The organism is Flavobacterium sp. TMP13 (genome assembly GCF_050847115.1).
In the GTDB taxonomy this organism is placed as follows: domain Bacteria; phylum Bacteroidota; class Bacteroidia; order Flavobacteriales; family Flavobacteriaceae; genus Flavobacterium.
Map to the genome: position 1 here is coordinate 3,247,672 of NZ_CP193656.1, position 57,671 is coordinate 3,305,342.

48 protein-coding genes (2 of these 48 only partly in view) are annotated in these 57,671 nt (G+C 34.2%); 8 read left to right on the plus strand and 40 right to left on the minus strand.

All coding sequences use genetic code 11. The features are described from left to right. On the plus strand, positions 1 to 427 hold the final stretch of the coding sequence (locus ACRASX_RS14030) for a PAS domain-containing sensor histidine kinase (RefSeq protein WP_432221677.1). It extends 674 nt beyond the left edge of the window; the window shows 427 of its 1,101 coding nt (coding positions 675-1,101); its start codon lies off the left edge, out of view; the stop codon is at positions 425 to 427. An 87-nt stretch (positions 428 to 514) separates the two neighbouring features. Here the strand turns inward: ACRASX_RS14030 and ACRASX_RS14035 are convergent, their stop codons facing one another. The 18 genes from ACRASX_RS14035 to ACRASX_RS14120 form a co-directional block, all read right to left on the minus strand. Next, positions 515 to 1,885, minus strand: a complete 1,371-nt coding sequence (locus tag ACRASX_RS14035) for a M20/M25/M40 family metallo-hydrolase (RefSeq protein ID WP_432221678.1) — start codon at positions 1,883 to 1,885, stop codon at positions 515 to 517. A gap of 253 nt (positions 1,886 to 2,138) precedes the next feature. Beyond that, the gene (bglX, locus tag ACRASX_RS14040) at positions 2,139 to 4,439 is read right to left on the minus strand and encodes a beta-glucosidase BglX (protein ID WP_432221679.1); all 2,301 of its coding nucleotides are present in this window, start codon (positions 4,437 to 4,439) and stop codon (positions 2,139 to 2,141) included. A 33-nt stretch (positions 4,440 to 4,472) separates the two neighbouring features. Next, a complete protein-coding gene (locus ACRASX_RS14045) occupies positions 4,473 to 5,861 on the minus strand; it encodes a glucoamylase family protein (RefSeq protein WP_432221680.1) in 1,389 nt (462 codons plus the stop codon). A gap of 69 nt (positions 5,862 to 5,930) precedes the next feature. After that, complete coding sequence (locus ACRASX_RS14050; protein ID WP_432221681.1) at positions 5,931 to 6,908, minus strand: LamG-like jellyroll fold domain-containing protein; 978 nt, start codon at positions 6,906 to 6,908, stop codon at positions 5,931 to 5,933. A 17-nt stretch (positions 6,909 to 6,925) separates the two neighbouring features. Beyond that, positions 6,926 to 8,386, minus strand: a complete 1,461-nt coding sequence (locus tag ACRASX_RS14055) for a RagB/SusD family nutrient uptake outer membrane protein (RefSeq protein WP_432221682.1) — start codon at positions 8,384 to 8,386, stop codon at positions 6,926 to 6,928. A gap of 5 nt (positions 8,387 to 8,391) precedes the next feature. Continuing rightward, positions 8,392 to 11,391, minus strand: coding sequence for a SusC/RagA family TonB-linked outer membrane protein (locus ACRASX_RS14060; protein WP_432221683.1), 3,000 nt, complete (start codon positions 11,389 to 11,391; stop codon positions 8,392 to 8,394). 242 nt (positions 11,392 to 11,633) lie between these two features. Continuing rightward, complete coding sequence (locus tag ACRASX_RS14065; RefSeq protein WP_432221684.1) at positions 11,634 to 14,378, minus strand: histidine kinase; 2,745 nt, start codon at positions 14,376 to 14,378, stop codon at positions 11,634 to 11,636. A 99-nt stretch (positions 14,379 to 14,477) separates the two neighbouring features. Then, positions 14,478 to 15,677: an acetate/propionate family kinase gene (locus ACRASX_RS14070; protein ID WP_432221685.1), complete on the minus strand. Its 1,200-nt coding sequence runs from the start codon at positions 15,675 to 15,677 to the stop codon at positions 14,478 to 14,480. Positions 15,678 to 15,762: 85 nt separating this feature from the next. Beyond that, positions 15,763 to 17,856 (minus strand): phosphate acetyltransferase, encoded by a 2,094-nt coding sequence (gene pta / locus ACRASX_RS14075; RefSeq protein WP_432221686.1) that lies wholly within the window; start codon positions 17,854 to 17,856, stop codon positions 15,763 to 15,765. A 56-nt stretch (positions 17,857 to 17,912) separates the two neighbouring features. Then, positions 17,913 to 18,983, minus strand: a complete 1,071-nt coding sequence (gene corA / locus ACRASX_RS14080; protein WP_432221687.1) for a magnesium/cobalt transporter CorA — start codon at positions 18,981 to 18,983, stop codon at positions 17,913 to 17,915. A 214-nt stretch (positions 18,984 to 19,197) separates the two neighbouring features. Continuing rightward, complete coding sequence (locus ACRASX_RS14085; protein ID WP_432221688.1) at positions 19,198 to 21,162, minus strand: amylo-alpha-1,6-glucosidase; 1,965 nt, start codon at positions 21,160 to 21,162, stop codon at positions 19,198 to 19,200. Continuing rightward, the gene (locus ACRASX_RS14090; RefSeq protein WP_432221689.1) at positions 21,149 to 23,773 is read right to left on the minus strand and encodes an MGH1-like glycoside hydrolase domain-containing protein; all 2,625 of its coding nucleotides are present in this window, start codon (positions 23,771 to 23,773) and stop codon (positions 21,149 to 21,151) included. The genes ACRASX_RS14085 and ACRASX_RS14090 overlap by 14 nt, the downstream gene beginning before the upstream one ends. 19 nt (positions 23,774 to 23,792) lie before the next feature. Beyond that, entirely contained in the window at positions 23,793 to 24,611 is an 819-nt protein-coding gene (locus ACRASX_RS14095) for an SDR family oxidoreductase (RefSeq protein WP_432221690.1), read from the minus strand. A 291-nt stretch (positions 24,612 to 24,902) separates the two neighbouring features. After that, a complete protein-coding gene (locus ACRASX_RS14100; RefSeq protein WP_066306869.1) occupies positions 24,903 to 25,751 on the minus strand; it encodes a DUF2911 domain-containing protein in 849 nt (282 codons plus the stop codon). A 69-nt stretch (positions 25,752 to 25,820) separates the two neighbouring features. Next, positions 25,821 to 26,477: an HAD family hydrolase gene (locus tag ACRASX_RS14105; protein WP_432221691.1), complete on the minus strand. Its 657-nt coding sequence runs from the start codon at positions 26,475 to 26,477 to the stop codon at positions 25,821 to 25,823. Between the two features lie 152 nt (positions 26,478 to 26,629). Then, positions 26,630 to 27,349 (minus strand): tRNA threonylcarbamoyladenosine dehydratase, encoded by a 720-nt coding sequence (locus ACRASX_RS14110; protein ID WP_066306873.1) that lies wholly within the window; start codon positions 27,347 to 27,349, stop codon positions 26,630 to 26,632. A 44-nt stretch (positions 27,350 to 27,393) separates the two neighbouring features. Continuing rightward, positions 27,394 to 28,041: a TatD family hydrolase gene (locus tag ACRASX_RS14115; protein ID WP_432221692.1), complete on the minus strand. Its 648-nt coding sequence runs from the start codon at positions 28,039 to 28,041 to the stop codon at positions 27,394 to 27,396. After that, a complete protein-coding gene (locus tag ACRASX_RS14120; RefSeq protein WP_432221693.1) occupies positions 28,041 to 28,643 on the minus strand; it encodes a DUF1684 domain-containing protein in 603 nt (200 codons plus the stop codon). Before ACRASX_RS14120 ends, ACRASX_RS14115 begins: the two co-directional genes overlap by 1 nt. A gap of 96 nt (positions 28,644 to 28,739) precedes the next feature. Between ACRASX_RS14120 and ACRASX_RS14125 the strand changes: the two genes are divergently transcribed. After that, a complete protein-coding gene (locus ACRASX_RS14125) occupies positions 28,740 to 29,963 on the plus strand; it encodes an MDR family MFS transporter (RefSeq protein ID WP_066306877.1) in 1,224 nt (407 codons plus the stop codon). A 55-nt stretch (positions 29,964 to 30,018) separates the two neighbouring features. On the opposite strand, the gene ACRASX_RS14130 is transcribed toward ACRASX_RS14125, so the two are convergent. The 14 genes from ACRASX_RS14130 to ACRASX_RS14195 form a co-directional block, all read right to left on the minus strand. Beyond that, the gene (locus tag ACRASX_RS14130; RefSeq protein ID WP_432221694.1) at positions 30,019 to 31,347 is read right to left on the minus strand and encodes a DEAD/DEAH box helicase; all 1,329 of its coding nucleotides are present in this window, start codon (positions 31,345 to 31,347) and stop codon (positions 30,019 to 30,021) included. Between the two features lie 105 nt (positions 31,348 to 31,452). Next, entirely contained in the window at positions 31,453 to 32,169 is a 717-nt protein-coding gene (locus ACRASX_RS14135) for a response regulator transcription factor (RefSeq protein ID WP_066306881.1), read from the minus strand. A gap of 4 nt (positions 32,170 to 32,173) precedes the next feature. Further along, positions 32,174 to 33,757: a sensor histidine kinase gene (locus tag ACRASX_RS14140; RefSeq protein WP_432221695.1), complete on the minus strand. Its 1,584-nt coding sequence runs from the start codon at positions 33,755 to 33,757 to the stop codon at positions 32,174 to 32,176. A 59-nt stretch (positions 33,758 to 33,816) separates the two neighbouring features. Further along, positions 33,817 to 34,413 carry a dephospho-CoA kinase gene (coaE, locus tag ACRASX_RS14145; RefSeq protein WP_432221696.1) on the minus strand — a complete coding sequence of 199 codons (597 nt, stop codon included), beginning with the start codon at positions 34,411 to 34,413 and terminating at the stop codon, positions 33,817 to 33,819. 1 nt (position 34,414) lies between these two features. After that, positions 34,415 to 35,413: a glycosyltransferase gene (locus ACRASX_RS14150; protein ID WP_432221697.1), complete on the minus strand. Its 999-nt coding sequence runs from the start codon at positions 35,411 to 35,413 to the stop codon at positions 34,415 to 34,417. Positions 35,414 to 35,536: 123 nt separating this feature from the next. After that, complete coding sequence (locus tag ACRASX_RS14155) at positions 35,537 to 36,346, minus strand: enoyl-ACP reductase FabI (RefSeq protein ID WP_432221698.1); 810 nt, start codon at positions 36,344 to 36,346, stop codon at positions 35,537 to 35,539. Between the two features lie 16 nt (positions 36,347 to 36,362). Beyond that, the gene (gene fabV, locus ACRASX_RS14160) at positions 36,363 to 37,553 is read right to left on the minus strand and encodes an enoyl-ACP reductase FabV (protein WP_432221699.1); all 1,191 of its coding nucleotides are present in this window, start codon (positions 37,551 to 37,553) and stop codon (positions 36,363 to 36,365) included. A 104-nt stretch (positions 37,554 to 37,657) separates the two neighbouring features. Further along, a complete protein-coding gene (recN, locus tag ACRASX_RS14165; RefSeq protein WP_432221700.1) occupies positions 37,658 to 39,310 on the minus strand; it encodes a DNA repair protein RecN in 1,653 nt (550 codons plus the stop codon). 49 nt (positions 39,311 to 39,359) lie between these two features. Then, on the minus strand, positions 39,360 to 40,244 hold the full coding sequence (locus ACRASX_RS14170) for a DUF4835 family protein (RefSeq protein ID WP_066306890.1): 885 nt from the start codon (positions 40,242 to 40,244) through the stop codon (positions 39,360 to 39,362). After that, a complete protein-coding gene (coaBC, locus tag ACRASX_RS14175; RefSeq protein ID WP_432221701.1) occupies positions 40,237 to 41,448 on the minus strand; it encodes a bifunctional phosphopantothenoylcysteine decarboxylase/phosphopantothenate--cysteine ligase CoaBC in 1,212 nt (403 codons plus the stop codon). Before coaBC ends, ACRASX_RS14170 begins: the two co-directional genes overlap by 8 nt. A gap of 7 nt (positions 41,449 to 41,455) precedes the next feature. Then, positions 41,456 to 41,773 carry a DNA-directed RNA polymerase subunit omega gene (locus ACRASX_RS14180; protein WP_066306893.1) on the minus strand — a complete coding sequence of 106 codons (318 nt, stop codon included), beginning with the start codon at positions 41,771 to 41,773 and terminating at the stop codon, positions 41,456 to 41,458. A 9-nt stretch (positions 41,774 to 41,782) separates the two neighbouring features. Continuing rightward, positions 41,783 to 42,577 carry an outer membrane protein assembly factor BamD gene (locus ACRASX_RS14185; protein WP_066306894.1) on the minus strand — a complete coding sequence of 265 codons (795 nt, stop codon included), beginning with the start codon at positions 42,575 to 42,577 and terminating at the stop codon, positions 41,783 to 41,785. Between the two features lie 140 nt (positions 42,578 to 42,717). Further along, the gene (gene dapA / locus ACRASX_RS14190; protein ID WP_432221702.1) at positions 42,718 to 43,596 is read right to left on the minus strand and encodes a 4-hydroxy-tetrahydrodipicolinate synthase; all 879 of its coding nucleotides are present in this window, start codon (positions 43,594 to 43,596) and stop codon (positions 42,718 to 42,720) included. Between the two features lie 10 nt (positions 43,597 to 43,606). Beyond that, entirely contained in the window at positions 43,607 to 44,125 is a 519-nt protein-coding gene (locus tag ACRASX_RS14195; protein WP_432221703.1) for a DUF6913 domain-containing protein, read from the minus strand. A 47-nt stretch (positions 44,126 to 44,172) separates the two neighbouring features. Here ACRASX_RS14195 and ACRASX_RS14200 point away from each other — a divergent pair, with 47 nt between their 5' ends. Together ACRASX_RS14200 and ACRASX_RS14205 are read left to right on the plus strand one after the other, a co-directional pair. Then, positions 44,173 to 44,955: a 5'-nucleotidase C-terminal domain-containing protein gene (locus ACRASX_RS14200; RefSeq protein ID WP_432221704.1), complete on the plus strand. Its 783-nt coding sequence runs from the start codon at positions 44,173 to 44,175 to the stop codon at positions 44,953 to 44,955. A 114-nt stretch (positions 44,956 to 45,069) separates the two neighbouring features. Further along, complete coding sequence (locus ACRASX_RS14205; protein WP_432221705.1) at positions 45,070 to 45,981, plus strand: bifunctional metallophosphatase/5'-nucleotidase; 912 nt, start codon at positions 45,070 to 45,072, stop codon at positions 45,979 to 45,981. On the opposite strand, the gene ACRASX_RS14210 is transcribed toward ACRASX_RS14205, so the two are convergent. From ACRASX_RS14210 to ACRASX_RS14220, 3 genes are all read right to left on the minus strand, one after another. After that, positions 45,967 to 46,671 carry a lysoplasmalogenase family protein gene (locus ACRASX_RS14210; RefSeq protein WP_432221706.1) on the minus strand — a complete coding sequence of 235 codons (705 nt, stop codon included), beginning with the start codon at positions 46,669 to 46,671 and terminating at the stop codon, positions 45,967 to 45,969. The two genes, ACRASX_RS14205 and ACRASX_RS14210, sit on opposite strands and share 15 nt — an antisense overlap. Then, complete coding sequence (ligA, locus tag ACRASX_RS14215) at positions 46,672 to 48,672, minus strand: NAD-dependent DNA ligase LigA (protein ID WP_432221707.1); 2,001 nt, start codon at positions 48,670 to 48,672, stop codon at positions 46,672 to 46,674. Positions 48,673 to 48,863: 191 nt separating this feature from the next. Continuing rightward, positions 48,864 to 49,757, minus strand: coding sequence for a LysR family transcriptional regulator (locus ACRASX_RS14220; protein ID WP_066306904.1), 894 nt, complete (start codon positions 49,755 to 49,757; stop codon positions 48,864 to 48,866). Positions 49,758 to 49,856: 99 nt separating this feature from the next. On the opposite strand from ACRASX_RS14220, the gene ACRASX_RS14225 reads away from it, so the two are divergent. The 3 genes from ACRASX_RS14225 to ACRASX_RS14235 are packed head-to-tail and all read left to right on the plus strand — an operon-like array spanning position 49,857 to position 54,262. Then, positions 49,857 to 50,162 carry a hypothetical protein gene (locus tag ACRASX_RS14225; protein ID WP_432221708.1) on the plus strand — a complete coding sequence of 102 codons (306 nt, stop codon included), beginning with the start codon at positions 49,857 to 49,859 and terminating at the stop codon, positions 50,160 to 50,162. A gap of 11 nt (positions 50,163 to 50,173) precedes the next feature. Beyond that, positions 50,174 to 51,748 (plus strand): proton-conducting transporter membrane subunit, encoded by a 1,575-nt coding sequence (locus ACRASX_RS14230; RefSeq protein WP_432221709.1) that lies wholly within the window; start codon positions 50,174 to 50,176, stop codon positions 51,746 to 51,748. Positions 51,749 to 51,799: 51 nt separating this feature from the next. Then, positions 51,800 to 54,262: a YbcC family protein gene (locus ACRASX_RS14235; protein WP_432221710.1), complete on the plus strand. Its 2,463-nt coding sequence runs from the start codon at positions 51,800 to 51,802 to the stop codon at positions 54,260 to 54,262. 59 nt (positions 54,263 to 54,321) lie between these two features. On the opposite strand, the gene ACRASX_RS14240 is transcribed toward ACRASX_RS14235, so the two are convergent. From ACRASX_RS14240 to rpsF, 4 genes are all read right to left on the minus strand, one after another. Beyond that, entirely contained in the window at positions 54,322 to 54,795 is a 474-nt protein-coding gene (locus ACRASX_RS14240) for a DUF6495 family protein (RefSeq protein WP_066306908.1), read from the minus strand. A gap of 98 nt (positions 54,796 to 54,893) precedes the next feature. After that, positions 54,894 to 55,331 (minus strand): 50S ribosomal protein L9, encoded by a 438-nt coding sequence (gene rplI / locus ACRASX_RS14245; RefSeq protein ID WP_066306909.1) that lies wholly within the window; start codon positions 55,329 to 55,331, stop codon positions 54,894 to 54,896. Between the two features lie 66 nt (positions 55,332 to 55,397). Then, a complete protein-coding gene (gene rpsR / locus ACRASX_RS14250) occupies positions 55,398 to 55,694 on the minus strand; it encodes a 30S ribosomal protein S18 (protein ID WP_066306910.1) in 297 nt (98 codons plus the stop codon). A gap of 5 nt (positions 55,695 to 55,699) precedes the next feature. Beyond that, complete coding sequence (gene rpsF / locus ACRASX_RS14255) at positions 55,700 to 56,041, minus strand: 30S ribosomal protein S6 (RefSeq protein WP_066306911.1); 342 nt, start codon at positions 56,039 to 56,041, stop codon at positions 55,700 to 55,702. 181 nt (positions 56,042 to 56,222) lie between these two features. On the opposite strand from rpsF, the gene ACRASX_RS14260 reads away from it, so the two are divergent. Further along, positions 56,223 to 56,921 carry a LytR/AlgR family response regulator transcription factor gene (locus ACRASX_RS14260; RefSeq protein ID WP_066306913.1) on the plus strand — a complete coding sequence of 233 codons (699 nt, stop codon included), beginning with the start codon at positions 56,223 to 56,225 and terminating at the stop codon, positions 56,919 to 56,921. A gap of 1 nt (position 56,922) precedes the next feature. Here the strand turns inward: ACRASX_RS14260 and priA are convergent, their stop codons facing one another. Next, a protein-coding gene (priA, locus tag ACRASX_RS14265) for a replication restart helicase PriA (RefSeq protein WP_432221711.1) crosses the window boundary here: on the minus strand, positions 56,923 to 57,671 show its final stretch. It continues 1,702 nt past the right edge of the window; 749 of the gene's 2,451 nt are visible here — the last part of the coding sequence; its start codon lies beyond the right edge, outside the window; it ends in the stop codon at positions 56,923 to 56,925.

The window sequence follows — 57,671 nt, forward strand, 5'->3', positions numbered from 1 at the left end:
TAGTGCAGAAGATGTCATTACTTCCATACACTCGCTGGTGCATCATTCTCAAGCAAAAATCTCCACTGATTTTACTGATCTTCCAACAATAAAATTTAACAAAGCTGCTTTACATAGCATTTTCCTTAATTTGATAACCAACGCGATCAAATATGCTAAAAGAAATGTTGCGCCAGAAATACACATCAAAACCCAAGAAATTGATGGTGTTAAACAATTAATTATTCAGGATAACGGAATTGGCTTCGATATGTCTGTTGTAAAAGATAAAATTTTTGGACTCCATCAAACCTTTAATTCATACGAGGACAGCACAGGTATTGGTTTGTATTTGGTGTACAACCATGTGATGCACTTGGGCGGAAAAATAGGTTTAGAGAGCGAAGTCGATCAAGGAGCTAAATTTATGATATCCTTCAAGTCTTAAAATTAAATTGTTTTCTAAAAGTAAAAAATCAGGCGAAACGTAAATTTTAGCCTGATTTTTTAATGTTTTAAATCCTATAAAAGTTGCTTACAGCCCTTTTTGATCAACCAAATAAATTAGTGTAGCCATTGCCGCAGCACCTAATTCTAATTCTCTTTTGTTTACTCCGTCGAATGTATCATTTGCTGCATGATGATAATCAAAATAACGCTGAGAATCTGGTTTTAAGCCTGCTTTTACAATTTTATTTGAAGTTAGATGTCCAATATCTGAACCGCCGTGTCCTTTTGTAAAACTATGAACAAAATACGGCTCAAAAAATGGTTTCCAAGTTAGAATTTTCTCAAAACTAGCTTCGTCCGATTCAAAATTAAAACCTCTTGGTGAGAATCCGCCTGAATCACTTTCTAAAGCAAAAATATGGTTTTCCCTATTTTGTTTCGCCAACTCTTCGTATTTCGCTCCACCTCTACCTCCATTTTCTTCATTCATAAATAAAACCACGCGAAGAGTGTTTTTAGGCTTGTAATTAAGGTTTTTAAGAATTCGCATCACTTCCATGCTCTGCACTACTCCTGCTCCATCATCTTGAGAACCATCTGCTAAGTCCCATGAGTCAAGATGTCCGCCAACAATCATATAGTTTTCTGGACTTTCAGAACCTTTGATTTCTCCAATAACATTATGTGATAAAACATCGGGCAAGGTTTCGCAAGATTGTTTGAAAAAGAATTTTAGATTTGGATTAGCAGCTAACGATTTACTGAGCAAATTTGCTCCATTTGTACTTATTGCTGCAGTCGGAATATACTCTTCTTGCTTCAAATCACCGTAACTTTGAATTCCCGTATGTGGATAATCATCTAAACGTAAATTCATAGAACGCACAATTGTGCCTACTGCTCCAAGCTTGGCTGCTTCTTCGGCGCCAGAATAGCGTTGATCGACACAACCACCGTAGGATTTGAATGTTTCTATGTGTAAAGGATCCATTGCGCGGTTAAAAAAGACTATTTTTCCTTTTACTTGAGCACCCAATTTCTTTAACTCTTCGATTCCTTGAACCTCAACAATTTCGGCAGTCAAACCTGATTTTGCGGTGGCAATAGACCCTCCTAATGCACAAATCGGAACGACTGTTTTGACATTATTATCCAAGATATAAGCCGTCTCTTTTTCGCCGCGTACCCAATGTGGCACCATAACTTCTTGCAGGTACACTTTATCTAAACCTAAACTTTGCAGCTGATTTTTGGTGTACTCGACCGCTTGCGCCGCTTGTTTAGAACCTGACAAACGACCTCCGATATCATTAGACAGATATTCTAACCAAGTATAACATTTGCCTTCGGTTAGCGCTTTTTTATAAATTAGCTCAATGTTCTTTTCATCAGTTGATTGAGCAATTGCTACTATTCCGTTTAATAAGAATACAGCAAAAAGAATACTTTTTTTCATTATGCACATGTTGTTTTGAGGTTGGTTATTTAAATTACTAAGGAATAGTGTAAAGAAACAAAAATAGTATTTAAAGCGACAATTTTCAGTTTTGCATTTCAACTAAATCAGAATAAAAAATATCAAAACTACTACCAAGTAGATTCGAAACTATTGTACAGACTTTTAATGCGTCTTAATCGTACTATTTATCCATAAAAAACCCTCCGAAAAACTGATTAACGGAGGGAATAATAACTAACTAACAAATCATTTAGTTTATTAACTCAAAACTAACTTTATCTTGCGCAGTGGAACTTCCTCCAACAAAAACGTCGAATTGCCCTGGCTCTGCTGCATATTTTAAATCGGAATTATAGAATTTCAGATCTTCGACTGATAATATAAAAGAGACTGTTTTTTGTTCTCCCTTTTTAAGTTCTATTTTTTGAAAGGCTTTTAGTTCACGCACTGGACGAGTTACCGACCCTACAAGATCTCTGATGTACAACTGAACCACCTCTTTACCATTAAAATTACCTGTATTTTTTACATTAACTGAAACTGTAATTTTTTGATCTGGATTTAATTTTGTCTCCGAAATTTCTAAGTTTGAATAGTCGAATGAAGTATAACTTAACCCATATCCGAAAGGGAATAAAGGCTCGTTTCTTTCGTCTATATAATTCGAACGGAATTTTTCAAATTTTCCTTCGGTATTATTTAAAGGTCTGCCTGTATTTTTGTGTGCGTAATAAATGGGTATCTGTCCCACACTTCTAGGGAAAGTGGCTGTTAATTTTCCTGAAGGATTTACATCTCCAAACAAAACATCAGCAATGGCGTGGCCTGCTTCTGTTCCTGCAAACCAAACATTCAATATAGAACTAACTGTTTCATTTTCCTCTGTTAAAACTAAAGGACGACCATCAAACAAAACTAAAACTACTGGTTTTCCTGTTTTTAACAATGCCTGCAATAAATATTTCTGTGCTTGCGGAATTTGTAAATTAGTGCGGCTACTACTTTCTCCGCTAAACTCTGCCGACTCGCCTAAAGCGGCAACAATTACATCGGCTTGATTGGCAACTTTTAACGCTTCTTCCAATAATTCTTCTGCAGAACGATTGTCACGGTTTAAGGTTTTACCAAACAATGTTGCATTTTCTTCTAACGTTTCATCATACGTCAAATTGCTTCCTTTGGCATATAATACTTTTGTATTTTTTCCGGCCACATCTTTTATTCCTTGCAACAATGGTATTGATGATCCTGCTTTTGTGGCTACGCTCCAAGTTCCTGACATATTGTTTTCGGTATCACCTAATGGACCGATAACTGCAATAGTTCCGGATTTTTGTAGCGGTAATAATTGATTTTCGTTTTTTAGCAGTACTAAAGATTGCGCTGCAATATCACGTGCTTCTTTGCGAGACGCTTTGGTAAATATTTCAGATTTTGCTCTTTTAGCATTGCCATATCTGTACGGATCTTCAAATAACCCTAGGTCGTATTTTGCCTCTAATATCAATCGAACGGCATTGTCAATTTGAGCAAGAGTTACTTTATTTTCTTCTACTGATTTTTTCAATGTCAATAAAAATCCTTCACCAACCATATCCATTTCAATACCCGCGTGTAATGCTAAAGCAGAAACCGTTTGCAAATCGCCTAGTCCATGGTCGATCATTTCATTGATTCCGGTATAATCGGTGACAACAAATCCTTTAAATCCCCATTCGTTCCGTAGAACATCTGTCATCAACCATTTGTTTCCAGTAGCCGGAATTCCATCTACTTCGTTAAATGCTGCCATTGCAGTACCTACTCCTGCCTCAACAGCCGCTTTGAAAGGTGGAAAATAATCATTGTACATGCGCACACGACTCATATCAACCGTATTATAATCGCGTCCTCCTTCTGGAGCTCCATATAAAGCAAAATGTTTCATACAAGCCAAAATCGAATTATTTTTAGACAGATCATTTTGTTGGTATCCTTTTACCATAGCAACTGCAATTTTACTTCCTAAAAAAGGATCTTCTCCTGAGCCTTCAGAAACTCTTCCCCAACGTGGATCACGAGAAATATCAACCATAGGCGAAAACGTCCAGTTAATTCCGTCGGCACTCGCTTCTTGCGCCGCAATTTGAGCGCTTCTTTCAATTAATTCCATGTCCCAAGTACAAGATAATCCTAGTGGGATTGGAAATGTAGTTTCGTAACCGTGAATAACATCCATACCAAAAAGCAACGGAATTTTTAGTCGGCTTCTTTCGACCGCAATTTTTTGGACTTCTCTAATTTTTGCCACCGATTTAATATTAAATAAGCCTCCCACTTTACCTTCCTCAATGTTTTTAGCCACATTAGAACTGTTAGCTTGCCCTGTGGTTATATCACCTGAAGTCGGTAAATTTAGTTGTCCTATTTTTTCATCCAACGTCATTTTTGCTAATAAATCAGCAATAAATTCTGTTTTTGGCTTTATTTTTTGGGCTTTTTTAAATTCCTTTTTTTGTCCGTAGCTTAAAAAAGTACCGCTTAAAAAAAGCAGTAAGAATATTTTTTTCATCTTAGTATGGTATTTATTTGAGCTGTTTATTGTTTAGATGCCGTATTTAGTAGAGCTAAAACCTAAATCGGTCAAACCTTTCTTTACTTCAGGACTATTCATAAATAACTTCCATAATAATCCTGTTCGGTAATTTTCAATCATGGGAGCAATTGTTCCTTGATCGATGGCTAAATAACGTTTGGCAACCCAATTATAATGTGGAGAAACCGCATCATAAGGTCCTGCAAAGCCGACGTATTCGGATTTCTTTTCATCATACAAATAATGAAGTACTTTCATCGATTCTTCGGGAGTGAAAGGAAAAAAAGACAAAGCTGCCGTTGGTGAAATCACACCAGTATCATTATTGGGTTGGTGAGCGGTATACCCTGTTGTGCCATCGGAATTGCGCGTGTAGCTCGCAGTTAATCCCCATAGTTTATTGGAGTACCCTTTCCAGTTTTTAGGATTGGCGATACAATATTGATTCATAATTTTTGCATGATTCTGAATCAAAGTAAAATAATCAGCGTATTGGTCCTTTAATGTGGAAGGATCTAAACCGAGATGCGAATATTGCCCCCAAAATGATGGTCCCACATTTCCAACCGTTCCATTATAACTAAAAATCACAGGAAGTCCGTATTGAGTTCCGCCATTTTTAATTGCATCATTTCTAGCCCAACCTTTGTGATAAGCAGAAGCCGAAATAGGATGTGTTGGTGATGAAGCTGCCATTACATAAGTGATTAAACATTCGTTATATCCTTGCAATTTAAAGTTCATATCCCAGCCGTAATTCGGTGACCAGTGCCAATACAGTACATCTTCACCTCTAGTGTACCAATCCCATTCGACACCGCGCCATAGTTCGTCAGCTTTTGCAGCTAAAGCTTTTTCAGAATCGTTTCCGTTTTTAAAATATTCTCTTACCGTAAGTAAAGCTTGACATACAAAAGAGGTTTCTACCAAATCTCCACCGTTGTCTTTGGTTCCGAATGGAATCGCTTTTCCGCTTGAATTATCGATCCAATGCGACCAAGCTCCATGAAAACGATCGGCTTTACCTAGAAAATTTAGTCCTGTTGTTAATCTTGTAACCGCTTCTCCACGTGGCAAAAAACCGCGATCAACGCCCACCACAATTGACATTAAGCCAAATGCTGATCCGCCAGTTGTAATAATGTTAGATTCGAAATTTGGATCTTCAGTCAAATAACGTTCTCTCGCTAATTTTGAAATTGGATCTGCGTAATCCCAAAAGTATTTGATAGCATCCTTTTGAACCTCATCCATAGCTTGCGCATCTGTTAAGGGAGTTACGGGATTTTTAGGTACTGTCGGCAAAGGCGTTCCTCCACCGCTTCCTTTATCATCTGGTGATGAGGAACAGGCATTGAAAAAACTAAGTATAGATAGTAGGAATATTGAAATTTTCATTCTTTATAAAATAAAGTATTACTAAGTAGGTACACCTAGAAGTAAACCTCTAAGTGTTGAAATAATTATTTATCTGTTGTCTTTTTCTAATTGATACAAAGAACGTACATCGTTAGACTCAAGAGCAGTATTGTAAAGTCTGAATTCATCTAACAAGCCAACATAGCTGGTAGCCCAGTCTTGAGGGCCACCATTATTTTGCGGAGGCGTGGTTTCAAATTGATGGTTCCCGAAAACAATCTTACCGTTGGTTGCAACCATTTTAAAATCACCGTATTTTGGCGCATTGTTGCTATTGTCTAAACTACCAGGATTGTCGGCATATAATACGGCTGTACCACTTACACCATTAGCTGGAGCATAAGGGAACCCACCTAAATTAGCGGCCAATTCTCCATTTACGTAAGCAGAAATTGTACTTTTTGTAGCATTATAAGCAAAGACCACATGGACCCATTTGTTTATGTTGCCATCGATATTTACTAACGCACCTTGACCTCTCCAAGCTACGCCATCTCGACCATTTTCCATGCTGAATTTTAATCGAATTCGATCTGGAAAAGCACTATCTGGATTTTCAATATATACGTTCAAACCTCCCCAAAATTCGGTTGGTCGCACTACAGAAAATATTCCTTGCGCACCTTTGCCTTGCCCTGCAGTGGCAGGATCAATTGTGTTGGCCGAATTCATCCAAAAAGAAAAAGTGTAACTGTTTAGACTTATAATAGCATTCGAAGCATCGGCAACAAAATAGCGCGCTTCTGTACTAGAGCCATTGTATGCTTTTCCCTTTGGGCCTTCGGCATAACCAATATTGGTTGCCATAGCATTAGTGATGTTGCCTTTTACATCTGCGATCGTATTTTCAAAATTAAATTTAGCTACTAAATTATCTTTAGCAATTTCATCTGAATTTTCATAACCTCCTATGGGTTCATACGGAATGGGACTGTTTTCTTTATCGATACTTTCATCATTACAACTCACAAAAACTGACGAAACTAGCGCTAAAGCCAGCACGTATATATATTTATTATTTTTCATTTTTATGGAATTTTAGATTAATTGTATCCTGGATTTTGAATAGATAAACCAGTTGCTTGTGTAATGAATGCTTGCGGTAACGGAAAAACTTCGTGTTTACCAACTGTAAAAGTCTTATTATTGTCTGCTGTAAAGGCCGCTTTTGCCTGTCCAGTACGAACCAAGTCGAAGAAACGATCGTGTTCAAAAGCTAATTCTAGTCTTCTTTCTTTCCAAATTGCTAAACGAACTGCATCTTGTGATGTAGCGCTGGTATTTGCAAGTGTCGCTCTATTGCGAATTTGATTCAATAATGGAATCGCAGCCGCAGTTTGTCCCAATTCGTTTAATGCCTCAGCTTTAATTAAAATAACTTCGGCATACCGAATGTATCTAATATTCACATCACTCTCCCAAGCGTCTGTATAAGCCGATGAGTAGGCTTTATAATTGTATCTGTCATTTTCGACCGTGTTTGGTACTACTCGACCATCGTATAAGGTGGTGCCTTTAAAAATAATAGTTGCGTTTTTTCTAACATCACCAGCTTCATAGGCATCAACTAGACTTTGAGAAGGGGTGTTAAAACCCCAACCCCAACCTCCAGCACCGCGGGCGCCCTGAGTTGCAGAATATCCTTCAATTCCTTTGGCAGGAACAGAGCCAACTCCATTTATTTCAAAAATAGATTCTGGTCCATTTTCTCCTGATAATTTATACATGTCAGCATAACTAGAGACCAAACTATATCCTGTTACTAGATCGCAATTATCAACTACTTTTTGCCAATTTTTTTGATAGAGGTTTACTTTTGCCAACAAAGCGTAAGCTGCTCCCTTTGAAGCACGACCTACTTCTGCTGCTGGATAAGCTGATTTTGGAGACAATGCACTAATAGCATCGTTCAAGTCACTTTCGATAAAAGCATATACTTCAGCTGGCGTTTTACGAGTCAATTGCATGAGGCGATCTTCTTCTGACGAAGGATTAGGCAAATGATCAATAATTGGTACACCACCATAGGTTTTTACTAATGTAAAATACATGAAAGCTCTTAAAAATTTAGACTCACCAACCAGTCTTGCGCGAACATTTGCATCTGCTTTATCTAATTGCGGAATAATGTTTATTGCTTGGTTGCAACGGTTTATTCCTTCGTAATTAGCATTAAAAACTTCTTCGATAGAAGGACTCGAGGCATTGTACGTCAAGGCATCCATTAAGTCTTTGTCTGATCCTGTATCTCCAGGTGAAGAGCCTTTGTCAGCATCATCTGATGCAATACTAGATACTCCGTTCCACGAAAACGAAGACAAATTCCAATTTAAAAATTTATTATAAATTGCAGTTACAAACGACGAAGCTCCATCGTTATTATTAAACAATTCTCTGTCATTTGTCGATATAGATTCGGTTTGCTCTACATCCAAATAATCATCTGAACAACCCGACAATAAAAGTGTGGCTAAAACAAATGTGGTTATATATATCTTTTTCATAATAATTAGAATTTTAAATTAGCACCAATAACAAATGAGCGTACCGTTGGATAAGCATTAAGCTCTACGCCTTGGCTTCCGTATGGATTTCCATCGCCATTTAATTCTGGAGAAAAACCAGAGAATTTCTGCGTGATAAACGGATTAATTGCGTTTACGTAAATTCTGCAATAATTAATGAATCTACTTTCTATTGGTAACTTATATCCTACCGTAATGTTATTAATTCTGAAGAAATCTCCCGATTCTAAATAATAAGTAGACGCTACTGGAACTTGGTTAAAAGCAGCTGGATTCGCAGCTGTTGGATTGTTTGAGGTCCAAAAATCAGTTGCCAATGAGTTTTCGATATTTTCTCCCGAAAAACGTTGTGCTTTTTTACCATTGTACACTTCGGCTCCGCTTGTACCATATCCATCTACAGAAAAATCAATGTCTTTATAATTAAAACCAACGCTAATGCCGTAATTTAAATCTGGTAAAATAGACCCCACATATTTTTTATCCTCGATGGCTAATCCATCTTGAGTAGCTGTAGTTCCGTCCGCTTTCAAATACAATTTACTACCCGTTGCTGCATCAAAGCCAGCATACTCATACATGTAAAAGCTCCCTAAAGGTTGTCCTACCGAAGTATTGTCTAATATTTTGGTATTCTGACCATTACCTAAATCTCCGCCAATTACTGGAGACAACGTAGCGCTTTTTAAACTTTGAAGTTGGTTTTTATTATTAGAGAAGTTTCCACCAATCCAATACTTAAAATTGTCATTTACTTTATCCTCCCATCGCAAAGAAATTTCATATCCTTTATTAGAAACTTCGCCCACGTGCGCAGGAGACGCAGCGCTAATTCCAGAAGTACTGTACGGTTTTGTATTCAGAATAACATTGGTATTGATTTTTGAATACCAATCAAAAGTTCCTGTTAAACGATTTTCTAAAGCACCAAAATCAAGTCCTACAGATGTTTCCTCGGTAACTTCCCAAGACAAACTCGGATCAATTTGAGAGTTGATCGTTGTGCCAGGATACAAAATCGAGCCTCCTATATAACTGTCTAATCCAGAACCGTACGCTTGGTTGTTTAGCGGTACATTTTGATTTCCTAATCTACCCCAACCTCCTCGTAATTTTAGTAAATCTATTCCTTTTACATCAGCCATGAAGCCTTCTTTGCTGATTACCCAACCCAAGCCAAAAGCGGGAAAAGTTCCCCAACGATAATCTTTTGCAAACGTAGAAGAGCCATCACGTCTTATCGTTCCTGTAAATAAGTAACGGTCTAATAATTTATATTGAAAACGGCCAAAATACGACAGTAAACGATTTTCATTTAAAATCTCATCTCTATATCCCGTAACGTTTGCAGCATAATCGACACCGCCCAATGACCAATAATTTGAATCTGCATTTACATTTTTTCGAATAACAGTCATTTTTTCGCGAGAGCCTCTAGTTGAAGTTTCTGTTCCTACTGTTAGCTCTATATCATGAATTTCTGCAAAAGCTTTGTTGTAAGTTAGATAATTGGAAAGCGTCCAATTGTAATATTGCTCACGACCTTTAGTCAACGTATTTGTATTTCTTGTAGCAGGATAAGCGTCAGCAACTCTCGTAGGATCTGCTGCCAACCAAATATTTAAATCATCTGCATAATTGTAATTTTTCCAAGTATAATATTCACCATTAAATTGCGAGGTAAATTTTAAAGACTCGATAATCTCATAATCTAATTTTAAACCGCCTTGCAACATAATGCTGCGTTGTTGTTCGTCAAAAAAGTCTAATTGTGCTACGGGATTTCCAACATTATTGAACTGAGAACCAGTAGTGTCTGCAAAACCATTAGCTCCTAAAAAAGGAACTCCATACTGACCATTGTCAAAGCGAACGGGAATAATTGGCGATTGTCTGTAAGCATTAGTAAAAGCATCGAACGGTTTAGGAGTTGATTGTGTTGAACTTAAACTGAAGTTTTGATTTAAAGTGATTTTTTTGGAAATCTTAAACTCGTTGTTGTTTCTAAACGTAGTTCTGCCGTAGGTAAGTCCGTTTAAAATTCCATCTTCTTCGTAATTTCCAACACTAAAAAAGTATTTAATTGTTTCACTTGATCCTGAAACCGAAACGTTATTTTGCTGGTACGTTCCCGTTCTTGTAATTTCGTCAAACCAATCGGTATTTACGGGTTGATCCTGAGAAAATGTAGTAGACTGTAAAGCACTATTTGTATAATAAGCATACTTATTACTTCCTGCCATTTTTACTTTCTTCAATGGATTTCTAAATCCTGCAAAACTTTCGAATTCTACTGAAACTGTATTCCCTTTTCCTTTTTTAGTCGTAATAATAATCACTCCATTTGCGGCTCTGGTGCCGTAAATTGCTAAAGCAGAAGCATCTTTTAATATCTCGTATGATGTAATATCGTTGGTATTAATATTTCCTATATTGTCCGTTGGCATTCCGTCGACTATGTATAAGGGGTTTCTGCCTCCCAGCGCAGTTCCTAATCCCCTAATTACAACTGAAGGTGATGCACCAGGAACATCAGATGAAATAACCTGAACACCAGCCGCTTTTCCTTGTATAGCTTGTGACGCGTTCAATACTTTTGTTCTCGAAATTTCTTCTGACTTTATGGAAGAAATTGCCGTAGTATTGTCTACTATCTTTCGAGAACCATAACCAATCACTACTACTTCTCTTAATGCCGTATCTTGTGATTCTACTAAAGTTATATTTATAAAACCGCTCGAGGCATTAACTGTAGCAGAGTCGAAACCGAGCATAGTTATTTTTAAAGGTTCATTAATCTGAGCATTAATTTCGAAATTACCATCAAAATCAGTCTCTGTATTTGTTTTTGATTGCGTCGCTACCACTATAGCACCCGGAACTCCCATTCCGCCGCTATCTACCACTTTTCCTTTTACATTTTGCGCAATCAAATACGACGGCAAAATTAGAAGTGCTAAAAAGCTAAAAATGAATTTTTTCATATGGTTGTTTGTCGTTTAAGTTAGTTCAGCCAAATTAAGCAATTACAACGTTGTAGTTAATAAAAATGGAATACTACACGACTACATCAAATTACTTAAAAATACAAATAATCAATTGAAATACAGCGCTTTACAATAAGTTAAAATTACCATAAAATTGGATTAATGATGTAGTAATGATGTAGGAGAATTAAAACCAATAATGCATAAAAAACTAAAATTTTGTAAAAATTTACTTGTTTTTATAATGTTAGTAAAAATTTCGATAAACTTTCTTCTTGCACGAGTTCAAGTTTTTTTCTCAAACGGTATCGTTGTAATTCGACACCTCTAAAAGAAATATTCATTAAAGGAGCAATTTCTTTAGAGGATAAATTCATTTTTAAGTAGATGCAAAGTTTAATGTCCTTGGAAGTTAGGACGGGAAATCTCTGCGATAATTTGATAATAAAATCACTGTGAATTTGATTTAAATTGGTTTCAAATATTTCCCATTCGTGTTTATTGACCGAGTTTATCTTTATCGCTTTTCTAATTTCACTCTTAATTTTATTAATATCTGCTTCTTTGTCTAAAATAGATTGAATATTTTCGATCATTTCGCTTTGTTTAGCAATAGATAACGACTTGCCTGCCACTTCTGAAGATTTGGTTTGTAATTCTAGCTCCAAAATATGTTTCTCGTATTCTTGCGTATTCAGCTCGTGTTCCGCTTTTAGTTCCATTTCCAAAATGGTTTTTTGGTGTTTTAGTTCCTCTTCTTGCAGTAGGAGTTTCTGAATGTATCGCATTTTATTCCACTTATAATACAAGAATAAAATACTACCTGAGACTAAAACATACAGTACAATCATCCAAAGAGAAAAATACCAAGGCTGACCGATTAAGAAATTATACTCTTTTAATTTTTGATATTTAGAACCGTCATTACTAAATATTTCTAGTTTTTGATTACCACTAATTAAATTGCTTAAGAAAATTCGACCATTTTTTACAAGAATAAAATCTTGCGCATTATTAATAGTATAAAATAAATTGGGTTTTCTTGATCCGTATAAATTAGAGATAATATTGAAATTGACTTCAGAATTGAATCCAATTTTTTCATTTGTAGTAATTGCAATTCCATTGGCAAAAGCGTCAATTAAAATGGGAGTTTTTACAGTTTCTCTATGTTTCAACTCTAAAGAAATAAAGCCATCATCTAAGTTTAATAGATAATTTTCTTTGTTTTTAAAGATTTTTAAATAATCGTTAATTAGTTTTCCCTTGTAATATTTCTCCTGAATTATATTCCAGATAAAAGTATTTTTTTGTGCTAAAATATAGTACAGAATACCCTCTTTTAGTACTATAAACTGACTGGAATCTATCGCAACGATATCTGTACAATTTTTAAAATTGGTGTTAAACAATTTGTTCTCCTCTAATTTGTTTAAAATAGAATTGTAGGTGTACCAAGTATTATCGATAAGAAAAAGAATTTCATTTCTGAATTCAAAAATTATAACTCCAAAATCATTTTTTATCTTGCTAAGTTGCGTAATATTTTCAATTGTTTTGGTTTTATAATTGTCGTCGTAAAGAATACGATACAATCCTTTATAATTATCTGCAGCCCAAAGTTCATTTTTTTTATTTTGAGCGACATATTTCATAGGCTTCACTAAGTCTGAAACTAACACATTTTGGGAAAAATTTTCGAATCTATTATAAATTGATATTCCGGTGTAATTGGCTTGAAAATATGTATTATTGATTGCACTTTTAGTTAAGTTCCAACCTCCATTTATTGAGTTTAAAAGAGATAATTGCTCATTTTGATATAAAAAAGTACCCGAATTATGTCCAATCAGGTATTTACTATCAATTTCTGAAATGTCCCACGCTTGTCCTTGCGTGTTTGGTAACAGCGAAAAAGACCTGTTTTTATATTCAAAAATACCGTGGTTGGATGCGATTAAATAGCCTTTTGGAGTTGGAGCTACATCATAAACGGATCCCAAAACACCAGTGTTATCGTAAAAAATAGATATAGGAGAATTGACTTCAATATGCGAAATACCGTTGTCCAAGCCGAGCCACAAATCATTCTCTTGATCAACAGCAATACTCAAGACCGAATTGTTCATCAAGACATTATTTCGATCAATCGTTTGGTATTCGTTTGTATTTAAATCGACAATAAAAACACCTTTACTTCCGGTGCCGATGGCTAGTTTATTTTTTTTTATAAATTTAGCAACATTAATCGTTCCTGTTTTTAGCAGGTTATTTAAGCTATTCTTCCACGCACTTAATTTACCATCAACCGAAATAAAAATGCCTGAACGCTGGGTAAATATATAAATCTCATTTTGATGCTTTTCTATACTGTGAACCACATTGTGCTTTAAAACTTCCCATCCTTTTACAGGAATAAATTTTTTGCCTGTAAAAATAAAAACACCAGATTCGACCGAAGCCACGTAAATCTGATCATCGACAATAAAACAATATGAAATTAAAAAAGGAAACTTTGTTTTGCTGATTACACCATTTCTAAGCGCAAATATTTCATTAAAGGACTGAAAATATATGGTTTCTTTTACTTTAAATATTTTCCAAATTTCTTCATTCTCATTTTCAGCAAAGACGTTTTTATCTTGGGAAAGCGAAGTGTAGTTCATTACACCTTTCTCTCGAGTCCAGTAACCAAACTCTTTATAAGAACCTGAATAAACTTTATTTGAATCCGCCATTATCGAACGAATTATTGTTTTATTGGGTAAATTATACTTTTCCCAAACGACTCCGTTGTACCTTAACAAATAATGATTATTGGCAAAATACATGGCTTTGTCGGTACCTTGAGTAACATTCCAAATCTGATTATCTCCTTGGTAGTTGGATTTGGAATAGTTTTCTACAAAAGGCAATAATTCTTGCGCGGTACCCGCTACTGAAAAAAGTAGAAATAAAAGTATTTTAATTACAGTTGAGTTCAAGCTAAATGTATTTATCCAAATATAATCAGAATTATAGGATCTTTTACAATAAAAAAGCCTCTCTTTAGAGAAGCTTTTGATTTTATTTGAAGGTGAATTTTATTTATCCATAACCAAATGATAAGCTTGATTGGCGATTTCGAATTCTTCATCAGTCGGAATAACTAAAATTTTGGTTTTGGAATTCTCTGTATTAATTTCCCGCACCAGTTTTGAACGCATGGTGTTTTTATCTCCATCTAAATCTATTCCGAAAAAATTCATATTCTCACAAACTAATTTCCTGATATAAGAAGAGTTTTCGCCTATTCCAGCTGTAAAAATAATAGCATCTAGACCGTTTAAAACTGCTGTATACGTACCAATATATTTTTTAATTCGGTAGGCATTCATATCTAAGGCTAATTGGCAATTTTCATCTCCTTTTTCGGCTGCTGCTTCAATATCTCTTAAATCACTAAAACCAGTTAAACCTAACATTCCGCTTTGTTTTTGCAAAATGGTATTGATGTCTTCTAATGAATATCCTAACGTATTTTGCATGTAAAAAATAATAGACTGGTCGATATCTCCGCAGCGAGTTCCCATAATCAACCCGTTTGTTGGACTAAAACCAAACGAGTGATCCACACTTTTTCCATCTTTAATCGCAGTCATACTACAGCCATTCCCTAAATGAATGGATATTATTTTATCATGGTTCGCATTGTTTGCTCGCAAGTATTCTATTGCTCTTTCAGAGACGTACTTATGACTCGTGCCGTGAAAGCCATACATTCTTATTTTATTTTCAGTCAAAAGCTTGTTCGGAATCGCATATTTATAAGCGACAACCGGAATGGTTTGATGAAAAGCCGTATCAAAAACTGCAATTTGAGCTGCTGTATTAAAAATTTCTTCCGCTACATTGATACCTTCTAAATTGGCCGGATTGTGCAAGGGAGCCAAACTAAATATTTGTTTAATTTTTGCTTTTACAGCTTCATCAATCTGTACTGTTTTCGTAAAATTACTTCCACCGTGAACTACACGATGCCCGACAATTTCAATCTCATTAGTACTTTTAATTACTCCATTTTCTTCATTCAATAAAAATTGTGCTACTTTTTGTAAACCTATTTTATGAGTGGGAATAGAAACTAGTTCTTCTACCGAATAATCATCGGTTTTATAAGTAACGTTAGAAGTTGCTAAACCAATTCGATCAATCATTCCCGAACAAATTACTTGGTTCTCTGGCAGTGCCATCAATTGGTATTTAATAGAAGAACTACCTGAATTTATAATTAATATTTTCATTTAAAATTTTATTTAAGAATCTCTAGATCAAAAATTTAAAACTCATTTTTTAGAACTTACAATCTAGAAATCTTTTACTATATAGTTACAATCCTTGCGCTTGTATTGCTGTAATTACAACGGTGTTAATAATATCATCTACGGTACAACCACGGCTTAAATCGTTTACGGGCTTGTTTAGACCTTGCAACATTGGTCCAATTGCCAAAGCGCCAGTTTCTCTCTGAACGGCTTTATAGGTATTGTTTCCTGTATTTAAATCAGGAAAAATCAATACGCTTGCTTGACCAGCTACTTCAGAATCTGGCATTTTACTTTTACCTACACTTTTGTCAACCGCTGCATCGTATTGAATTGGTCCCTCAATTTTTAAATCAGGTCTTTTTTGCTTTACAATAGCAGTTGCTTCTCGCACCTTGTCTACTTCGTTTCCTTTTCCCGAACTTCCAGATGAATACGAAAGCATGGCTATTTTAGGTTCAATACCAAATGCAGCGCTCGAATCTGCAGACGAAATAGCAATCTCTGCCAATTGAGCAGCAGTAGGATTTGGGTTAATTGCACAATCGCCAAAAACCGAAACTCTATCGGCCAAACACATAAAAAATATTGATGAAACTACAGAAGAATTAGGTTTAGTTTTAATGAATTGCAAAGCAGGAAGAATCGTGTGTTGCGTAGTATGTGCAGCTCCCGAAACCATTCCATCTGCATCGCCTTTGTACACCATCATGGTTCCAAAATACGATACGTCTTCCATTACATCATTAGCCATCGCAATGGTAACATCCTTAGCTTTTCGAAGTTCATAATAGGTATTGGCGTAATCCGCATACTTAGGCGACTCTAAAGGATTGATGATGTCTATTGCTGTAAAATCAATCGTAATTCCTAATTCTGCTACTTTTGCTTCAATCGTCTTTTTGTCTCCAATTAATGTTAAATCAACCACATCCATCGTTTGCAAACGCGACGCTGCTATGATAATACGGTCGTCATTTCCTTCGGGTAAAACGATATGTTTGCGATGCAATCGTGCTCTTTTAACCAAACTGTATTGAAACATTTTCGGAGTCATTCCTTCGGCTTCAAAAGTCACTAAGCGCTCCGATAACTTATCAATTTGTACATATTTTTCGAACGTACTTATCGAGGTTTCTATTTTTTGAACATTACTGGCATAAATCTGAGATTGTATGGCTCCAATTTTATTCACAATGCTATATGTACCGCCATCTACCGCAATAATCGGTACAACGGTTGATAAACCTTCTATCAATTTTAAAATACTCTCCTCTGGAATAATATTTCCCGTAAGTACAATTCCTGAAACCGATGGATAATTTGCCGACTCATTGGCTTGCAAAGCACCCATAATAATATCGGCTCGGTCTCCTGGCGTAATTACAAGCGCATTTGGACCAAGGTGAATTAAATAATTGTGTAATTGCATTGCTCCAACGCTAAAATGGCCAGTTTGATTGTTTAGATGATTTTCTCCAAAAAGCACTTTAGCATCCAGTTCGTTTACAATTTCTTGAATTGTAGGATGACTTAAAGTCGAAATAATAGGAATCGTACTTACTAATACAGAACTTGGTAGTGTCTTTTCTAGACTTTCATTTACCAAACCAATATTTTCTAATTGTATTTTATTCGCAATAATGGCTACCACCTCTACTTCTCTAACTTTAAAAGAATCGTAGACCATATAAGTACTATCCAAAAAGTCATCTAAAGTTTTGCCAACGCCAGAAGTAAGAATCAAAACAGGTATTCCTAAATTTTTAGAAATCAGTACGTTTAAGTCCAATTCGATCGCAGTTGCTTCGCCTGTAAAACTGGTGCCCTCGACTAAAACAAAGTCAAAACGCTCTTCTAATTTTTTATATTTTTCAATAATTAAATCAAGAACTTCGCCCATTTTCCCTTTGTTCTTCTTCTTGATGAGTTTGCTTTTGGTAATCGCATACGCATCGTCAAAAGTCATATCTAATTTAAAATGAGTTAGCACCGTCTCGATATGATTGTCTACTTCTCCATCTACAAAATCTTCGATAATGGGTCTAAAATAGCCCACTTTTGCCATTTTGCCCATTAACATACTCATTAAACCGAGCGTTACAATTGATTTACCGCTATTCTGCTCACTTGTTGCGATATAAATTGCTTTATTCATTTTATTCTATTTTATGTGTGAAATAATTTATTGTTATTTTATAATTTTAAGTTGAATTAAAACCAATTTCTCTTTTTGAAATAAATAATTAGCGCAACGACCAGCAATGCCATGACTCCCAGAACGACATAGTAGCCATATTTATAATCTAGTTCGGGCATATTCGTAAAGTTCATTCCGTAAATACCGACTATAAAGGTAAGCGGAATAAAGGTTGCCGATACAATCGTCAACGTTTTCATTATTTCGTTCATCTTATGATTTTGAGCCGAAAAATAAAAATTAGAAGCACTTTCTAACAAATTCATATCTGATTCAATTTGTTCTAAAAGCTCTAAGCTCTTTTGGTGCAAACGCGAGAAAAAGTTAAAATTATGTTTTTCGACGGCATTAAACGTATTGTCTTGCTTGATGCTTTTTATATCGTAAAGCGAATCCCGTAGCGGAATAATAGCACGTTTTAAAAAATGAAAATTGTCGCGGTGCTTCTCAATTCGCTCCAATATAGCAGGATTCGAGTCTGTTTTAGTTAAGGAAATTAGCTTCTCAATTTTATCTTCTTCGTCTTCAATTGTAATGTAAAAGTTTTCCATTACAGCATCTAATAAGAGATAAAGTAAATAGTCAACTCTTTTAGAGCGCACAATTCCAGCATTAGTTCGCAATCTTTCTCTGATATGCGTGAAAAAATCACTACGCTTTTCTTGAAACGAAATTAAAACTCCTTTTTTAACGAGAAAACTAATTTGCTCTACATGAATATCGTCTGAGTTTTCAGAAGGTAAAATTGACTTAATTATAAAAAACAAACTGTCTGTTTGTTCTTGAAAGCGAGTTCGTTTATTGGTGTTTAAAATATCGGCAAGAATAAAATCATCCGTTTTAAAAAAATTCGCAATAGCTTTTAATTTTTCGGTGTCATTTAGTCCGTGTAAATTAAGCCAGTTATTTTTAGTAAAATCAAGTTTATCGGCGAATTCAGAAATTTTAATATCCTCATAATCAACAATCGAAGCTTCATCATACACAAACAGTTGCATTTCAGAATCAGCACTCTTATGGCTTCCAGTATATTCTAATTTACTAGGATTTATTTTTCGTACTTTTTTAAATTTTATTTTTCGCATTGCTGATAAATTAATAAAGTAATATTACGAAAAAGTTTCTTCAATTTCCGTTTCCATTATAAGAGAATACCACGTTTGATGTGTTTAAAACAGTAGTAAAAATGGTACTAAACGTTCAAAAATAATTGATTCTAACACATCAAAATAGGATAAATATCAGTTTCAATATCAAAAAAAACATTTCCTATTCACGGCTCTCAAATAAGATAAAATTCTAAATCGAGTTACTATCAATTGTATGCAATTCAAAATCAGCATACAACTTTAATATAGCCGCAACCGACCATGCTTGTTGAATGCATCCTTTTCCGTCAAGCGGAAGGGCACCATCAAAGATTTCAGAAATGCAATGCAATCCGTTCTCAACATAAAAATGCGCTCGCAGTTCTTTTAATTCATCAACTACACGCTTTCTATTTTCTTCTGAATTACCGTATAACTTAAAAAAAGCTTGGTAATACTCACCTAACAGAAACGGCCAGACCGTACCTTGATGGTAAGCATGATCTCTATTCCATTGATTTCCCTCGTAAACCGCTATAAATTGAGCATCATCTTCGGCTAAAGTTCGCAAACCAAATGGAGTCCATAATTTGTACTTGAGCGCTTCAAAAATTATCTTTTGCTGCGCTTGATTTAAAACTGTAAAAGGCAAACTCAAGGCATAAATTTGATTGGAACGAAAACTAGTATCTGCTGAAGTATTTGGAACAATAACATCATATAATGTTCCTTCAGAATTGATAAAGTACTTCGAAAAATTAACCTCAAATGAAGAAATAACTTCTAAGAACTCGTGATTTAATTCGTGATTTAATTTTTTGCAAAATAACTTATAAATCTGCAAAGCGTTATACCAGAGCATGTTTATTTCTACAGGACAACCTATTCTGGGTGTAATTACGGTACCGTCAACAATTGCGTCCATCCACGTTAATTGTACACCTGCTTGACCTCCGTACAAAAATCCTTGTTCTGTTACGTGAATATTATATCTTGTCCCGTCAAGATGCGCTTGTAAAATCGATTGTAGAATACTGCTGTTTTGCTCCATAAATTCCGTATCTGCAAAACGCTGATGATACTCGTATAAAGCCACAAAAAGCCAAAGTGTTGCATCTATTGTATTGTACTCTACTTGATCAGAAGCGTTGTCTTGAAATCGATTTGGCAACATTCCCTGATCTACATATTCGAGAAAAGTTTTTAAGATAGATTTTGATGCTTTTTGATCGCCAACCGAAATGGTCAAACCTCGCATTGCAATCATCGTGTCTCTTCCCCAGTCTGAAAACCAATGATAACCGGCAATTATCGAATCGCTTTGAGTCGATTGTCGGTACACCAAAAACTGCTTGCCCGACGCCAATAAATCAGTATAAAAACCTTCATTTTTTGGAGAATAAAAGTCTTCTGAAGCTGTAATAGTCTTTTTATACTTTTGACTTATAGCTACCGATTTTGTTATTTCATCTACAGAAAATGACAGTATAATTTCTTCGTCAGGTTTCAACCTGCATGTCACATAGCCTATTCTGTAATAATCAGTCGAATCAGGTAAACCGCGTTCCTTCTCTACTGCTAATTGTATGTCTTTGTACCACGATCTATTTTCCGTAAATATACCTTTACTCCAAGCAGTAAAGAACGGTTGTGCACCATATTTGGCATAGGTTTTAAAACTATTTTCACTGAACTCAGAATAGAAATCAGTTTCGGTATTTTCTTGAAAAGTAGTATGAAAATCAGCAAAGGAATAAAGCGGATGCAGCTCCAAATCGATGGTTTGATCTCCTACGTTTTTATAATAAATTAAAGTAGTATTTTCTTTTTGTGGCATCAAAACGTTCTTCACCACTTTCCAATTTTCTCCTTGATAATTCCATTTGGGAAAAGGTTTAGGTTCAAAATTTTTCAAATAATCTAGCCCTTTAGGATAAATAGTTTCTTTATATTGATTACAAGAGAGATCATGATACATTTCATTTATTAAAACGCGCTCTTCAATTTTCGCCAAAAAAGTTTTACGATTCGTTGGTGGTTCTAAAGCGGCAATTAGTAGGCCGTGGTAACAACGCGAATTGCTTCCTGCGACAGTTCCCGAAGCATACCCTCCTAAACCATTGGTAATAATCCACTCTTTTTGCATTGCATCTTCGACCATATTACTGAATTTCATTAATTAAATTAGCTACCAAAGCACTCCAACCCGTTTGATGCGAAGCTCCGACACCTCGTCCGTTTTCTCCACTGAAATATTCGTAAAACAAAATCAATTCTTCAAAATTTGAATCTCTGTATTGCTCAGCGTGTAGTTGATTAATTGGCCGGTTTCCATCAGCATCTTTCTCAAAAACACTTATAATTCTTTTACTCAATTCGATACTAATTTGTTTTAAATCCAATTCATTGGTGGCGTTGTTTGGAAAGGACACTTTTACTAAATCGGTGTACTTATAATATTCAACTAAGGCTTGAATAAAAAGATAATTCAGCGGCATCCAAACGGGTCCCCGCCAATTTGAATTCCCTCCAAAAAGTGAACTCGTCGACTCAGCGGGCTCATAATTGATACAATACTTAACACCTTGAATCGAAATGTTGTATGGGTCCTTATGAATTTTGGATAATGAACGCAGCCCATGCGGACTCAAAAATTCATTTTCATCTAAAACTGTTTTAGCTAATATTTGCATTCGGTCTTTGGGAACAAGCGACAACAATAAATCACCTCCAGCGGCATATTCTTGAATAACGGGAAATTTTAAATTATCAGCCCGGTGCTTTTTAAACCAATCCACACTTTTGCTAAACTTAGGCAACTGATCGAGTGTTTCTTTTTTAATGCACAATAAAGCTACCATCGCCAATAAACTCGCTATAGAACGTACTTTTATCGGTATATATTCGCCATCGGGCATTACCAATTTATCGTAAAAAAAACCATCAACTTCATCCCAAGTTCCTACATATTCTTTACTTATTTGATTTAAAGCTTCGGCAATAAAGACAAAATGCCCAAAATACTTGGTCGCCATATCTTCATAGGTTTCGTCGACCATTGCGATTTCTAAACTCATTTCTAGCATATTCAAACAATATAAAGCCATCCAGGAGGTACCATCTACTTGCTCTAACTTTCCCTTTCCAAGAATTCCGTGACTGCGATCAAAAACTCCAATATTATCTAGACCTAAAAAGCCTCCTTCAAATACATTATTTTCGTTCGTATCCAATCGATTGACCCACCATGTAAAATTAAGTGCTAATTTGTTGAACATTCTCTTTAAAAAATTAACATCACCTTTGCCTGTTTTGTCGCGATCATTTTTAAAAATTTGCAAAGCAGCCCAAGCCTGAACTGGCGGATTAACGTCGCTAAAAGACCACTCGTAAGCTGGTATTTGCCCGTTAGGCGCCATATACCATTCTTTTGTAAAAAGCAATAACTGATTTTTGGCAAAATCGGGATCAATAAGCCCAAAAGTCACGCAATGAAAGGCCAAATCCCAAGAGGCATACCACGGATATTCCCAAGCATCAGGCATCGATATAATATCATGGTTTCTAAGTGTTTTCCAATTTGTATTGCGTCCTTCCCAACGTTGCTCTGGCGGTTTTGGTTGCTTTGGATCACCTAAAAGCCACGTTTCTACATCGTAATTATAATATTGCTTACTCCACAACAAACCTGCAAAAGCTTGTTTTTGAATTTGTTGGTGTTCTTTATTTTTAGATTTTGTGATTGCGGCATAAAAAGCATCAGATTCTGCAATCCGTTTTGAAAAAGTAGCATTAAAACTTGAATCAAACGGATTTTCTAACTCTTCTTTTGACAGTCGCAGTTGAATGGTAACCGAACTCTTACCTTCGACGCAAACTACATATAACGGCGCAAATTTAGTTCCGGCTGTTTTAGTAGAACTTAAGGTAAAATCGTTATTTATAATCGCGTCATGAAAAAAATCTTTCTTGAAAGGTTGGCTGTTTGCCGTCCCATAAATGCGTTCGCTATTGGTTTCGTTTTCGGTAAATAAAAGTCGATCTGCTTGATCAAAATAAAAATTATAATCGCCAACATATTCGTGTGATACAGAAACGTAGTCATTTCCGTTTTTCGTTTCTCTCTTTATGACAGGTTTATTTTCTTGTTCTCTAAAGCTCCAATAATTACGAATCCACAGCGTTGGTACAACGTGAATATCAGCTGCAAATTCATGTCGGTTCTCGATTGTAATTTTGATTAAAATATCTTCAGAATCGGCTTTAGCATATTCGGTAAATACATCAAAATATTGATTGTTTTCAAAAATTCCGGTATCTAATAATTCAAATTCTAAATCATCTTTACCACGCTTTTTGTTTTCGCTAACCAAACAATCGTATGGAAATTCGTTTTGAGAGTATTTGTACAAATGTTTCATGTACGAATGCGTAGGTGTGTTTTCAAGATAGTAGTACAATTCTTTTACATCTTCACCATGGTTTCCTTCTGGTCCGGTTAAACCAAAAAGACGTTCTTTTAATATTGGATCTTTGCCATTCCATAAAGTAACGCCAAAGCAAACATTGCAATACTTGTCTGAAATGCCAGCCATACCGTCTTCACCCCAACGGTATGTGCGACTGCGAGCGTGGTCGTGCGGAAAATAGTCCCATGCACTTCCATCCACGCTATAATCTTCACGAACAGTTCCCCATTGTCTTTCACTCAAATACGGCCCCCAATGCAACCAGTCTTTATCTTTCTTATAATTTTCGTCGATTCTATTTTGTTCTTGCAAATGCATAGTTTGTTTTTTTTTTGAATTAGCCGTTAGTCGTAAAACCAGGATAACAAGTCATTCCGCCATCTACGAAAATGGTCGTTCCGTTAATGTATTCAGATTCATCTGAAGCCAACCATACGGCTGTGCTACCAATATCTTCTGGAACACCAATTCGTTTGTACGGAATTAATTTATTTAAGTCATTTAATGCTTCTGGATTTCCCCAAACGTTTTTGTTGATTGGGGTTTGTATCGCTCCAGGAGCGATGCTATTGCATCTTATTTTATGTGGTGCATATTCTTGACATATACTTTGCATTAGCATATTAATCGCTCCTTTACTCGCCGCATAGTTAGCATGACCAGCCCAAGGAATTAACTGATGAACTGAACTCATTTGGATAATTTTGCCGAGGGAGCGGGATACTTCTGGACGCATACCTCGATGTAAAAATTCACGAATTGCTTCTCTAGCACACAAAAATTGTCCGGTAAGATTCACATCCAACACCAACTGCCAGTCTTTTAATTCCATTTCGTGTAAGGCAGCATCGCGTTGCAAACCTGCGTTTGGAACACAAATATCGACCGTTCCAAAGTGATTAATCGTTTGTTTAAATAGTGCTATAACTTCGCTTTCTTTACTCACATCGCATTTTACAGCAATCGCATCACCGCATAAATTATCAATTGAAATTTTATGAGCAATTTCTTCTGCAATTTCTGGATGCGATACGTAATTAATAACCACATTGGCTCCATCTCGACCAATAGCTGTAGCGACTGCTTCTCCAATTCCAGAATTAGCACCTGTTACTATACACGTTTGATTGGAAAGTCTATTATTTGGTTTTTGCATTTGAACTGTTTTAGAATTATCTGTTGAGCAAAATTATTTAGGAAAATATTTCTCATCAAACTGAAGTAATACTACTTTCATTATCATAAACTTACAAAAATTACGTGCTGCAGTTCGTACAGAAAGTGCTAAAATAATTGTAAAATATTCAGCACGACAATCCTATTGAAGAATAACCGCGATCGGATCAACGATATTTTTGGAGAAAAATTAAGAACGTTTAAAACGAAAAAAAGGTCTGACTTTTTTACAAGTCAAACCTTTTTTTTATAATTTATAAATAAATAACACTTATCTACTCCACTCTGAAATACTGTCTTTATTCATTTTTACATAATCTTGATTTCCTGCGGCTTCAGAAGCAGCTAATGAAACTTTAGCAGTTGAGATTGCACCATTTTTATCTCCTTGTCTCGCTTGAATCAATGATTTTAAACGATTATAATAAAACGGCTGTTCTTTAGTTAAATCCAAAGCTTTGTCTACATATTCTCTCGATTTGTTGATATCGCCTTTTATTTGATATAGGTACTGCGCTGCTGCAAAGTAATCTGCTGCTGTCGGCCCAGAAAGGACTCTTTCCATACTTTCAGACGCTATTTTTGCAGTTGGCACATCAAATTTCATAGATACTGAAGAATTCTCCCAAGCAATATCTAAATGTGCATAGTTAGAGTTTGGATCAATATTATTAATTCCTACCGTAAAAGTCTCTACAGCTTTGGATAAAGATTCTTCCTTAACCGTTGTTTTTAAAGCTACGTTGGCCTCGCTATATTCTTCTGGTAATCCCCAGTTATCTGTCGTTTTGTAAAAAATAACATCCCAACTTTCAATTCTCGGAATGGTATATAAAGCATATTTTCCTTTTTTCAATGTCTTGCCATCAATAACAATATCATCACTAAAAGATATAATTGTATTTTCGTTCGCACCTGTTCTCCACAATTTCCCAAAAGGTACCAAATTACCAAAAACAGCTCTACCTCTAGCACTTGGTCTAGAGTACACTATTTCTACATCTGTCAAACCAACGACCTGACTTACAACTCCTTTTGGACTAGAAGCTGGTGTTTTAATTTGTGCTTGCAAAGCAAATGGCGCTAAAATAATCGCTAGTGCAAAAAATAATTTTCTCATGATAGTTTATTTATTTGTTCAAATTTACAAATACAAAAGAATATCGCTAGTTAAATTAAACCTAATATCTTACTGTAATTGTGCTATGTTTTTAAAATTTAATTCCGAAAAATGTTTAATTACTAAATCTGCTAAACTGAGATCCTGCATTTTCGAATGTTCACTGTCGTAACCGATACAAAAAATTCCTGCTGCATTGGCTGCTTTAATTCCGTTGGTACTGTCTTCAATTACTATACAATTCTCTTTTGGCGCAGTCGATAACGAAGCAGCATGCAAAAAGATTGCGGGATCAGGTTTTGATTGCGGAAAATCTTCACCACTTACTATATCAGTAAAATATTGGTGTAAATTAAACCGATTAAAAACTCGTGCAATTGTTACTTTCGAAGCGGACGATGCCAAAATCAATTGTATGCCGTTGCCATGCAAATCCTTTATCAAATCCTCTACTCCGTCCAACAAATACAAATCTTCTTTGGTGTCAAAAGCATCATTAAATATAGCTCTTTTACGTTGAATCAAATCCTCTACTTCGTGCGAAATAACAAATGATTCCTTTAATCTTTGAAACGTGTTTCGAGTCGAAAATCCTGTAAACGAAGCATACATTTCATCAGTAACCTCAATTCCTAATTCTTTAAATTGCTCATGATACGCGTAGTAATGTACCGGTTCGGTATCAACAATCACGCCATCCATATCAAATATTACTGTTTTTATCATTTTTTATTTTTTTTATTTTTTTCAGGGCTCAAATACGTATAGCTTTTTTTAAAGCAGTAAAAGTATACGGTGATTGTGTAAATGATTTTCTTTTAATTATAATTCATCTATTGAATTTAAAGATTAAAATTTGAATACTAAAGCCTTACTACTCACTTATCTCTTTTCAACAAATAACGAATTGCAGTTTCAGCCGCATACAAACCAAATAATCCAGGCATGTAACTGTTGGTACCGTAAAAAGACTTTTTAAAATTAGACCCATCAGTTAGTTTCAAACTATTTTCATCTTGAATTTCAGAAGAGAAAACTACTTTTAATTTATTGATATTTACTTCCTTTAAACGCTTACGAATCGTTTTGGAAAAAAAACAATTCATTGTATTTGAGATATCAGCAACTTTTACTTTTGAAGCTATCATTTTTCCACCTGCTCCCATGCAACTGATAATTTTTACTCTATTTCGTTTGGCACCCATTATCAAATTTAATTTTGGTGTGATGCTATCGATGCAGTCTATTACGTAGTCAAATTCTGGAATAACAATTTCAAAAGCTCGTTCGGGAGATAAAAACTCTTCTACTCGAGTCAATTGCAATTCTGGATTAATATCCATCAAACGATCGCCAACAATAGTTATTTTAGCTTGTCCAATTGTCGAATGCAACGCAGGTAATTGTCGGTTTATATTGGTAATATCAACCACATCTCCATCAACAATAGTCATTTTTCCAACTCCAGCTCTTGCTAAAAATTCGGCTGCAAAAGAGCCAACTCCGCCCATACCAACGATTAAGACGTTAGCATTTATTAAATTATTTAATCCTTCTTTTGTATATAAAAGCTCGGCTCTTTCCGTCCATTCTGCCATACGTAATGTGTTTTATTATTTTGTTTAGAAATAAGGATTCTATCTTATCTCTGAAATACATTTTTAAAATTAGCTGCAATGGTAGCTTGCAACTCAATAATTGATTTATTTTTATATTTTGCTGCCAATGCATATACTTCCTCGATTGATTCAGACAACGTATCCGTTTCTAAGAAAAAACGCTCGTCTGGTATCTTCTGAAAAACACTTTCTAATTCTGGGTTTTTTAGTAAGTATTTTCCAAAGGAAAGATAGAAACCGTTTGCTAGAAGTCGTTGTGCCACTTGCGTGTTTTTTGAAAAACCATGAATAATAAGCGGAACACTAATTTTTAACTTTTTTGCAATAGCAATTACCTCTTGAAAAGCGGCAACGCAATGAATAATCACTGGTTTTTGATGTTTTTCGGCTAATAGCAGTTGTTGTTCAAAAACTTTTTCTTGTAGTTCAAAAGCGACTTCAATTCGTTTGTCTAAACCGCATTCTCCTAAAGCCAAACAGTTTGCAGTTTGCAGTTTTTCTTCAATTACTAGTAGCTCAGCAGCAATTGAACTTTCTTCAATGTACCACGGATGAATTCCTATTGAATAAAAAGCTATTTTTTCATCAAATTCCTTTGGATATTGATTCACTAAATCCAAAACACCTTCTTTGACTAAAGATTGATGGGTGTGACAATTAAAAAACTGCATTAGTTGTGAAATTTTTTAACGCCAGCTTCAATTGCAACATTAAGATCATTTTCTAAAGGAACAATCGGACACGAATATTTAGAATTATATGCGCAATACGGATTATAAGACTGATTAAAATCGATTACGATAGTGTCATCTTTTGGAATTTTTAAATCAATGTATTTTCCTCCAATGTAACTTTCCTTTCCCGAAGTAAGATCAGAAAAAGGTAAAAACAAATGCTCTTCGTAACCTGGCTTTTTAGAAAGTTCTATATTTTGATATATACTTAATTTCAAATTCTGTTCATCGATGCTAAAATAAAGAGTGCCGTATTTAATGTACTTTGGGGTTCTTGCAGTCGAGGTGTTCATATCAAATGGCTTTTCCCCTTTTGATCTAATTAATTTTGCCGTCACGATAAATTTTTCATCAATTGAATAAAAAGCTAATCTTTGAAAATCTTTTAAATCTTCAGCCAATAGCGGGCTGGTTGCAGCATCTGCATATTCAGCATTAATTTTTGTTTGAAATCGCTGTGATTCGCTTGTACTAAATGCAGCTTGTGCCAAAGTAATTTGAGCCAGTAGAAAGAACAAAATCACAATACTTTTTTTCATTCTATTATTTTTAGCAAAAATACTTTAAAAGAAACAAAGCCACAAGGTTAGTGAAGTACAAACTTGTTTAACTTTGCACCGATATTTTATGACTTAATGCGAACAACTGCTTTTCAACGTTATCTTAATAATTTTCGTGGATTTTCTAGAGAAATCTGGATTTTAGCACTTATCACTTTCATCAATCGCGCAGGAACGATGGTACTTCCTTTTTTATCTAAATATCTCAAGGAAGATTTAAACTTCACTTATAATCAAGTCGGATGGATTATGGTTTGCTTTGGACTTGGCTCGATGTTAGGCTCTTGGCTGGGCGGTAAATTATCTGATAAAATTGGCTTCTACAAAATAATGGTGTTTAGTTTATTTTCTAGCGGATTGTGTCTTTTTACAATACAATACATCACTTCTTTCGCAGGATTATGTTTTGGAATGTTCGGAATTATGGTTCTTGCCGATATGTTTCGACCTGCTATGTTTGTTTCGCTCGGCGCGTACGCCAAACCCGAAAACAGAACACGAGCTTTGACCTTGGTTCGCTTGGCCGTAAACTTGGGTTTTGCTGCTGGCCCCGCTTTAGGTGGTTTAATCATTATGAACATCGGGTATAATGGTTTGTTCTGGGTAGATGGAACCTCTTGCATAGTTGCCATTACTGTTTTTGCATTATTGGTAAAAGAAAAGAAAAAGTCGGCATTTGAAAATCACGACGAAGAAAAAGCGGTTACAACATCGGTATTTAAAGATAAAGTATTCTGGGCTTTTTTGTTTGTGAGCTTTGCTACTGCAATGATTTTTTTTCAATTGTTTACCTCTTTACCTCTGTACCACAACGAAAAATTTGGCTTGTCTGAACTGCAGACTGGCTTATTAATGACCTTAAATGGCTTGTTAATTTTTGCACTAGAAATGCCAATTGTTGGATATCTAGTTAGAAAAGACAGTTCTAAAATTAAAATTGTTTTGTGGGGAACTTTTTTAATGGCGACCAGTTTTTACACCTTACTTTTTAATTTTTGGGCAGGAATGCTTGTAATTGCCATGATCTTGATTTCTATAGGAGAAATTTTTGCTTTTCCATTTGCCAATGCTTTTGCTTTAAGTCGTGCTCCAAAAGGACAAGAGGGTCGCTACATGGCATTGTACACTATGAGCTTTAGCTTGGCACATATTGTTAGCTCGAAAGTTGGATTCGAAATTATTGCAGATCTTGGCTATCAAGCGAACTGGTTTTTTATGGGAACCTTGGGATTAATAGCGGTTGCTTGCTGCTATTGGGTTCAAAACTTATTGAGATCGGAGAAACAAATTTTTAAATAAAAAATACCATTCGATATTTATTATATCGAATGGTATCTAATTTATTCTTCTCTTTTTATTCTTCTCTTTTTATTACTTTCCGAGCTACTTCAATTTTAAATTTTTTGCCCTTCATTTTTTCGTCTCTGACATTTTTTAGCAAATCTTGTACTTTATTAAATCTGACTGCTGCAAACGAAATAAAATCTTTGACTTCTATTAAACCTAAATCTCCTTTTTCTAAATTCCCTTTTTGAGAAAAGAAACCAACAATATCAATTTTATTTAATTTATTTTTCTTTCCACCACTAACGTATATGGTCTGAAATTCGGGTGGTTTTGGTAAAGTAGTGGCAGCACTTACATCCATCACATCCATTTTATAATCAACGTAGTCCAGCTTTTTTTCACTTTCGTGAATTAATACATACGCTGTCCCTTTTGCTTGCATACGAGCAGTACGACCATTTCTATGGGTGAATTCTTCTTCTTTTAAAGGCAAGTGGTAATGAATAACATGTTTCATCTCTGGAATATCCAAGCCTCGCGAAGCCAAATCAGTCGTAATTAAATAACTCATGCTACCATTTCTAAACTGAATCAATGCGCGTTCTCTTTCGTCTTGGTCCATGCCGCCATGATAATACGTCGAATAAATACCTTTTTCGTTTAAAGTGTCGCTAATGCGCTCTGCAGCGTCACGGTGATTGCAAAAAACTATCGCTGCTTCTGATTTTAAAGAACAAATCAAATTAAATAGGGATCCCAATTTATCTTTATCCTTTGATACCACTAACTTTGTAGAGAGATTGATTTTCTCTTCCTCAGTCAAGAAGTCCAAGACGGTAGGATTGATCACTCTTGTATATTTTGGAATTTCAATATCAGAAGTAGCAGAAACCAAAACACGTTTGTTTAGTTTGCTCAATTTTCCGATGATAAAAGACATTTGTTCGTGAAATCCTAATTGCAACGACTTATCAAATTCATCTAAAATTAAAGTCTGAATTTTATCTGTTCTAAACGTTTCTCTGTCGATATGATCTGCTATTCTTCCTGGCGTGCCAATTAAAACTGCTGGCGGATTACTTAAGTTCTTAATTTCGGTATCGATCGAGTGGCCTCCGTAACAAATATTGACTTTGTAATCGGTTGCCATTTTTTTCCATACTTGCTCAATTTGCAATCCCAATTCTCGTGAAGGAACCAAAATTAAACATTGTACCGATAAAATTTCTGGTTGTAATAACTGTAAAACAGGTAATAAAAAAGCTAACGTTTTACCCGAGCCCGTTGGAGATAACAATAACGTATTGTTGTCATTCAAGATCGTATCTTGAGCAACTTCTTGCATTTCATTCAGGTTTGAAATCCCTAAATTAGAAAGTATATTTTTTGTATTCATGCGACAAAGGTAAAAGATTCTGTGAAGAAACTAATGTCTAATTTTTTAAAATAAAAAATGGGGTTTAGAAAACCCCATTTTAAAATATAATAGTTAAAGCGAAACTTAAACAGTCACTTTGTTTTTTACAACTAATCTAAAACCTTCACCGTGAATGTTTAAAATTTCAACGTTTTCATCCGGTTTTAAGTATTTTCTAAGCTTAGCAATATAAACGTCCATACTTCTTGAAGTAAAGTAGTTATCATCTCTCCAAATTTTTGTCAAAGCTAATTCTCGTGGCATTAAGTCATTCTCATGTAAAATAAGCATTTTCAATAACTCATTTTCTTTCGGAGACAATTTAGTTGGCTCATCCGTATCAAAGGTTAAAAATCTCAATTTTGAATTCAAATGGAATCTCCCAATATTAAATTCGAACTGTACTTGTTCTGTTTTGATGTCAGATGATTTTCTTTGAATAATTGCTTTAATTTTCATCAATAAAACTTCTGAATCAAAAGGCTTATTCAAGTAATCGTCAGCACCAGCTTTATATCCTTTCAACACATCCTCTTTCATAGATTTTGCAGTTAAAAAAATAATTGGCACTTCGCTATTTTTTTCACGAATTTCCTTTGCTAATGTATAACCATCTTTATACGGCATCATCACATCCAAAATACAAAGATCGTATACATCTTTTTTGAATTTTTCAAATCCTTCCATACCATTCTTTGCCAGAGTAACGTCAAAGTCATTCAACATTAAGTAGTCTTTAAGAACCGCTCCAAAATTAAGATCATCTTCTACTAAAAGTATTCTTTTATTGTTATTTTCCATAATATTAATTTATTAGTGGTATTTTTATTATAAAGGTACTACCCTTCCCTTTTTCGCTTTCTACATAGACTTGACCATTATGATCTTCTACTATTCTTTTTACGTACGACAGTCCTAAACCGTGTCCTTTTACGTTATGTAAATCTCCTGTATGTTCTCTATAAAACTTTTCAAAAACGCGCTTCTGAGCAACTTTACTCATCCCTTGACCGTTATCTTTGATTTTTATCAGAATCATGTCTTTAACATTTTCTGTGAAAATTTGAATCTCAGGAACAGTTGGCGTGTATTTTATTGCATTTTCTAAAATATTTACGATCACGTTTGTAAAATGTACTTCGTTAACCAAAGCAGTTGTTCTCAAAGCACCAAAATTCGTACTTACTTTTCCGTGTCTGTCTTCTAATATTAAGCTTACATGCTCAATAGCATCATTAATAATATCTTCAATATTAACAGGATCTTTTGTAATGTCTAATTCTCGCTTCTCTAATTTAGATATACGCAAAACGTTTTCTACTTGCGCATGCATTCGCTTATTTTCATCACGAATCATCTGTAAGTACCTAAAAACCTTTTCTTTATCATCTATAATCTTCGGGTTTTTAATCGCATCCAAAGCTAAATTGATCGTTGCAATGGGTGTTTTAAACTCATGCGTCATGTTATTGATAAAATCTGTTTTAATCTCATCAATATGACGTTGTCGGATCAACTGATTTAATGCACTAGAGTACGCGATTATTATGATTAATGTAAAAATAATTGACAGTATTGTAATACTAACTAACTCCGATAATAAGAATCGTTTTTTATGAGGAAACGTGACCATCAGCTCATATTTACTATTTCCTTCATTATCAGTAAATACTGGAATGGTATAGGTTAAATCCCTAATAAACGCAAAATTGGAGGATTTTATTTTAGTAGCAATTCCACTACTGTAAATACCAAATTCAAATTTTGTCTTTACTCCGTACTCTTCTAATTGTTTCTTTAATAATTTTTGAACTTTATCTGATGAAACTCTTTCATTAATTGGCATTGCAGAAGCAATGTCTTTATAGAAAATTTCGAACTGCGCATTATCTAATATTTCTAAGTTACCCGATTTCTCAATCTTCACATCTGGAATAACACTTACATCAAGAGAAGAATTATCTATTGAATTGTCATTAAAAACTTCGGTAACCCGCTTAGAGCTAAAGTTTTTGAATCGTTCATTATTAAATCTTTTGTCAAAGAGCGAGCCGTTGATTTTGTAATCCTCGGTTATAATGCTATTGGAGTAAACAATAGTTTTATTGGTCTTTCTGTTTTTTTGAATATAAAAAAATTCAGACAAATCATCTCGCTGAGGCAATTTTCCTGTACTGTCTTTTATGTGGTTGTACTTGTCGTAAAAACTATAAGCTTCTTGCTGTTGTAACTTTTGCGCAACTTCTCCAATAACCTGTTTTACATGAAATTTGAATTGTTCGTCATTGTTTTGAAACGAATTATTAAACCAATAAACCTGAACTAGTATAATTCCTATTAAAGAGAGACTCATTAATAGAACTAGTATTCTAAAAAATAATTTATTCATCGAAACAAAATTAATATTTTAACATTATACAGAATAATGCATTAACCAAATATTAACATTTAAGAATCATTTTGTTTAATATCTAAAATTTTAAGAATTTTAACAATTTCTTGTTTTACCGCAACTATATCAATGTTATTGATTACAAAATTGCTTTTTTCGGAACGTTGTAGGTCATTCCATTGCATATTTATCCGATTTAAAACTTCCTCCTTTGACGAATTATCTCTTTGCATAACCCGTTGAATTCTAACATCCACTGGAGCATTTACGGTAATTATGTAATCACAATCCCTATAACGTCCACTTTCAAACAAAATAGCTGCTTCATAAATGACATATAATTGATCATTATGGCCCAACAACCACTTTTCAAAATGCTTTTTTACTGCGGGATGTACAATTTCGTTCAACAGTTTTAGTTTTTCAGCATCATTAAAAACAATGGCGGCCAATTTGGCTCTATTTAGTTTTCCATCGTCAAAAATACTGCTGCCGAACTTTTTAAAAATAGCCGAGACAAGTTCTTCTGACTGCATTAACTGCTTTGCTTCATCGTCTGCAATGTAGACTGGAATGCCATATTCGGCAAACATTTTAGCAATTGTGGTTTTACCACTTCCAATTCCTCCCGTCAAACCGATTATTTTTGTCATATTATATTCTGAAAAATAAATTAGGAAAAGCTTCTTGCGGTTTCTTTCTTAAAACAATTACCTTAATAAAGGATTCTAAAAAACCGACTCCGTAACCGTAAAATTGTTTCCATACTGCCACAACTGAAAGTGCTCCAATTTTTAAACTTTTATTTTTAAAAGTAGAAACCAGAAAAATAAATACAAAATAGACAAAATACAATTGCAGCAACCAATCGTGATTGATGAGCATTAAAAACGCGGCAACAACCAACCCAATAATAAAAATTGTTGGAAAAAAGAACGTAATTTTACTGTACTTTGGGTACCAACTGTTTAAAATAGGTCGCGCTTTGCCAAATTTATTTACTTGAATACTAAATTTTTCCCAGTCAATTCTGCGTTTGTGATACACATAGGCATCTGAAAAAAGTCTAGTTTCAAAACCTAAGTTCCACAACCGAATAGTCAAATCTGGGTCTTCGCCTGGGTGAATATTTCCAAATCCGTTAGATACTTCAAATGCTTTTTTAGACAATCCCATATTAAAACTACGGGGCTGAAATTTTCCTATTTTTTCAGAACCTCCTCTTATTCCGCCTGTTGTTAAAAAGGAAGTCATCGCAAAATTGATCGCTTTTTGAATATCCGAAAAACTATCTAACGCTCTATCTGGACCACCAAAACAATCAACATAATTGTCATTTAAGGCTTTTTCAACTTCTAACAAATAAGTGGACGGAATAATACAGTCCGAATCAAAGATGATAAAATAATCACCTTGTGCTTTTTCCATTCCGAAATTTCGAGAGGCACCAGGTCCTGAATTCTCTTTAAAATAATACGAAATTTTCAATTTATTCGAATACTTTTCGGCTATTTCCAAACAGGGAATTGTCGAGCCATCTTCTACCAAAACTACCTCAAATGGTTTAGAATATTCACTTGATGATAAACTTTGTAAAAGCTCATCTACCTCGTCAGGACGATTGTAAACAGGAATAATTAAGGAGAAAAACATATGCGATAATTGGTATTATTTATTAGAATAATTTACTAAAATTTAGCGCAAAGATAGGATATATCATAAAAAAACCATCACCTAAAAAGATGATGGTTTTGTTGCAAAAAATATATTTTATTACTATTTAGTAAAGTCTTCTAAAATCGCTTGACTTACTCCCATGTTTGAGAATCCTCCGTCGTGATACAGATTCTGTAAGGTAACTTTCTTAGTTAGATCAGAAAACATAGAAACAATGTAATTGGCACAATCTAAAGCAGATGCGTTTCCTAACGGCGCCATTTTTTCAGAAAAAGAAATAAACTCATCAAATCCTTTTACTCCATTTCCAGCTCTTGTTGGCGTTGGAGATTGCGATATCGTATTGACACGCACTTTTTTATCTCTACCAAAAAAATAACCAAAGCTACGTGCTACTGATTCTAAATAGGCTTTGTTATCTGCCATGTCATTGTAATCAGGAAAAACACGTTGAGCAGCCATGTAACTCAGTCCAACAATACTTCCCCATTCGTTCATTGCATCTTTTTTATACAAAACCTGCATCACCTTGTGAAAAGAAAGGGCCGAAACCTCCCACCCTTTTTGAGTGAAATCGTAATTCTCATCCGTATAATGATTGCCTTTTCTAACATTGACAGACATACCGATAGAGTGCAATACAAAATCGATTTTACCTCCCAAAATTTCAACCGCTTGATCAGCTAAATTTTCTAAATCTGTTACAGATGTAACGTCCGCTGGAACCACTTTTGAGTTGGTTTTTATAGCCAACGCATCAATAGAACCCAAACGCATTGCGGCAGGAGAATTCGTTAAAACAAAGATACCACCTTCTTCAAAAACGCGCTCAGCTGTTTTCCATGCGATAGAATTTTCATCCAATGCACCAAAAATAATACCTCTTTTTCCCTTTAGTAAATTATACATTGTTGTTTTTTTCGAATTAAGCTATACTTTCGATCTTCACGACTTCATTCGTCTCAGCGTCGTAATCTACACCTTCAAAGGCAAATCCGAACAAGTTTAAAAAGTCATTTTTATATCCCGCTAAATCTCCAAGTTCTCCTAAATTTTCAGTTTCGGCTTGCTTCCATAACTCTGCTACTTTTGCTTGTACATCGTCGCGCATTTCCCAATCGTCGATACGAATTCTTCCTTTATCATCTGTTGGAACTGCATTACCTGAATACAATCTGGCTTGAAACAAACGCTGAATTTGCTCAATACAACCTTCATGTAAACCTTCTGCTTTCATGATTTTATATAACAATGAAATATACAATGGTATTACAGGAATTGCAGAACTCGCTTGCGTAACCAATGCTTTATTTACAGAAACATACGCTTTACCATCTATGTCTTTTAGACTATCAGTTATTTCAAAAGCAGTTGCTTCTAAATGATCTTTTGCACGACCGATTGTCCCTTTTCTATAAACTGCCTCCGTTACTGATGGCCCTATATACGAATAAGCTACAGTTTGAGCTCCAGGAGCCAACAAATTAGCGGCTTTTAATTGATCAATCCACATTGCCCAGTCTTCTCCACCCATAACTTGAATGGTATTGGCAATATCTTCTTCAGTTGCTGGCTCAATTGAAACTTCAGAAACTTTTCCAGTATGAAAATCTACTGTTTTATTTGAAAAAGCACCTCCAATTGGCTTCAATGTAGAACGGTGTAAAACGCCAGTAGTGGGGTGTTGGCGTACTGGTGAGGCTAAACTATATATAATCAAATCTACTTGTCCTAAATCAGCTTTGATTAAGGCTAGCGTCTGATTTTTAATTTCATTAGAGAATGCATCTCCATTGATACTTTTAGCGTACAAACCTGCTTGGTGTGCTTGTTTTTCAAAAGCGGCAGAATTGTACCATCCTGGTGAAGCTGTCTTTCCTTCTGTTGGAGGTTTTTCGAAGAAAACGCCAATAGTTGCGGCATCAGAACCAAAAGCACTTGTTATTCTTGAAGCCAATCCAAAACCAGTTGAAGCACCAATTACTAATACTTTTTTAGGTCCGTCAATAGCACCTTTTGACTGTACATATTTAATTTGATTTTTAACATTTTGCTCGCAGCCATCAGGATGTGATGTCAAACAAATAAATCCGCGCATTCTTGGTTCTATGATCATACTATATAACTATTTTAATTTTTATAAAAATAAATATTATGTTTTATTCACTTTTTACGAAGTGATAAACCGTATTTTTTAACGGACAAATATAGCCCAATTTTTTAGTTCAACAACGCTTTAGCATGATTTAAAGCCGAATCAGAAACAACTGATCCCGATAACATTTGCGCTATTTCTACCACTCGTTCTTCTGGGCTTAATAATTTTAATTCAGATTGTGTATCGTCAGCAGTGGATGATTTGAAGACTTTAAAATGCGCACCACCTTTAGCTGCAATTTGAGGCAAATGGGTAATTGCAAATATTTGCATAGTCTTACTCATTTCCTTCATAATTTCGCCCATTCTAATGGCAATTTCTCCAGAAACTCCGGTGTCAATTTCATCAAAAATAAGTGTTGGTAATTTAGAATATTGTGCTAAAATTGCTTTTACAGCCAGCATAATTCGAGACATTTCTCCACCCGAAGCCACTTTTTTGAGTAATCCGAAATCAGTTCCTTTATTGGCAGAAAATAAAAATTGTAATTCTTCTTTTCCGTTAGTGAAATAAGTTTCAGAAGGAATCAATGCCATATTAAAACGAACATTGGACATTCCTAAAGTTTCTAAAATTGTAACTAGCTTTTGAGATAAAACTGGAATCGCTTTGTCTCTATTTTTATGGATTTTATCTGCAAGACTATCTAAATCAATCGTTTTTCTCTCAATTAATTTGGAGTACGTTACAATATCCTCTTCTAAACTTCCTAACTCTAAAACCGTGCTTTCTAATTTACTTTGAACTTCAATTAATTCATCGACAGAATTTACTTGATGTTTCTTTTGCAAATTAAATATTAGCTGTAATTTTTGACTTAGAAATTCCAATCTCGAAGGATCATTCAATAATTTTTCTGAAGCACTTTCTAACTCTTTGGAAACGTCATCAAAGTCTATTGTAATACTTGAAATTCGTTCCAAGAAATCATTATATTCAGTCGCGAATGGTGCAATTTTCTGCAACGCTACTTTTATTTCATTCAAACTATGAAAAACACCAAATTGCTCCTCATTTGCCAGAAGCAATGACTTATCAATGGATTCTTTTATAATTTCAACGTTGTTTAATTTCTCGTACTCTTCTTCTAATTCTTCTTGTTCTCCAGACTTGAGCTTGGCTTCTAATAATTCACTCAGTAAAAATGTATTGTATTCTTGCTCTTTTGCTGATTCTGTTTTTCTTTTCAGCAAAGCATTCAATTTACTTTTGTCAGCTTTATAGGTTTTTAGTATCGTTTGATATTTCGTAATACTTTCAGAATTATTAGCAATCGCGTCAATGATTTTAAACTGAACCCCTTCGTCTGATAATTCTTGCGTTTGTTGTTGGGAGTGAATGTCAATTAAAAACGTGCTTAACTCTTGCAATTCTTGCAGATTTACAGGACTGTCATTGATAAAAGCACGGGATTTGCCTGAAGGTAGAATTTCTCTTCTTATAATAGTGTCATTTTCATAATCTAGATCATTCGCTTCAAAAAAAGATTGCAAATTATATTTTGAGACGTCAAAATGCGCTTCAATAATACACTTTTCGTCTTTATTTTTCAAGGAAGCTAAATCAGCTCTTTTTCCTAAAACCAATCCAATAGCGCCAAGAATAATCGATTTTCCCGCACCCGTTTCTCCAGTAATAATAGAAAATCCAGTAGAAAAATTAATCGCTAATTTTTCTATAAGTGCATAATTTTTTATTGAAAGTGAGGTAATCATATAGTATAAGTAAAGATTTTGGTAAGAAGAAAATGAAAGCAAGAAGCCGTTAAAATTTAATTTCTGACCATTTCGTTGCATTCAAGGGCGAAACTCTATTTAAAGTATCGACTAAATCGGTAATAGGAATAGTGGGTCCACCAGAAAAAATAGAAACAATTTCATCTGATTTCGCATCAAAAAAAACACGAGTTAAAAAGGCATTTGGTTTAACTGAATTTATCTTTTTTATATTCAAAATAGCGGTAACAATTTTTTCTTTAGCGACTTTTTGATCTTGTGTCATTAAATCTAAGGCCGTATTATAAGCATACGAAGTTTGACGCAGCTCATTGTACATTGAAGCCAACATATCATTAATTAAATAATATCTGTTTTGTGTTCCATCAGCTTGCGTCCAACCTTTATAACTACCTTGTTGTGCAACATTAGCAATGTTTTGCGCAATTTCAAAGTAGCGATTTCCTCCTAATGGTGCAAAACTATCTGCATCCATTCCTAGAATGATATAACTATAGAAGGACAAAACAGATACTAAATTACCGTCGTAAGTCGTTGGGTTAAATAATAAATTCTGAAATTCACTATAATTAAAATTAAAATCTTTGTCGTTAAAATTAAAAATCGGAGAAGAGTACGTCGAATTGTACACTAAGCGTGATGACTGTATTTGAATCGTGCCTGAATACTGATCTGAATTTTGTGATGCTAAAGTTATGTACATAGAGCAACTAATTTTCTCATGTTGCTTTAAAGCAGCACCAGTCCAATCGGTATTATTTACAAAATCGGCAATAGATGTTTCTAACGTTTTGTAAACTTGCTGATTTGTATTGGATAACATTTGGGTATTGATAGTAACCGTACAATTAAGTTGTTGCGCGTTTGCAATACCTAAACAAAAAAAGGCTAGTACAGCAATGAATTTATTCATAAAAATGAGCAATGACTTTGTTTAAAATATCTGTCGCAACAGCTTCTTTCGGTTTTAAATCCATCGGCTCTAAAAAGAAATTTTTATCAATAAAAGTTACTTTATTAGTTTCTTTTTTAAAGCCAGCACCTTCGTCTTGTAACGAATTTAAAACAATCAAATCTAAGTTTTTTTTCTGAATTTTCAGCTTTGCATTCTCAATTTCATTTTCAGTTTCCAAAGCAAAACCAATCAAAAGTTGATTCTTTTTAATCTGACCCAATGAAAAAAGTATGTCCTTTGTTTTTTCTAATTGAATTGTAAAATCATCCGTACTCTTTTTAATTTTTTGAGTTGCAACTGTTTTGGGTTTGTAATCTGCTACTGCTGCTGCTGCAATTGCAACATCAACCGAATCAAAAACAGCATGACAAGCGTCGTACATTTCTTCCGCAGAAGTAACTGAAATTAACTCAATTGAACTGTTTGTTATTTTACAATGAGTTGGTCCAGAAACCAAAATTACCGATGCACCTAAATTAGCTGCTTCATTGGCAATGTCATAGCCCATTTTTCCAGAAGAGTGATTGCCAATAAAACGTACTGGATCAATCGCTTCATACGTAGGTCCTGCAGTTATTAAAATTTTCTTTCCCCGCAATGGTAGCTTACTTTGAATATCCTTTTCTAAAAAAATAAGTATATTTTCTGGTTCAGCCATCCGTCCTTCACCAGATAATCCACTAGCTAATTCTCCGTTTTCAGCAGGAATAATTACATTGCCAAATGTTTCTAAGGATAAAAAATTGGCAAGAGTTGATGGGTGCTTGTACATATCCAAATCCATTGCCGGAGCAAAATAGACAGTACATTTTGCCGATAAATAAGTAGCTAATAATAGGTTATCGCAAGTACCACTAACCATTTTAGATAAGGTGTTTGCTGTAGCTGGTGCAATGACCATGAGATCGGCCCACAATGCCAACTCGACGTGATTGTTCCATTGAGCATTTTGATCCTCTTCATAGTAAAAAGAAGAATGAACTGGATTTTTTGAAAGAGTCGATAATGTAAGTGGGGTTACAAAATCCTTAGAAGCAGGTGTCATTATCACTTGGACATGTGCACCTGCTTTTATAAAGAGCCGTACTAAACTGGCGGTTTTATAGGCAGCAATTCCACCAGAAATTCCTAGCAAAACTTTCTTACCGTTTAAAACTGACATAATAGTATTATTTATTTGAACTTCTGTAGTAAGTTTTACCATCTAACCATTCTTGTACTGACAAAGCATGTGGTTTAGGTAATTTTTCGTAAAATTTAGAAACTTCGATTTGTTCTTTATTTTCAAAAACTTCTTCAAGGCTATCATTATAAGTCGCAAATTCTTCTAGCTTTTCAGTCAACTCTTTTTTAATCTCAGAGTTAATTTGATTTGCTCTTTTAGCCATAATGGTAATCGCTTCATACACATTACCAGTTGGTTGCTCAATAACTGTCTTGTTGTAAGTTATTGTATTTACTGGAGCATTCGTCTTTTTTAAATCCATGACTTTAAATTATATTTTAAATTTTTCTAAATCTGTATCAATTCTGGCATTCATTTCTGCTGCCTTTTCTTTGTATTTCGTTTCACTGTTAAACTTCATTAAATTATTATATGAAGTTTTAGCAACATTAAGACGATCATTCATTTTATCATAAACACTATTGATAGCCAATTTATAAGCAGAATCATACTTGTAAAACAAAGCATCTTCTTTATACATAGTACCTGGAAAATCGGCAATAAAATTATCAAAAGCAACTAAGGCCGACTTGTAATCGGAAATAGTATTGTACTGCTTTGCAATTTCGAATGACTTTTTTTCTAATTTATCTGTCAAAACTTTCATTGTAGCATTGGCTTCAACGATGTATTCAGAGTTTGGATAATTATCAATAAAATTTTGCGTTTTCTCAATCGCTTTGTAGGTATCTTTTTGATCCAGACTATATACCGGCGAAAGCATTGAATAACTTTTGGCTGATAAGTAAGCTGCTTCTTCAACTTTTTCACTTCGTGGGTAACCTGCAGCAAAACTTTCAAATTGATATCCTGCTAAATAATATTGCTTCGTGTTGTAATAGGCCTTCGAAAACATGTAAAACAATTTTTCTGCTTGCGGCTTTCCTTTGTAACTTGGCGCTAATTGTTCGAAAAGTCGTATCGCTTTACTATATTTACCCGCTTCATATAATTCTGTTGCCAGAGCAAATTTAGTTGCAACATTATCACTTTTAAGTGCTTTTTGATAATCACTACACGAATTTAAAAGGACAACAAGTGCAAACAGCCATACTATTTTTTTCATATTCTTAACTTTTATTATGATCTAAAGGATTTTTTTACCCAATAGCAATCACACCGAAGTTTCGGTGGCAAATTTAGTTATTAATTTAGCTACTACAAAATATTTTTCTGCTTATTAAAAAGCATTCAAAATTAGTGGTATTAAATGTTCTTTTTTAAAAATTTTTCTATTCTTTGAGATAAATCTTCCTCTACTTTTACCAATGGCAAACGCACGGTATTATCAGCAATACCAAGACATTGAAACACTTCTTTGATTCCGGCCGGGTTTCCTTGTTCAAAAATCATATCAATACATTCGTCTAAAACATATTGTATTTTAAAGGCTTCATTTACTTTTCTATTTAAACCTAAACGAATCATTTCTGAAAATTCTTTTGGAAAACCTTGTCCAATTACCGAAATAACACCCGCACCTCCTGCTAACACCATCGGTAAAGCGATCATATCATCTCCAGAAATAACTAAGAAATGAGCTGGTTTATTTTTTAAAATTTGCATTGCTTGAACGAGATCTCCTGCTGCTTCTTTTATAGCTACAATATTGTCAAAATCGTTTGCTAAGCGCAAAACAGTTTTAGGCAACATATTGCTAGAAGTTCTACCTGGAACATTATATAAAATTATCGGAATAGGAGAAGCTTCTGCAATAGCTTTGTAATGTTGGTAAATGCCTTCTTGAGTCGGTTTACTGTAATAAGGAGAAACAGAAAGAATAGCTTCAAAAGCGCTTAGGTCTCTCGTTTTTAATTCCTTTACTACTTCTGCCGTGTTGTTCCCACCAACTCCCAAAACCAAAGGAAGTCGTTTTTTATTTGCAGCAACCACTGTAGTGATAACAAGCTCTTTTTCGTCTGCTGATAAAGTTGCATTTTCAGCTGTGGTTCCCAAAATTACAAGATACTCAATTCCTCCATCAACACAAAAATTCACAATTCGTTGCAGTGCTTCTGTATCTACCGAAAAATCTTTGTTAAATGGAGTCACCAGCGCAACACCTGTCCCTATTAATGATTGCATAATTCTTAACTTATAGTTTATTCAAAATTTTTAAATACTTTACTAGCTCATTTGTAAAACCAATAGCGTTCGATACGTCTACTTTAACATTTATATCATTAAAAAAATAGTTTTCCAAAGTAAATCCTGCTTTAAAACTAGCTTGCGATTGTTTTGTAATCGAAAGCATTACTGGATTTTCCACCTCATAATAACTAATTAATAAATCAAATTTAGTGGCTATCAAATTTGCAACAAATCCGTCAGCAAAACTGCCATTCAGCTTCAAATCTTTAAAGCCGCAAGTAGGCAAACTTACGCTTTCTTTCTTTTTAAAATTTTGCTTAAATACTAAAATAGAAACATTTTCTTCTCTAATACCATTTGCAACTAATTGATCCAAAATTACTTGTTTACAAGACAGATTCCGATTCTCTATAAGTAATCCAATATTCTGAATTTCGCTTATACGGCTCGATTTCATGTCATTGTGCAAAGTTCTTTTGAGCGATTTTTTTATAAAAAAAAGCTTTATAGCGTTTAAAAACATAGTACTTTTACAAGGTTACAAAATTAATTATTTAAGCCGCATTTAAGATGGTAAAACTAAAAAAGTATAACGTATTTTTGAAACTTTTTGTTATATTCTTAACACTTTTTTTTCTAGAATCGTGTAGCAAGCAGAATTATCAAATTTCAAAAATTGAAGGGAAGCTGATTCCTGTTGATTCTATTTATGGACAATCAACTGAAATTGAAAACTTTGTTAAGCCATACCGCGAACACATCAATAACGATTTAGATAGTGTTTTAGCGTATTGTCCAGAAAATTTGCTTAAGAGTGATGGCAAGTGGCAAAGTACGATTGGAAATTTAATGGCTGATGCCTGCGTAGATCGTGGAAATATTGTTTTGGAAAAAAGAGAACAGAAAAAAATAGATTTGTGCTTGCTTAATTATGGAGGAATAAGAGCATCACTTCCCAAAGGAAATATTACGGCAAGAAATGCTTACGAAATAATGCCGTTTGAAAACAGTTTAGTGGTCTTAGCCTTAAAGGGAACTCAAATTAATGAAATGCTATCTTACTTTATTTCTGAGAAAAAAGCACATCCTTTATCTGGCATTACGTTTACCATCACTAAAGATTGGAAGGCAAAAAATATAATGATTCAAGGACAACCCTTCGATGAAAATAAAACGTATTACGTTGCAACCAACGATTACTTAGCCAATGGCGGTGACAAAATGAATTTTTTTAAAACAAGCACTCAAAAATTTGATTTAGACTATAAACTTCGAGATATTTTTATCGATTATTTTAAAGAAGTTGACACAATTCCAGTGAAAAAAGACCTTCGAATCATCCAAGATAAATAATACTTCAAATTATAATTTATACCAGGTTTGCTACAAACCATTTATAGAAGTAGCACGCTCAAGTAAAAATAAAAACTAAAGCATAGATTACCTCTGACAAATAATTTTAGATCCATGAAAAGAAGAGAATTTATTGAAAAAACAACTGCAAGCGCAGCGCTTGTTGGTTTAGGTTTGTCACTAAGTAGTTTTGATTCTACAACAACGAAACAGTTAACTATTTTGCATACTAATGATGTTCACAGTCATATTGACCCTTTTCCAGCAGATGATCCAAGAAACGCAAATAAGGGCGGTGTTGCGAGAAGAGCTGAATTGATTAAGTCGATTCGAAAAGAAAACCCAAACGTACTTTTATTGGATGCAGGTGATATTTTTCAAGGAACTCCGTATTTTAATTATTATGGCGGTGAGTTGGAGTTTAAGCTAATGAGCATGATGCAATACGATGCTTCAACTATTGGAAATCATGATTTTGACAATGGTGTTGATGGTTTGCTTGCACAAATGCCGCATGCAAAATTTGATTTTATTTGTTCTAATTACGATTTTACCAACACAGTAATGAACGGATTGGTTAAACCGTATAAAGTGTTTCACAAGCAAGGTCTAAAAATTGGCGTATTTGGTCTCGGAATTGAATTGGAAGGATTGGTTGACAAGCGCATGTATAAAGAAACAGTTTACAACGATCCTATAGAGATTGCGCAGGATATGGTGGCGATTCTAAAAAAACAGGAAAAGTGTGACCTAGTAGTCTGTCTTTCTCACTTAGGATATAAATACAGAAACGATGATCCTAAAATTTGCGACTTAAAATTAGCCGAATTAACCGAAGATATTGACATTATTATTGGTGGACATACGCACACATTTCTGGAAAAGCCTACCATCGTAAAAAACAAAGTTGGAAACGAAGTTTTAGTAAATCAAGTAGGTTGCTACGGTATCAATTTAGGTCGTATCGATTTTTATTTTGATAGAAACAAGAATAAAATTGCCGAGGGAAAATCAATTGTGGTTTAATTCGTCACTTTTTACCTCTTTTTTCTTAAGTAAAAAATAACGTACCATAAAATAATAGGCCAGTGATTGAGTGCTATTTCTGATTATTCTAAAAATTAATAAGTCATGATAAAACTCGTTAAAAACAAAGAACATATCTGACAAAATAAAACAAATCGCTGTTAACGTTATAAAAAGATGTGCAGCAGTTGGCCTAATAATATGATTAATAAAGCATACACAACTCATTGTGCATAAAACAATACCGTAAACCACATATAATAGAAACATGTCGGTTTGAGTATCATTAATGGTCATTTTTAAAATGGAAAAAAGTAAAAAGACAACAAAAGAGACCACGATCAAAATAGGAACTACATCTATTTTTCGGACTCTCACTCTTTTAAAGTTTTTTAAAACGTGCACCAACAGCAGCATATATACTGCCATAAAACAATACATCGAACCTAAACTTGAATACGCTGGATTTAGAACAATTACTACGTCTCCCACAAAGCAACAGATAAAAATAACGGCTTGAAACCATGTGATTTTGTATTTATTACTGATTAAAAAATAAATAAACATCAAGGGCACAGCCATTGATTTCAAATAAATGATCGGCAATCTGTTTTGAAAGAAAATTTCAAAAATAATCGTTAAAATAATCGTTCCGAAAAACAGTACTAGCGACGGCTGATTGGGTTTCATTTAACTAATGTGGTTCATAAAATCTTGCTCACTCAAAATTGTTATATTCAGCTTGTTGGCTTTTTCTAATTTTGCAGGTCCCATATTATCTCCTGCAATAACATAATCCGTTTTTGATGAAATAGAACTTCCTATTTTACCACCATTGTCTTCGATTGCTCTTTTGAGTTCATCTCGCGAAAACAAAGTAAATACACCTGAAACAACATATATTTTTCCGCCTAGTTTATTAGTCGCATTTAGATTTATTTTTTCTACAACTTCAAACTGTAAACCATAACTTTTCAATCTGTCAATCGTACCTATATTTTGCTCATTTGCAAAGAAATCAAGAACACTTTGTGCAATCCGTTCTCCAATTTCATCCACCAAAACTAAATCCATTAAAGTTGCGTGACTTAGTGCATCAATATTTTTATAATGTTTGGCTAACTTTTTGGCTACAGTTTCCCCAACAAATCGAATACCTAAAGCGTATAAAACTCTTTCAAACGCAATATTTTTGGACTGCTCTACTCCTTTTACCAAGTTTTCGGCAGACTTCTGCGCCATTCGTTCCAAAGGTAAAATTTGCTCTACTGACAATTCGTATAAGTCGGCGTAATTGTGAACGAGATTATTATTAAACAACAATGCCACAGTTTCTCCACCCAACCCTTCGATATCCATCGCTTTACGCGAAATAAAATGCTGAACTCTACCAATAATTTGTGGTGGACATCCATAAAAGTTTGGACAGTAGTGATTGGCTTCTCCAGAATTTCGAATCAATTCCGTTTCGCATTCTGGACAGTTCGTTATGTAGACTGTTGGTAATGTATTTTCGGGTCTTTTTTCGAGATCAACCGCGATAATTTTAGGGATAATTTCACCGCCTTTTTCAACAAAAACAGTATCTCCCACTCTAATATCTAGTTTTTCTATTTGATCAGCATTGTGCAACGAAGCTCTTTTTACCACAGTTCCAGCCAATTGTACTGGACTCAAATTGGCAACAGGCGTAATAGCTCCCGTGCGCCCGACTTGGTAGGAGATAGAATTTAGTTCTGTCGAAACTCGCTCTGCTTTAAACTTGTAAGCCATTGCCCAACGTGGCGATTTTGCCGTATATCCCAACTCTTCTTGCTGTTGAATACTATTTACCTTTACCACTACTCCATCTGTTTCATATGGCAATTCGTGTCGATGCAGGTCCCAATAATCAATAAAATCAAAAACTTCAGCTAAATTACTTGCTAGTCTTGCCTCTTTAGGCGCTTTGAAACCCCAATTACGAGCGGAAACTAATCCCTCAAATTGTGAATTAAACGGTAATTTTTCTCCTATAACAAAATACAGCAAGCACTCTAATGGTCGTCTAGCCACTTCGGCACTATCTTGTAACTTTAAACTTCCTGATGCTGTGTTTCTCGGATTGGAATACGGGGTTTCTCCAATTTCAACCAATTCCTGATTCATTTTTTCAAATCCAGCAAAGGGTAAAATAATTTCTCCTCTAATATCAAATTTATCAGGATAGTTAGTGCCTTTTAAAAGTAAAGGAACCGATTTTATCGTTTTAATATTATTGGTCACATCGTCACCCTGAAAACCATCACCACGCGTAACAGCACGCGTTAATTTCCCATTTTCGTAAGTTATACTAATCGATGCGCCATCGTACTTTAATTCGCACGTATATTGCAGAGTAACATTTCCTAAAACCTTCTGGATCCTATTTTCCCAATCTTGCAAATCTTCTTTTGAATAAGAATTATCTAAAGAATACATTCGGTACTCATGCGGTACTGTTATAAAATTCTTTGTAATGGTACCTCCTACACGTTGCGTTGGCGAATTTGCATCAAAAAATCTTGGGTTTTCTTTCTCTAATACTTCTAGTTCTTTCAATTTCGCATCAAAATCAAAGTCAGTAATCGTCGCATTATCCAATACATAGTAATTATAATTGTGCAAATTTAATTCGTCTCGCAATGCCTGAATTTGTTTTTGGATTTCCATAAATGATATGCTGAAATTGAAGATTAAAACTATAAATTTTCTTTAAACAAAAATAACTAAATTAAAATTCTACCACATTGAATTGATCAATCTTTACTCATTATTTTCAAACGACTAATTTTGGATTACTTGCTTTAAAACTTTATTAAAACCTAAAAAAAGCACTTTAAGGATTGCTATTGCTTAAGATTTTAGTATTTATTGTACCAATCAAAATTCTTTTGTAAAATCGATTGTTTTTCTGAACGAACGAATTCCAAAAAAGCTTTGGCAACTGGTGATAATTTTTTTTCTTTCAACCAAATTAATCTCCATTGTGTCACAATAGGTGTTTTTTTGGCTGGAAGAATAAATACCTGCTCTTGCATTAATTCATTTTGCAAACCAATTAACGGCATTATAGAATAGCCTAAACCCGCAATAACGGCTTGTTTTACCGCTTCATTGGTAGATAATTCAATCTGTTTTCTTTGTTTTCCTTTACTATCGTTAAAGTACTTTTCCATTGCCATTCGTGTCGCAGATCCTTCTTCTCTATAAATAAGTGGTTTATCCTTAGCGCGTTCTGGCTCATTACCCACAAGATATAATTTATTGTCTACCAATAATTCTTCTTCAATATTTAATTTCTCAGGCAATTGAGAAACCAATGCAAATTCAATCAAATTATTTTTTAAACTTTCAATTACCATGCTTTTATTGGTAACGTCCAAAACTAAATCTATTCCAGGATTGTTTTCTAAAAAGCCCGACAAGAAAAATGGAATTACATATTTCCCGGTCGATGCCGATGAAATAACCAGTTTTCCCTTGAGCATTCCTTTGTACTCGATGGTTTTATAGTTAATATTTTCGAGTTCCTCGATCACTCTTTCTGCAATTACAGCAATTTCTTTTCCAAATTCTGTGACATACAATTGTCGACCTATAACCTCTGTAAGAGGAATATCAAATTGATCTTGCAAATTTTTTAGTTGAATAGAAACGGCAGGTTGAGTCATAAATAGCTCTTCTGCAGCTTTGGTAATGCTCAATTTTTGAACAACTTTTAAAAAAATCTGTAATTGGTGAATCGTATAATTCATAAAATATTTTTATATACAACATAACAAATATAAATAAAAATATATAATCACTATCCATGACCTTTGTAAAAAAAATAGTCACAATTTAAAATTTTCGAAATGGAACAAAAAACAAACGAGAACAAAATTACATTCGATTTAATCAATGGAACTTTTTTGCCGCAAGAAACAATGGAGATTATCAATCACATTATTCAGAAAAAAATTGACTTTCATGAAATTCGCAATTTTAGTGAACTCATCCGTTTTGGAATCAGTAACGAAAATTCCCCACAAAGAATCGCTACACTAGCATCTCATCAAAAAGCATTAAACCGCTATCTAAAAAACGCAAAAGCGTCTAATGAGCTTTTAGATATAAAAGCTACAATATCAATTGTACCGAGTTCAATAATTACACTTTAAAATAATAAATCATGTCTGAAAATATACTTCTATCCTTACTTCTCTTTTCTCCCTTACTTTTTTTTATCATTGCATTGCTAAGTGCTTTTCCCTATTTTGGCACTCCTAATTTTTTAAAGAAAACCACAAATACTGCCGCGTTATTTTACTTTCTAATTTCAATTTATTCTGCTGTATTAGTTTTCCAAAACGGATTAATGCAAACTGATTTTATTGGATATAATTCTATTGGCATAAGTTTTAGATTAGACTCAATCGCAGCTTGTATGTTTGTGATGGTTGGTTTTTTAAGTTATGTAATTGTAAAATTCAGCAACAATTATCTTGATGGGGATAAAAATCAAGGATTATTCTTCGCCCGTTTAGCAGCAACTATTGGTGCCGTTCAATTATTAATTATTTCAGGGAACATCGGTATTTTATTTATATCGTGGGTATTAACTAGTGTGTTTTTAAACAAACTATTACTTTATTATCCAGACCGAGTTTTAGCCAAAATTGCTGCTCACAAAAAATTTATTGTAGCTAGGTTAGCAGACCTCGCTCTCTTTGTGGGTTTAGCATTATTGTATGACACTTTTAAAACTGGAAATTTAGAAGAGCTTTTTCAACAAACGAAACCACTTGCAATAAGCCAAATGACTCCTCTTACTATTGGATGCGCCGCATGTTTACTAGTAATCGCAGCTTTGTTTAAATCGGCACAATTTCCTACTCATGGTTGGCTCACTGAAGTTATGGAAACACCCACTCCAGTTTCGGCACTATTGCATGCAGGTTTACTTAATGCTGGTCCTTTTTTAGTAATACGAATGGCTTTTATAATTGAAACCTCACAAGTCGCAAGCATTCTATTAATAGTTATTGGTGGCTTTACTGCTCTTTTTGCATCGAGTGTGTATTTAACTCAAACATCCATAAAAACAGCACTTGCATACTCTAGCGTAGCCCACATGGGCTTTAGTCTTTTTCTTTGCGGAATTGGTTTTTACTCTGCCGCAATGCTACACATGGTTGCACACTCCTTTTATAAAGCGCATGCTTTTTTATCCTCTGGAAATTTATTTGAAAATGATCCAAAGAAAAATAATACCAAAATTGACCGAAGTTTAACTCAAATTATCCTGGTTTATTTGTCTTGCCTTGCCTTAATTACCGTTCTTTTAGAATCTATAAAAACTAATTATCAAGCAAGTACTGCAGTTTTAATTTTGACTGGCATCGTACTCTTGGGGTTGAGCAAATTAATTCTTGACGCATTTATACGCAAACATTCTATACAATTAATCTTTATAACAGCAATAACTGCTGGTTTTATTTGGATCGCTTTTCATTATGGAGAATTTTTCGCACAGACCATATTCGCCGATGACCTTCCTATAGCTACTGCTTTAAATTGGATGCAAATAATAGCAGCAACACTAATACTATCAGGTTTTGTGGCTGCAGTATTTTTTCAGTCGATTACTCCATTACTTCAAAAGAATGAAAATTTCATACGCTTTTCAGTACATCTAAAAAATGGCTTTTACACTAATACTGTATTTGACAAATTGGTTGGTGCGCTCAACTCCACTAAAAATTAATAGCAAAGTCCTAAATAAAACAACGATTAACCAAACCTTAAAAAGAAAAAAATGCAAACAATCGAAGAAACTTTGACGAGTATTCCCGCTATTCAAAATATTACCTTAGATCAAATAATTGCTGAAGCTTGTCAAAGAATAGCACCTTTATGGTCGCTTGAAAATTTTGTAGCCGTCAATCCATATCTCGGAAATGTAGATAAAAAATTCTCAATTGTCGCTCAAGAGCTTTCCTATCTCGCCAACATAGACTCTACAATGCCCATTAATTTTTATTTGGATAAAATAGAAAAAAAAGAAATAGTACTACAAGACGTTGAAAAAGCATTACAAAGCAGCAAAGCAAATCAGTACAAAAATGCAGAAATATTTTTAGAAAATTTATGTAGATCTTCCTCTAAAAAATCTGTTTTACCTTCTATTGCAACCGCTATGCAACTAGTTAGTCAAACAACCAATGTCGAATGGGAACGATTTGCGATCCAAAGAATTTCTTTGTGGTGTGCCTCTTACTTTGACAACGGACAAGCGCAACTAAGTAGCTTAACGAAAAACAAGAACTTATTTACCTCCTGGAAAAGAGAAGCCTTAATTGATAAAACGCCAGAAATTGCAGGTTTAAAAAGTTTTAGAAAACAGCTACAAAACCTACCAGATCAACCAACAGAGACCATTGAATATGTACTAAATGAATTCGGATTAAAAAGTACAGCTGCTTCTTACTACTTGCAACGCCTACTTTTAAGCTTAAACGGTTGGGCTGGTTTTGCTGCTAGAATTGATTATGATGCAAAATTAGATTCGAAAGAATCAAATCAAGTAACCCAATTATTAGCAGTATTAGTAAGCTGGGAATTATGTACCTATTTATCTTTAAAAAATGAAAATTTAGAAGATAAATGGAAACAAAATAAACTGAATCTTGCGAGTATTAAAGAAGAAGCTATTATCGATGGAACAGTGGCGAATACAATACTATTGCAAGAAGCCTTTAATTTTTCGGAACAAAGAAAGATAATTAGTGTAATTAATGCTACAAAAACTACAGTTGAAACCGAGAAAGAAAAAGAAGTTCAAGCCATTTTTTGTATTGACGTACGATCCGAAATATTTAGAAGAAATTTAGAAAAGACAGATAGCAAAATTCAGACATTTGGTTTTGCTGGATTCTTTGGCTTTCCCGTAAATCTTTTGCCACTTGGAAAAGATAAAACCAAAGCGCAAACTCCAGTGTTAATTAAACCACAACTCACTGTTTTTGAAAAAATAAGAGAAAACAACACTAATAACAAAACAGTAAAGCGATTAAAAATAAAACAAGAGATTGCAAGTTTATGGAAAACATTTAAATCAGGAGCCGTTAGTTGCTTCGTCTTTGTCAGTCCGCTTGGTTTGCTTTACATTCCAAAATTAATTTTTGAAACCTTCAAATTATCTCATTTCGCTAAAGGATTTTTTTCAGGACGAAGTAGAAAATTGACTGTAATTAGTTTGCAAGACAATTCAAAAATTCAAACAAATCTCGGCATTTCGTTAGATACACAAGTTGAAATGGCTAAAAATGCGTTAACGGCAATGTCTCTCACTGAAAACTTTGGAAAATTAGTACTGTTAGTTGGTCATGGAGCGAGTACAACAAATAATCCATACGGATCTGCCTTACACTGCGGTGCTTGTGGTGGTCATACGGGAGAAGCGAATGCAAAAGTTGCCGCGAGCATCTTCAATAATCAATACGTAAGATCACAGTTAAAAAAGTCAAATATAAACATTCCTGAAAGCACTGTGTTTGTAGCTTGTCTGCACAATACAACGACTGATCAAATTTCAATATTTAATGAGGACGATTTGAGCAGCAGTCATGAGCAATTATTTAAATCATTAAAAACTAATTTACAAACAGCAACTGGAGTAACTCGTACAGAACGTGCCATCAGAATGTCAACCGAAAACAAAAATGTTACTCAAAGAAGTAGAGACTGGTCTCAAGTTCGTCCCGAATGGGGATTGGCTGGTTGCTCTGCTTTCTTGATCGGTAAACAGCAAAGAACAAAAAATCTAAACCTAAATGGTAAAGTTTTTTTACACACGTACGACTGTGAAAAAGATACTGAAAACAAAATACTTCAGGCGATTATGACTGCTCCAATGGTCGTAACGAGCTGGATTAGTTTACAATATTACGCCTCCACCGTAGATAATAAAAAACTAGGATCTGGAAACAAAACCTTACACAACATTACTGCAGGAATAGGTGTAATCGAAGGATTTAGCGGAGATCTAAGAACTGGTTTACCAATGCAATCTATAAGTGACGGCAATTATTTGCAACATAATCCAACAATTTTAAACGTGATAATAGAAGCAAAAATAGAATCTCTTAACCAAGTAATTGAACAGAATAAATTGGTCCGTAATTTGGTTGATAATGGCTGGCTTAAATTACTACAAATGAATGAAGACGGTAAAATTAGTAATAGATATACCGGTAATTTAAATTGGGAAACGATATAAAATATCACTATAAAAAAGACCGTATTTGAATTCAAAAACGGTCTTTTTAATTTAAATATTTATGATTCTACGATCGTATTAATCTGAGTAAACAACTTACCATCGGTTAAAAAAGCACCTTGTTGAATCAGTTGAAAAATAGAATTATTGCGTTCTTCAGTAAAGACTTTTTTACCAATCTTCATTTCTATAGTATCCGTAAACATATTGTCGCTTAACCATTGTAAACCTTCCTTCGTTAGAAAATCAACTTCTGGAACCAAAGATTTCAATACAATCGATTTTATGTCGGTTTCAAAACACTCAAATAAAAAAATGTGATTCTTTGAAAAGTGCTCTAAAAACTGTGCTCTCGAAAGTACTCCTTCCCAAACTAAATCAGAGAAAACATCTAATTCCTGTTCAGCAACTTCGGGTTTATTTTCTTTTATAGAATCCCATTCACCCTTATCAATGGATTGACTTGCTAAAAAAGTAGCAAATTCAGTATGTAATTCATCAAATTGTTCTTTTGTAAGTCTTGCGTATTTCATTGTGAAAAATTTTATTAATAGAAATCAAATTTCTAAAAAAAAGTACAAAAAAAATCCCGACATACATCGGGATTTCATTATATAAAGTAAAATTACTACTATTCAGCAACAATTTCGTAAGGTAATTCAACTATTACATCTCTGTGTAAACGTACGTTTGCAGTATATTTACCTGTACGTTTAACGATTCCGCTTGTGATGAATTTTCTATCAATTTCTTGTCCACCTTTTGCTAAAGCTGCAGCGATATCAATATTCGTGATTGAACCGAATAATTTTTCTCCACCTGCTTTTGCAGTGATCTTAATTTCGATAGCTTTAATTGCTTCAGCTATTTTCTTAGCATCATCAACAATTTTTGCTTCTTTGTGCGCTCTTTGTTTTAGGTTTTCAGCCAATACTTTCTTTGCAGAAGGTGTTGCCATATGAGCAAATCCTTGTGGTATTAAAAAGTTACGTCCGTAACCGTTTTTAACATTAACCACATCGTCTTTAAACCCTAAGTTTTGAACGTCTTGTTTTAAAATAAGTTCCATGTTGTTGTCCTTTTTTATAGAAGTTAGGTTTCATCTTTCAGAAAACCAACAACCAATTAGTATTGATTATTTTAATAAATCCGCCACGTATGGCATTAAAGCTAAGTGACGTGCTCTTTTTACAGCCACAGAAACTTTTCTTTGGTATTTCAATGAAGTACCTGTTAAACGACGAGGAAGAATTTTTCCTTGCTCATTTACAAACTTCAATAAGAAATCAGCATCTTTAAAATCGATGTATTTGATTCCAGATTTTTTGAAACGACAATATTTCTTTTGTTTGTTAGTCTCTATATTTAAAGGAGTAAGATATCTGATATCTCCGTCTTTTTTTCCTTTTGCAGATTGTTCTATTGATGCCATACTAATTAAGCTTTTTGAGATTTAAGTTTTACTCTTCTTCTTTCCGCCCAAGAAATAGCGTGTTTATCTAAACTTACAGTTAAGAAACGCATAATTCTTTCGTCACGTCTAAATTCAGTTTCAAAAGCGATTAAAACTTCTCCTGATACTTTAAATTCAAATAAGTGATAAAAACCACTTTTTTTGTTCTGGATTTCGTAAGCCATTTTTTTCAGACCCCAATCCTCTTTAGATACCATTTCAGCTCCTCTACTAGTAAGAAAATCTTCAAATTTGCTTACTGTTTCCTTTACCTGAACTTCAGATAAAACGGGATTTAAAATGAAAACAGTTTCATAATGATTCATAAATAATGTATTTATTTGTTAATTTGGCTGCAAAAGTAATAATAAATTTTATATAAACCACTATCAAATAAGAATTATTCGATGAAATACGAAATAAAGCCGACAAAAATTTCTCTTTCAAATTTTAAACATTATATTTACATGTAATTATCCTATTTAATTACTAGCTTAAATTAATCATATGAAGTTAAATTGTGTCGTTGTAGATGATAGTTCTATTCAAAGGACCATTATTGCAAAGCTTGTCAACAATCATACTAATTTACATTTGATAGGGGATTTTTCTAATGCAATTGAAGCAAAAAGTTGCATCTCACTAAATAATGTAGACTTAATATTTTTGGATATTGAGATGCCTGTAATTAATGGATTTGATTTCTTAGATGGTTTAAAGTCCAAACCTCAGATTATTTTCATTACTTCCAAAGCAGAATATGCGATGAAAGCTTTTGATTATGATGCTACGGATTATTTGCAAAAACCGATCGCAGTGGACCGCTTTAATGCCTCTGTAAAACGCGCTATTGATTTGTATTTATTGCGTACAGAAACCAAAGAAGAAGAAGGCGAACATATTTTCATTAAAAGCAATCTTAAAAAATTGAAGATTTTCACTTCAAAAATAAAATGGATTGAGGCTTTCGGTGATTATGTACGTGTGGTGACCGAAGACGATAGCAACTTGGTTCTTTCGACAATGAAATCATTTGAAAAAGACTTATCCAAAGATAAATTTATTCGTGTACACAAATCGTATATTATTAATATAGATAAAGTTGAGCGCTTTAATAGTAAGTTTGCAGAAATTGGCATCACTAAAATACCGTTGAGCCGAAATAAAAAAGAAGATTTAGTTAGAGCTCTCTCTACATCAAACTAATTTAATAGAAATCAACGTTTACGGTCACTTTTATCGATCGATATACCGCAACTGCCTCAAAACTATTCAAAACCTTCTGAATAGTTTTTTTTGTGCTTGCTAACGGCAAGTTGTGTGGAATTTTTATCATTATAGTTCGAATGTACTCGTTTCTAATTCTGCTAATTCCAGGCTCTTCGGGACCCAAAACAGGCACTGGCAATGACTGACTCAACACTTGGTACAACCACATTGAACCTTCTTTTAGCTTATCAAAATCACGGTGTTTTATCGTCAATTTTACAACTCTAAAATAAGGTGGGTATTTGTATATTTGACGATCATATAATTGTTCATTATACATCCCTAAGTAATTATTAGTCGTTACTTGTTGAATGGTATTGTGATTTGGATTGTAGGTTTGGATGATTACTTTTCCTTGCTTTTCTGCCCTTCCTGCTCTTCCCGCTACTTGAGTCATCATCTGAAAACTGCGTTCAAAAGCCCTGAAATCGGGATGATACAGCATATTATCGGCATTCATGATTCCAACCAAACTCACATTGTCAAAATCCAATCCCTTAGCAAGCATTTGAGTTCCTACCAAAATATCAATTTCACGATTTTTAAAACTATCTATAATTTTTTCAAAACCAAACTTTCCACGAGTTGTGTCTTGATCCATTCTACCAATTTTTGCAGATGGAAATAAAGTGTGTAATTCCTGTTCAATTTGCTCCGTTCCAAATCCTTTTGTCGTTAAATCGACAC

Bases quoted from the DNA above. Each gene is read 5' to 3' on its own strand.
- ACRASX_RS14035 (WP_432221678.1), bottom strand. From the start codon at position 1,885: ATGAAAAAAAGTATTCTTTTTGCTGTATTCTTATTAAACGGAATAGTA.
- bglX (WP_432221679.1), bottom strand. From the start codon at position 4,439: ATGAAAAAAATATTCTTACTGCTTTTTTTAAGCGGTACTTTTTTAAGC.
- ACRASX_RS14045 (WP_432221680.1), bottom strand. From the start codon at position 5,861: ATGAAAATTTCAATATTCCTACTATCTATACTTAGTTTTTTCAATGCC.
- ACRASX_RS14050 (WP_432221681.1), bottom strand. From the start codon at position 6,908: ATGAAAAATAATAAATATATATACGTGCTGGCTTTAGCGCTAGTTTCG.
- ACRASX_RS14055 (WP_432221682.1), bottom strand. From the start codon at position 8,386: ATGAAAAAGATATATATAACCACATTTGTTTTAGCCACACTTTTATTG.
- ACRASX_RS14060 (WP_432221683.1), bottom strand. From the start codon at position 11,391: ATGAAAAAATTCATTTTTAGCTTTTTAGCACTTCTAATTTTGCCGTCG.
- ACRASX_RS14070 (WP_432221685.1), bottom strand. From the start codon at position 15,677: ATGAAAATATTAATTATAAATTCAGGTAGTTCTTCTATTAAATACCAA.
- pta (WP_432221686.1), bottom strand. From the start codon at position 17,856: ATGAATAAAGCAATTTATATCGCAACAAGTGAGCAGAATAGCGGTAAA.
- corA (WP_432221687.1), bottom strand. From the start codon at position 18,983: ATGCGAAAAATAAAATTTAAAAAAGTACGAAAAATAAATCCTAGTAAA.
- ACRASX_RS14085 (WP_432221688.1), bottom strand. From the start codon at position 21,162: ATGAAATTCAGTAATATGGTCGAAGATGCAATGCAAAAAGAGTGGATT.
- ACRASX_RS14090 (WP_432221689.1), bottom strand. From the start codon at position 23,773: ATGCATTTGCAAGAACAAAATAGAATCGACGAAAATTATAAGAAAGAT.
- ACRASX_RS14095 (WP_432221690.1), bottom strand. From the start codon at position 24,611: ATGCAAAAACCAAATAATAGACTTTCCAATCAAACGTGTATAGTAACA.
- ACRASX_RS14100 (WP_066306869.1), bottom strand. From the start codon at position 25,751: ATGAGAAAATTATTTTTTGCACTAGCGATTATTTTAGCGCCATTTGCT.
- ACRASX_RS14105 (WP_432221691.1), bottom strand. From the start codon at position 26,477: ATGATAAAAACAGTAATATTTGATATGGATGGCGTGATTGTTGATACC.
- ACRASX_RS14110 (WP_066306873.1), bottom strand. From the start codon at position 27,349: ATGGCAGAATGGACGGAAAGAGCCGAGCTTTTATATACAAAAGAAGGA.
- ACRASX_RS14115 (WP_432221692.1), bottom strand. From the start codon at position 28,041: ATGCAGTTTTTTAATTGTCACACCCATCAATCTTTAGTCAAAGAAGGT.
- ACRASX_RS14120 (WP_432221693.1), bottom strand. From the start codon at position 28,643: ATGAAAAAAAGTATTGTGATTTTGTTCTTTCTACTGGCTCAAATTACT.
- ACRASX_RS14125 (WP_066306877.1), top strand. From the start codon at position 28,740: ATGCGAACAACTGCTTTTCAACGTTATCTTAATAATTTTCGTGGATTT.
- ACRASX_RS14130 (WP_432221694.1), bottom strand. From the start codon at position 31,347: ATGAATACAAAAAATATACTTTCTAATTTAGGGATTTCAAACCTGAAT.
- ACRASX_RS14135 (WP_066306881.1), bottom strand. From the start codon at position 32,169: ATGGAAAATAACAATAAAAGAATACTTTTAGTAGAAGATGATCTTAAT.
- ACRASX_RS14140 (WP_432221695.1), bottom strand. From the start codon at position 33,757: ATGAATAAATTATTTTTTAGAATACTAGTTCTATTAATGAGTCTCTCT.
- coaE (WP_432221696.1), bottom strand. From the start codon at position 34,413: ATGACAAAAATAATCGGTTTGACGGGAGGAATTGGAAGTGGTAAAACC.
- ACRASX_RS14150 (WP_432221697.1), bottom strand. From the start codon at position 35,413: ATGTTTTTCTCCTTAATTATTCCTGTTTACAATCGTCCTGACGAGGTA.
- ACRASX_RS14155 (WP_432221698.1), bottom strand. From the start codon at position 36,346: ATGTATAATTTACTAAAGGGAAAAAGAGGTATTATTTTTGGTGCATTG.
- fabV (WP_432221699.1), bottom strand. From the start codon at position 37,553: ATGATCATAGAACCAAGAATGCGCGGATTTATTTGTTTGACATCACAT.
- recN (WP_432221700.1), bottom strand. From the start codon at position 39,310: ATGATTACCTCACTTTCAATAAAAAATTATGCACTTATAGAAAAATTA.
- ACRASX_RS14170 (WP_066306890.1), bottom strand. From the start codon at position 40,244: ATGAATAAATTCATTGCTGTACTAGCCTTTTTTTGTTTAGGTATTGCA.
- coaBC (WP_432221701.1), bottom strand. From the start codon at position 41,448: ATGTCAGTTTTAAACGGTAAGAAAGTTTTGCTAGGAATTTCTGGTGGA.
- ACRASX_RS14180 (WP_066306893.1), bottom strand. From the start codon at position 41,773: ATGGATTTAAAAAAGACGAATGCTCCAGTAAATACAATAACTTACAAC.
- ACRASX_RS14185 (WP_066306894.1), bottom strand. From the start codon at position 42,577: ATGAAAAAAATAGTATGGCTGTTTGCACTTGTTGTCCTTTTAAATTCG.
- dapA (WP_432221702.1), bottom strand. From the start codon at position 43,596: ATGCAATCATTAATAGGGACAGGTGTTGCGCTGGTGACTCCATTTAAC.
- ACRASX_RS14195 (WP_432221703.1), bottom strand. From the start codon at position 44,125: ATGTTTTTAAACGCTATAAAGCTTTTTTTTATAAAAAAATCGCTCAAA.
- ACRASX_RS14200 (WP_432221704.1), top strand. From the start codon at position 44,173: ATGGTAAAACTAAAAAAGTATAACGTATTTTTGAAACTTTTTGTTATA.
- ACRASX_RS14205 (WP_432221705.1), top strand. From the start codon at position 45,070: ATGAAAAGAAGAGAATTTATTGAAAAAACAACTGCAAGCGCAGCGCTT.
- ACRASX_RS14210 (WP_432221706.1), bottom strand. From the start codon at position 46,671: ATGAAACCCAATCAGCCGTCGCTAGTACTGTTTTTCGGAACGATTATT.
- ligA (WP_432221707.1), bottom strand. From the start codon at position 48,672: ATGGAAATCCAAAAACAAATTCAGGCATTGCGAGACGAATTAAATTTG.
- ACRASX_RS14220 (WP_066306904.1), bottom strand. From the start codon at position 49,757: ATGAATTATACGATTCACCAATTACAGATTTTTTTAAAAGTTGTTCAA.
- ACRASX_RS14225 (WP_432221708.1), top strand. From the start codon at position 49,857: ATGGAACAAAAAACAAACGAGAACAAAATTACATTCGATTTAATCAAT.
- ACRASX_RS14230 (WP_432221709.1), top strand. From the start codon at position 50,174: ATGTCTGAAAATATACTTCTATCCTTACTTCTCTTTTCTCCCTTACTT.
- ACRASX_RS14235 (WP_432221710.1), top strand. From the start codon at position 51,800: ATGCAAACAATCGAAGAAACTTTGACGAGTATTCCCGCTATTCAAAAT.
- ACRASX_RS14240 (WP_066306908.1), bottom strand. From the start codon at position 54,795: ATGAAATACGCAAGACTTACAAAAGAACAATTTGATGAATTACATACT.
- rplI (WP_066306909.1), bottom strand. From the start codon at position 55,331: ATGGAACTTATTTTAAAACAAGACGTTCAAAACTTAGGGTTTAAAGAC.
- rpsR (WP_066306910.1), bottom strand. From the start codon at position 55,694: ATGGCATCAATAGAACAATCTGCAAAAGGAAAAAAAGACGGAGATATC.
- rpsF (WP_066306911.1), bottom strand. From the start codon at position 56,041: ATGAATCATTATGAAACTGTTTTCATTTTAAATCCCGTTTTATCTGAA.
- ACRASX_RS14260 (WP_066306913.1), top strand. From the start codon at position 56,223: ATGAAGTTAAATTGTGTCGTTGTAGATGATAGTTCTATTCAAAGGACC.